We start from the raw sequence: 56,063 nt of genomic DNA on the forward strand, positions 1-56,063 counted from the left end.
GCCCGGCCTGCGCCGTGCGGTGTTGGAACGTCTTGGCCGCGGCTGGTCGCCCGAGCAGGTCGCCGGCCGGCTGGCTCGCGAGCACGGCCGCAGGGTGATCTCCTATGAGAGCATCTACCGCTTCATCTACGCCCAGCTCATCCGCACCTCGGACTTCAGCTGGCGGCGCTATCTGCCGCGCGGCAAGAGCAGGCGCGGTCGCCGCGGCAAGCGGGGCGGCAGTCCCGCAAGCTTCATTGAGGGCCGTGTTTCGCTGGATCAGCGTCCCATCGAGGTCGCCGATCGCAAGACCCCGGGGCATTGGGAGGCCGACCTCATGATGTTCTCCAAATACGGTCAGCAGATCCTGGCCGTGCATGAGCGCACCTCCCGCCTGTTGCTCGGCGTCCCCCTCGCAAGCAAGCTCGCCTCCGGCGTCGCGCACCATCTCGTGCGCCTGTTCGAGGTGCTGCCAGAGCCGATCCGCCAGACCGTTACCTTCGACAACGGCACCGAGTTCGCATCTCACCTTTCCCTGCAAAGCCTCTTGATCAAGACGTTCTTCTGCGATCCCCACGCCCCCTGGCAAAAAGGTGGCATCGAGAACGCCATCGGCCGCATGCGCCGCTTCATCCCGCGCAAGACCGACCTCGAGAAGCTGCCGACCCGCCGCCTCCGCAAGTCCATCGCCGCCTACAACAACACCCCGCGCAAATGCCTTGACTTCAGGACCCCCGCAGAGGTCTTTGCTGCTCACGTGTTGCACTTCGAGTGTGAATCCACCTCCCTGCTTTCGCAGGGACGACAGCAGGTAGCGTGATTTCGCCTCACGCCGCCTTCGCCTGCACGCTCTCGCAATACTCCGCGAGCCGGTCCGCCAGCCGCAATGTCGCGGGGCTGGCCTCGGGCGCGGCGACGAGCGCGACTTCGGTTCGCTCGATCGGCGCAAAGCCGTCCTTCGCCGTCAGCACGCGATGCTCGGCCTGGATCGACATTTCCGAAAGAATGCTCAAGCCGAGGCCTGCGGCGACTGCGGCCTGGATGCCGGCGAGGCTGGAGGAGGTGTAGGCCATGTGCCAGTTGCGGCCGGCGCTCTCCAGCGCATGGATGGCGTGGGCGCGGTAGAGGCAGCCCGAGCCGAAGCCGATCAGCGGCACCGAGCCGGTCGTGGTGTCGCGCGGATGGCTTTTGCTCGTCACCCAATGCACGCGTTCCGGCCACACCGCGATGCCGCCTCGCTCGCTGGCCGCGCGCTTGATCAGCGCGAGATCGAGATCGCCGCGCTCGAGGTCGCGGTACAGGAACAGGCTCTGGCCGGAGCGCACATCGAGCCGCAAATTCGGATGGCTGCGCGCGAAGGTCGCGAGTAATCTCGTCAACCGATAGGCGGCAAAATCCTCGGTGATGCCGATCCGGATCGCGCCTCCGCTGCCGGGGCGCGACACCACGTCACGCGCCTCCTCGGCGAGCGCCAGCAGCCGCCGCGCATAGGTCAGGAGCTGATCGCCGGCTTCGGTCGGGGTGACGTCCTTGCCGCTGCGGATCAACAGCGGCTGGCCGACATCCTCCTCCAGCCGCTTGATCTGCTGGCTCACCGTCGATTGGGTGCGGTGGACGCGCTCGCCGGCGCGGGTGAAGCCACCGGCATCCACCACCGAGACGAAACTGCGCAGCAGCTCCAGGTCGAGCATCGCAGCCTCCATTCATAAATCCACTGCATGTCAGTCTATCATTTAATTTCCAAATATCAAGGCGCGGGCCTAAATCATGGGCGAAGGAGAATCTGCCATGTCCGCCGCATCTTCAATTGCCGCACCCCGCGCCCGCTTCAACACCCTGCCGCTGCTGATCGCGCTGTTCTGCCTGCTCTGGAGCTACGCCTTCGTCGCCGGCAAGATCGGCGTCACCGATTGCCCGCCGCTGATCCTGCTCGCCGCCCGCTTCTCACTGGCCGGCGTCCTGATCCTCGGGATTTCCTGGCTGCGCAGCGACAAATGGGATCTCAGCTGGCGCGACGCGGCCGTGTTCGCCGTGATCGGCGTTGCCAACAACGCGCTTTATCTCGGCCTCGGTTATACCGGCCTGAAGACGGTCTCGGCCGGGCTCGGCGCGCTGATCGTCTCCGCCAACCCGGTGTTCACCGCGATGCTGGCTGCAATGTTCCTCGGCGAGAGCATGACCTTGCGCAAGGTGGTTGGTCTCGTGCTCGGCATCGTCGGCGTCGCCTTCATCGTCTGGCATCGGATCAAGGTCGGCAGCGACAGCCCGCACGGCATCCTGTTCACGCTGGCCTCGCTCGCCTCGATCGTCGCCGGCACCGTCCTGTTCAAGCTGCTGGCGCCGAAGGGGAGTCTCTGGATCGGCAACGGCATCCAGAACATCGCCGGCGGCCTTGCGGTGATGCCGTTCGCCTTCACGCTGTCCAGCATCAGTGACATCGTGCCCAGCATGCGGCTCGCCGGCGCCTTCGCGTTCCTCGTGCTCGGCGGCTCGATCCTCGCCTATTTGCTCTGGTTTCATCTCCTGAAGGTGTGCGGCGCGACCGCCGCAAGCGCCTATCACTTCCTGATGCCGCCGCTCGGCATGCTGTTCGCCTATCTCGTGCTCGGCGAGCATGTCGAATTTCGCGATCTGCTCGGGATCGTTCCGGTCGCGCTCGGCATCTATCTGGTGACGCGGCCTGCCGCATCCGCCAAGGCGCGCATTGCATGAGCATCCGACCGCTAGCGGCGGCCATGGGGCCGCCGTCAGCGCGCCAAGGGTTTCACTCTAGGAACCTTGCCGGTCTCCGAGCCGTTATCGCGACGGCCGGAGCCGGACATGACGCAGCAGAGGATGACCCCGCGAGAGCACGGCAAGTCCCGCAGCCTGTCGACTGACAAGCCACCGCGCGAGCCGTTGAGCGTCAGCCGCATCCTGAAGACGCTCGGTCCCGGCCTGATCACCGGAGCCTCCGACGACGATCCATCGGGCATCGGCACCTACAGCCAGGCCGGCGCGCAACTCGGCTACGGCATCGGCTGGACCATGCTGCTGACCTTCCCGCTGATGACCGCGATCCAGGAGATTTCCGCGCGGGTCGGCCGTGTCACCGGCCACGGCATCGCGGGCAACGTCTGCAGGCACTATCCGGGCTGGCTGCTCGCTGCCGTTGTGACCCTGCTGTTCGTCGCCAACACCGTCAACATCGCCGCCGACTTGTCGGCCATGGCCGATGCGACCAGGCTTCTGATCGGCGGCCCGGCCATCCTCTATGTCGTGCTGTTCGGCGTCACCTCGGTGGCTGCCCAGGTATTCATGAATTACCGGTGCTATGTTGCCGTGCTGAAATGGCTGACGCTCAGCCTGTTCGCCTATGTCGCGGCGCTCGCGTTTGCCAAGGTGTCGTGGACGCAGGCGCTGGCTGGCGTGCTGCTGCCGCGCGTCAGCTGGAGCGCGGACTATTTCACCACCATCGTCGCGATCCTCGGCACCACGATCTCACCCTATCTGTTTTTCTGGCAGGCCTCGCAGGAGGCCGAGGAGCAGCGTATCGATGTCAGCAAGCATCCGCTGATCGAGAAGCATCACGGCGCGCGGAAGGAATTTTCGCGGATCCGTGCCGACACCATCACCGGCATGGCGTTCTCCAACGTGATCGCGCTGTCGATCATCGTCACCGCCGCGGCGTCGCTGCACGCCGCCGGCAAGACCGACATCCAGACCTCGGCGCAGGCCGCCGAGGCGTTGCGCCCGATCGCCGGGCCGTTTGCCGAGGTGATCTTCGCGCTCGGCATCGTCGGCACGGGCCTGCTGGCGATCCCGGTGCTCGCGGGGGCGACGGCCTATGCGGTCAGCGAGGGCCGGCGCTGGCCGGTCGGACTGACGCGCAAGCCGAAGGAGGCGGTCGCGTTCTATTCGGTGCTGGCGCTGTCGGGCGGCGTCGGCATCGCGCTCAATTTCACGCCGATCGATCCGATCGCGGCGCTGTACTGGAGCGCGGTGGTCAACGGCGTGCTCGCCGTGCCGGTGATGGTGCTGCTGATGTTGATGGCGCGCCACAGGGAGGTGATGGGCCGCTTCGCGATCGGCGGTACGCTGTACTGGCTCGGCTGGCTCTCCACGGCTGCGATGGCGCTCAGCGTGATCGCGATGGGGATCGGATTTCTCCTTTAATCCTCGGCGAACAGCGAGCTGTCGATCTTGGTGGTCGATTTGACCTTTCGCAGGATGATGGTGGTGCGGTAGCTCGCGATATCGGTGTCCGGATGCATCAGGCGATCGAGGATGAATGATTGATAGCGCGCGAGGTCGGACGACACGACCCGCAGCGCGTAGTCCCAATCGCCGGCGATCATGCAGCATTCGACCACCTCCGGAAGGGCAATCACCTTCTTCTCGAAGCGCTCGAAGGATTCCCTGTTCTGCTGCTTGAGGCGGACCTCGACGATCACGTCGAAGCCTAGTCCGATCCGCCCAGGGTCGACCAGTGCCACATAGGAACTGATGACGCCGTCCTCTTCGAGCGTGCGGACGCGTCGCATGCAGGGTGCGGACGAGAGGCCGATCCGTTCGGCCAGCTCGAGATTGGTGATGCGTCCCTCGACCTGCAGCACATCGAGGATTTTCCGGTCCATCTCGTCGATCACGATCGTGGTTCCCATTTCTTTCGCATTTTCCGTCTTTTGCGCAATTGATTGCAGAAGAGGGGCTGAATTGCATCTCAAATCGCAATGTCATTGCTGCGATGCGCGCATAAGATGCGCTGGAGACGCCAATAGCGGCGACTGAGCAGGGAACGGGCATGGCCGGAAACGACGACAAATCCTTTTGGGATCGCGCGCGGCGGCACCTCATCCGCTACGGCGGGACATTCGCTCCCGTCATCATCGAGCGCGCCTCCGGGTCCTTCGTCTATGACGCCGACGGCCGCGCCATCCTGGATTTCACCTCCGGGCAGATGAGCGCCGTGCTTGGTCACGGTCACCCCGAGATCGTCCGGACCATCAGCGCGCACGCCGAACGGCTCGACCATCTGTTCAGTGGCATGCTGAGCCGTCCGGTCGTGTCATTGGCCGAACAGCTCGCTGAGCTGCTGCCGCCGGGGCTCGATCGCGTCATGCTGCTGAGCACCGGGGCTGAGTCGAACGAGGCGGCGATCAAGATGGCGAAGCTCGCTACCGGCGGCTTCGAGACCGTCGCGTTCGCGCAGTCCTGGCACGGCATGACGTCAGGCGCGGCCGCCACCACCTATTCGGCCGGCCGCCGGGGCTATGGTCCGGCGCCGGTCGGCTCGCTCGCGATCCCTGTGCCGAACCTTTATCGCCCGCGCTTCGGCCATGCGGCCGATTGGCGGGCGGAGCTGGCTTACGCCTTCGATCTCATTGACCGCCAATCGACAGGATCGCTGGCGTGCATGATCGCCGAGCCGATCCTCAGCTCCGGCGGGCTGATCGATCTGCCGGAGGGCTACCTTGCCGCGCTGAAGGAGCTGTGCCGCGCCCGCGGTATGCTGTTGATCATAGACGAAGCACAGACCGGCCTCGGCCGGACCGGCGCCATGTTCGCTTTCGAGCGCGATGGCGCCGTGCCCGACATCCTGACGCTGTCGAAGACGCTCGGCGCCGGCCTGCCTCTGGCCGCGGTGATCACCTCGGCCGAGATCGAAGAGCGGTGTCACGAACGCGGCTTCCTGTTCTACACGACGCATGTGTCGGACCCGATGCCGGCCGCGGTCGGGCTGAAGGTGATCGAGATCATCCTCCGCGACCGATTGGTCGACCGCGCCAGGATCGCGGGCGCGCGGCTGCGGGACGGGCTCCTCGCGCTTCAGAACCGCTTCGAATGCATCGGCGACGTGCGCGGCCGCGGGCTGATGCAGGGCATCGAGATCGTGCGCGACCGCTTCAGCAAGGAGCCTGACGAGGCGCTCGGAACGCTTGTGTCGCAGCGCTGCATGGAGCTCGGAATGAGCACCAACATCGTGCAGTTGCCCGGCATGGGCAGCGTGTTCCGGATGGCTCCGCCGCTGACGATCAGCGATGACGAGATCGATCTCGGTCTCTCGATCCTGAGCGACGCGTTCGAAAGCGCGTTGCACGGATAGGGCGGCTAGTCCTTCCGGAACACGATCGAGGCCATCCAGCCGGTCATCAGCGCCATGAACGCGGTGACGAGGCCGTAGACCAGGCCGTTCTGCCGCGCGGTGGTGGCGACGAACTGCTCGAAGCCGACCTTGACGATCTCGAACGCGGTCTCGGTCTTGGTCACCAGCGCGCCCTCGGAAAACAGCTTGATCTCGACATTGTAGGTGCCGATCGGCACCTCGGCCGGCAGCGGAATGCCGGTACGGAACAGGGTCGGGGTCAGGAATGTCACCGCCGAGGTCGCCTCGCGATAGAGTCCGTGCTCAGAGCGCAGGCGGACGAAGGCGCTGCGGAAAGGGTCGTTCGGCACCACGTCGGCGAAGTCGGGGCCGACCCGCTGCATCAAGAGCACGTTGTTGAGCCCAAGCTGCTGCCGCCGCTGCACCTCCGGCGAGGCGATCTGGTCGAACGGGCGATTGGAGAACAGCGCGAGATAGCCCGGCACCTGCAGGAACTGGCGCGAATCGGTGTTGATCCAGATGCCGAATTTGCGCTCCTTGCGTCGCGTCACCATGTCGGCGCGCGGGCCTGATACCGTGACCACGAGATCGTAATTGCCGCGATTGGGCGGCGTCTTGTCGTCCTTCTCGACCGAGCCGAACAGCACCAGCTCGCCGCCGGAATAGTTCGGCGTCACGGTGACGCGGTGGTTGGAGACCGACACGATCAGCCGCTCGGCACAGGCGGGTGTGGCGGCCAGGCCGGCGACAAGGCTCGTGATCGCAAGCAGCGCGCGCAGCCTCATGGCGGCGCTCCGCCGGTTTCGCGGATGCTGAACAGGTCCTGCGGCCGGATCACCAGCTCGACCGCGAAGCGGATACCGACCGCGAGCACGAGCAGGCCAAGCAAGAGACGCAGATGCTCGCCGCGGATCTTCTGGCCGGCACGGGCGCCGAACTGCGCGCCGGTGACGCCGCCGATCATCAGGATCAGCGCCAGCACGGCGTCGACCAGATGGTTGGTCACTGCGTGCAGCATGGTGGCGAACACCATGGTGACGAGGGTGAGCACCATCGAGGTGCCGATCACGGTCGAGGTCGGTACCCGCAGCACATAGATCATCAGCGGCACCAGGATGAAGCCGCCGCCGATGCCCATGACAGCGCCGATGAAGCCTATGATGAGCCCGATCGCGACCACCGGGATCACCGAGAGGTAGATCTTGGAGCGCTTGAAGCGCAGCTTCAGCGGCAGGCCGTGGATCCAGCCATGGCTGCCGGGCTTGCGCAGCGTGACCGGGCCGCCACCGCGGGACCGCAGCATTGCGCGCAGGCCTTCCCAGAACATCAGCCCGCCGACCGTCGTCAGCAGGATGACGTAGGACAGCGCGATCATCAGGTCGAGCTGGCCGAGCGAGCGCAGGAAGGTGAAGGTCCAGACCCCGAGCGTGGTGCCGAGCGTGCCTCCCACCAGCAAGACCGCCGCCAGCAGCGGGTCGATCGCGCGTCTGCGCCAATAGGAGATCGCGCCGGAGAACGAGGATGCTGCGATGTGGCTGGCCACCGAGGCAACCGCGACCGCGGGCGCGATGCCGACGAAGATCAGGAGCGGCGTCATCAGGAAGCCGCCGCCGATGCCGAACATGCCGGAGACGAATCCAACCGCCGCGCCCATCGCCAGGATGAGGAAGACATTGACCGGGATGTCGGCGATCGGGAGATAGAGCTGCACGCGCGTCGCTTCTTGTCGGTTCGCCGCATGCTGGGGCGCAAGGCCGCATCACGGCGTGATGTCGTTCGGGTCGGGCATTCTCCGGCTGAACGAATCCGGTCGGCGCGCAAGAAGCAGGCGAACGCGGGTCGATTGCCGCGTTCTTGCATAACTGAAATCGGCGAGGGGAGGGACTAAAGAATCCGCCCGGGGTGGCATTTTTCGCCGCACCTTGCCGCTATGCTGCGCACGTGGTTGATAATTCAGATTAATGACGTCTGTATCGGCTTATTTGAGCATGAACCTTTTCGGAAAACCGCTCCGCACTTTTCCGGATCATGCTTCAGGGCCGATCGACCGGCTTGGTGATCAGGTTGAGCGCGAGCGCCTCCTTCGGGCTCAACCAGCGGATGTCCGAGGTCTGCGACATCGCCTCGACGACGGCAGACGAGACGCCCATCTTGGTCATGTAGCCGAGCACCATCCCCTGGATACGCTGGGCCTCGGCGAGGGGATCGCTGACCGGTGCGCTGGTCGTGAAGCGATGCACGCCAAGCCGCGAGCCCGCGATGCCGTAGCGGGTCTCGCCGCCGGCATAGACCAGGACACAGGCGCTGGCGCAGGCCGCGGGGCGGAGCTTGCCCGAGGCGTCTGATGTGGCCACCGCGGTGACGAGGCCATGCGCGCGGATGACCTCGCCCATGATGGCGGCCTGGTTCAGCGCGCCGCCCTGCGACGACAGCAGCACGGCATCGCCAGGCGCGAGACGCGCCTCGCTGAGCCGGTCGCGGAACCAGCTCGCGCTGGCCGAGCCGATCTTGCCGCTGATCGCGAGCGCACGCCTTCCATGGCCCGACCCGTCGATGTCGACATCTGATATCACCGCCGACGTCATGCTCGCCGCGATGTAGGTTTCGCGCCAGAAATCCCAGGCACCCGGCCGCGACAGGTCGCGATAGGCCTGAATGGCGACGCTCGACAGCAGCAGCACGAAGATGATGATGGACCAGAGCGAGAACCGGAAAGCGCCGGGCGGCGAGGCCACCTTCGCTTGCGGAGGCGGAGGCGGCGCGCTGGGGCGCGCGGCAAACGGAGATGGAGTCTGGCGCGGTGGCGCGACGCGGGGACCGGTCGGCGACGAACGGTGGCCCGTTCCATCATCCTGAGGATCGTCGACAGACAAGCCTGACCCTCCGGAACGGATGCGCGGTTGGCGCGGGACTGCGCGCCTGTCTACACGGCGGAAGGGTGGAGGTACAGGACAGCGGCGCCGTCAAGGCGCCGCAGCTATTCTCGTTTTAGTGAGCCGGAGCGGCGAGCGCCGCGGTCCGCTTCGAGGGCTGCTTGACTCCCTTCGCCGCCGCGGGCTGCGCGGGGGCGCCGTCCCAGCCGCCGGCCGGGGCCGGCACGTTGACCGCATCGCTCGGCTGCGGTTCGGGGGTAAAGGTCTGGATCGCAAGCTTGGCCGCTGCCAGCGACTGCGGGTCGAGCCGCTTGGCGATATCGTCGCGCTTGTGGCCGGCGTCGGCGTCGCCCTGCGCGGCCGCGAGGCTGAACCATTTGAAGGACTCGGCGAGGTTCTGTTCGACACCGATGCCGCGTGCATAAAGAATGCCGAGATTGACCTGGCTGTCGGTGACGCCGCGATCGGCCGCCTTGCGGAACCACTGCGCCGCACTCTTGTAGTCGGCGCCCTTGCCGCCGCCATCGGCGTCGAGCACGGCGAGGTTATGCATCGCCTTGGCGTTGCCGCGCTCCGCGGCCTGCACGTAGTAGCGCCGCGCCGTATCGAAGTCGCGCTTCACGCTGAGGCCCTTCTCGTAGAAGGTGCCGAGCCGGAACATCGCGGGCACCACGCCGGCCTGCGCCGCGCGGCCATACCATTTGGCGGCTTCGTCGACATTGGCGGTCACGCCCTTGCCCTCGGCAAAGCGGACGCCGACCTCGTAGGCCGCAGCCGCGTCACCCTTGATAGCGGCGCTGCGCAGCGCCAGGCCACCGATCGCGTCGGGCAGTTTCTCGCCCGCCGGAATCTGGATCGTGGCGAGCTTGCCGCCGAGCGGCGGCGCGGTCGGAATCGCGCCGGTGACGTCGTTGGCGGCGGCGGCTGGTGCGGCGGGCTCCGGCGCGGCGGCGGGTGCGGGCAAGGTTGCCGGTGGGATCGTCACCTGCGCGCTGTCGAGCGTGTTGGGCGCCGCCGTGTTGTTGGATTGGCGGCCGAGCGGCGTCGGCGAGGTCATCGACGGCCCGGGCACTGACGGCCCGGGCACGCTCGAAGGTGCGGCCGGTGCCGGGGCAGGCATGATCGAATTCTCGGCGGGCGGCTGCGCGGCCGGCTCGCTGTGCTCGATCGCCGCCGGCATCTGCGGCGCGGAGCTGGTGTCGAGCAGGTTCATCGCCATCTTGACGGTCGAGAGCAGGATCACGACCACGCTCGCGCCGACCAGCAGGGAGCGGATCTTGGAGGTGATGGTCGAAGGCTGGGCCTCCGGCGCGCCAGTCGCGGCCGCGCCGGATGCGGGCGCGCCGGCCTTGGCGGCAGCCTTCGCAGCCTTGTCGGCCTTTTCCTTGGCCTTGGCCGCAGCCTTGCTCGCGGCGCGCGCGGCCTTCTCATTGACGGGTTGTGCGGCGGCGGCCTGCGCGGCGCGGCGCGCGGCGGCGATGAAGCTCGATGTCGAGACCGGCTCCTTCTTGCCGGCGGGAAGGTCAGAGATCGCGCGCTCGGAATCCGCGATCCGCTCCGATGGCGAGGAGACGCGGCCCGACGGGCGCGTACCCGGCTCGAGCGGATGATCCGGCGGCAGCTCCGGCGCGATCGCCGCGCGGGCGGACGTCGCATGCGGCTCGAGGATCTCGCTGATCGCGCGCGGCGGCAGCGGCGGCGGCGCGGCCTCGACCGGCTGCGCGGCATGGAATTCGCGCGGCGCGGACATGAAGTGCTCCTGCGCCAGCGCAGGATTGGGCAGTTCAGGCCGGTACGATTCAGACCGGTAGGATACAGGTTGCGGCTGCGCGATCGGCTGCGGCATCGCCGCGCGCGCCATCTCCATCCGCGGGGCTTCCATCCGCAGTTCGGCCGGTGCGGGAGCGGGCGGAGCCGGCGGCGGCGCGGTGCGCACCGTGCGCAGATCGTTCTCGATCATCGCCAGCCGATCGACGACATGGCCGAGCGTGTTGTGGACGGTCTCCAGCGAATCCTGGGTGCGGCGATCGGTTTCCGACTGGCTGAAGCGGATGTCGGACAGTTCGCGCTTCACCAGGTCGACGATGCCGCTGTCCATCATCGGCTGCGGCGAGGAGCTGCCGAAGTTGTTGCGGGTGGCGTCGGCGAGCGAGGCGATATGGGCGTGCTGGGCCTCGAGGTGCCGCATGATGTCATGCAGCCCTTCCTCGACCCGGCCGAGATTGCCGGAACGCTGGTCGGCGGCCTCCAGGCGCTCGAGCAGATACGAGACGCGCTGTTCCAGATGGGTGAACGCGGACGAGCTGTCGTTGCCGACCTGCAGGCGGTCGATCCGCTCCGACAAAGTGCGCACCGCGCTTTCGATGGCGTCGGTATTGTCGGTGCCGGCCGGCCGCTCGCGGCCTTCCAGCGACGAGGCCAGCGCCGCGATGCGCTGCTCGATCCCGGCGAACGCATCGCCGAAGGATTCCCCGCGTGACATCTGCGACAGCTGGTCGACCTTCGCCGCCAGCGCATGCACGTCGCCGGACAGTTGCAGCAGCGCATCGTTGGAAGCGACATTGGAGACGATGGCGCGAAGTGCGGCGATCGCGCTCTCGAGCTGATGCACCGTCGACGGATCGTCGTTGGCGCGCAGGATCATGTCGAGCTTGGCGCCGAGATTGCGGATCGCCTCGTCGTAGCCGGTGAGCTGCTCGGCGGGCGTCAGCGTGCGCAGCGCCTCGCGGATCTCCGACAGCGCGCGTTCGATGCCGGCAATCGCCTGGCCCTGGCCGTTGTTGCTGTCCTGGCGGATCTCGTCGATCCGGTGATGCAGCGAGCGGATCTCGTTCTCGATCGATTCGATCGCCCGGCGCGGCATCGCCTCGGTGATGGCCTGGCGGATTTCCGCCAGCTCGCCGCGGAACGACGCGATCGATTGCTCGATATGGTCGGGCCGCTGCAGCGCCTCGATCTGGCTCGTGATCTTGAGCAGATGACGCTCGAGCGAGGAGAAGTCGGGCCCGGCGGGGGCCGCGGGCTGTGGCGCGTAGGCGGCCATCGGCGGCGCCGATTGCTGCATCGGCGGCGCGCTGCGCGGCGGCATCTGCCGCGGTGCGGGACCATCGAGCTCGTTCTGGCGTGCGGCGATTTCCGCGATCGCGGAATCGAACGATGCCGGGCTCAGCGGCGGCGAAGCGCGGTAGACCTGGGCAGCAGCGCGCTCGACCGCCTCGGCCTGGCGCAGCCTCTCCTCCAGTTGCCGTTCGTTGATCTGCGGCTCGCGCTGCATCGGCGCTTCACGCATCATGGGCTGGGGTTGCGGCTCGCGCGCCGGCTGCGGCCGCGAAATTTGCGACAGCCGTGCATCGAGGCGCGAGATCGCGTCGTTCAATTGCCGTGCGACGGCGGGCTGGCCGCGCGGCACCTCGGCGCGCACGGCCTCGGCGCGCGTCATCGGCTTGGCAATCTGTTCGATCTGGCGGGTGATCGCGTCGAGCCGCTGGTGGATGTCGGCGACCTCGCGGCTTTCCTGGCTCGGCATCGGCTGCCGTTGCTCGGGCGCCATGCGCCAATCCGGCGGGCTCGGCTCGCCGACGGTGGAATTGAGCCAGTCGTTCAGCGACATGCCGGCGCGGCGCGCAGCCGCCTCGGCCCTGTCGCGGACGGAGGGATCGATGCCGTCAACACTCCACGATACGCGCGAATTCATGATTCCGTCCGGTCCCGACTCCGGCGCTACACCCTGCGCCCGCAGCCTCCCCGCGCATTCCCGTTAAGAGACAATCGAATTCTGCGCTGGTCGTCTGCTTCAGCTGCTGACTTTTTCCCGTCACGGTAAATAACGGGTTAAGGAATGCAGCCGGCGGGCTTTAAAGTTAGGGAATCCGGGAACCTGTTGCGCCGGATCAGGACAGGCCTATCGTTTTCCGGCAAAGCGGATTTCGCCGCGCCCCGGCGACACGCGCAAAGCATACGCGCGATTTGTTTCTAGCCGTTGCTTTCGCGCTTGCCGTCGTCGAGTGGCAGCACGTTGCCGCGGCCGGACATCGCCGACAGCGCGTCGAGCGCCTCCTCGCACCATTCCACCACCATGCGCTCATGGCGCATCCCGAGCCGCAGGCTGAGCATCTTGCCGACGTCGGCCGGCGGCGCGGTGCCGTCGGGAAAGCGCTTGTTGAGCAGGCGCTCGTAGCGCTCATAGCGGTCGCGGTGATGCTCCAGCCGCGCCATCAGGTCGGTGCGCAGCGGCTCGATGTCGACGCAATCGAGCGCATAGAGCCGGACCAGCAGATCGTCCTTGATCGAGGGCGGAACGCTCGGCCGCGCCGCCCAGTGCTTCAACGCCGCGCGGCCCTCGGCCGTCAGCGTGTAGACCAGCTTGTTGGGCTTGCCGGACTGCACCACCTCGCGGCCCTGGACATGGCCCTTGTCGCGCAGCCGGGAGAGCTCGCGGTAGATCTGCTGGTGGTCGGCCTTCCAGAAGAAGCCGATCGAGGCGTCGAACGTCTTGGCGAGCTCATAGCCCGTCATCGGACGTTCCGTGAGGCAGGCGAGGATTGCGTCACCGAGTGCCAACGCCCACCTCCATCTCAGTTCCCCAAAAGGCCATTCCGAAGTTCGCTTGACTTTATGCGTTACTGTGCATATGCGTCAATATGCATATGGTGATCGGCCTGCCGCCTTGTCGCGCGCGGCCGATGTTCAGGCCTCTCAACCCCGCCGCAGGAGACGTCCGAATGAGCAAGCCGGGCCTCGACAAGTGGTACGCCTACATGAAGTCCCACGACACCGCCGCTTTGTGGGATCTGCTGCATCCCGACGCGGTGTTCGAAAGTCCGGTCGTGCACACGCCGCAGCGCGGCCGCGACATCACCTTCAAATATCTCACCAGCGCCGCCAAGGTGCTCGGCGGCCCGACCTTCAGATATTTGGGCGAATGGAAGAACGACACCGGCGCGGTGCTCGAATTCGAGAACGAGATCGACGGCATCAAGCTCAACGGCGTCGACATCATCACATTCGACGGTGACGACCGGATCACGCATTTCAAGGTGATGGTGCGTCCGCTCAAGGCGATCAACCTGCTGCATCGGATGATGGGCGAGGAGTTGATGAAGCAGAGCGGCGCAACGTCGCAATCACAGTCTCGCTAGGACCTGCCGCGGACCCTCCGAACCGGATAAGGTCCGCTCCAACACACCCAAGGACACGCTGCGCAGCATAGGTCGCACATGCGGCCGCGAGCCAGCCGGGAGATCAGCATGCCGACCTACAAAGCCCCCGTCGAAGACGTCAACTTCCTGTTGAACGACGTTTTCCAGATCGATCGCTACGGCAATCTTCCCGGCTTCACCGATGCGTCGGCCGATGTGCGCGAGGCGATCCTCGGCGAGGCCGCCAAGCTCAGCGAAGAGGTGTTGCAGCCGCTCAATCGCACCGGCGATCTCGAAGGCTGCAAGCGCAATGATGACGGCAGCGTCACCACGCCGAAGGGCTTCAAGGACGCCTACAAGCAGGTCGCCGAAGGCGGCTGGCTCGGCCTGTCGGCGCCGGCGGAATTCGGCGGCCAGGGCCTGCCGGTGACGCTCTCGCAGGCGGTCAACGAATTCCAGATCTCCGCCAACATGGCGTTCGCGATGTATGGCGGCCTGACCATGGGCGCGACCGCGGCGCTGCTGGTGCACGGCTCCCCCGAGCAGAAGAAGACCTATGTGCCGAAGATGGTCGCGGGCGAGTGGACCGGCACCATGAACCTGACCGAGCCGCATTGCGGCACCGACCTCGGCCTGCTCCGCACCAAGGCGGTGCGCCAGGCCGACGGCAGCTTCAAGATCACGGGCACCAAGATCTTCATCTCCGCCGGCGAGCACGACCTTGCCGACAACATCATCCATCTCGTGCTGGCGCGCATCGAAGGCGCACCGGCCGGCATCAAGGGCGTCTCGCTGTTCGTCGTGCCCAAGGTGCTGGTCAATGCCGACGGCTCGCTCGGTGCGCGCAATGGCGTCAGCTGCGGCTCGATCGAGCACAAGATGGGCATCCACGGCAACTCGACCTGTGTGATGAACTACGACAACGCCACCGGCTGGCTGATCGGCGAAGAGAACAAGGGCATGCAGGGCATGTTCGTGATGATGAACGAGGCTCGCCTCGGCGTCGCCGTGCAGGGCCTGGCGCAGTCCGAGGTCGCCTACCAGAATGCGGTCGCCTATGCGCGCGAGCGCCTGCAGGGCCGCTCGCTGACCGGCGTGAAGGAGCCCGAGAAGCCGGCCGATCCGATCATCGTGCATCCCGACGTGCGCCGCACGCTGCTCACCATCCGCGCCTTCAACGAGGCGGCGCGCGCCATGGTGATGTGGACCGCGCTGAAGAGCGACGTCGCGCACCGGTCCAACGATCCGAAGGATCGCCAGGCCGCGGATGATCACATGGGCCTGATGACGCCGGTGCTGAAGGGCGTTCTGACCGATACCGGGTTCGCCAACACGGTCTCGGCGCAGCAGATGTTCGGCGGCCACGGTTATATCGCCGAGCACGGCATGGAGCAGTTCGTGCGCGATGCCCGCATCGCGATGATCTATGAGGGCGCCAACGGCATCCAGGCACTCGACCTGGTCGGCCGCAAGCTGCCGCGCGACGGCGGCCGCGCCGCGATGGCGTTCTTCGGTGAGGTCACGGCCTTCTCCAAGGAGCATGGCACTGAGGAGGCGATGAAGCCGTTCATCACGCCGCTTTCGACCGCGCTCGGCCATCTGCAGCAGGCGACCGGCTGGCTGATGCAGAACGCGCTGAACAAGCCCGACAATGCCGGCGCCGCCGCGACCGACTACATGAAGTTGTTCGGTCTGGTCGCGCTCGGCTACATGTGGGCCAAGATGGCCAAGGTGGCGCAGGACAAGGCCGCCGCCGGTGCCACGCCCTACCTCAACACCAAGCTCGTGACCGGACGTTTCTTCATGGAGAAGCTGCTGCCGGAGACCGCCGTGCACCTGGCCCGGATCCAGAGCGGCAGCGCCACCACGATGGAACTGGCCGCGGAAGCGTTCTGAAGCGTTTTCCAGCGAAGTGGATACCGGTTCGCATGAAGAAAACGCGTCAAACAAGAAAGCCCTGAAAAATTGCCGCCGCACCCATGCGGCGGCGCTTCCTTCCGTATATATTATGATCCTCATATCAAGGAGGGCGTCATGCCTGAGGCATACATCTACGATCACGTTCGTACCCCGCGCGGCCGCGGCAAGGCTGACGGCGCGCTGCACGAGGTCACCGCGCTGGCGCTCGCCACGGTGCCGCTGAAGTCGCTCAAGGAGCGCAACAATCTGCCCGAGGACTCCGTCGACGACGTCGTGCTCGGCGTGGTCGATCCGGTCGGTGAGGCCGGAAGCGACATCGCCCGCTTTGCCGCGCTGAACGCCGGCCTCGGCGAGAAGGTGCCGGGCGTGCAGATCAGCCGTTTCTGCGCCTCCGGCCTCGATGCCGTGAACTTCGCCGCGGCGCAGATCATGAGCGGCCAGCATGAGCTCGTGATCGGCGGCGGCGCGGAATCGATGAGCCGCGTCGGCATCGGCGCCTCCGGTGGCGCCTGGCCGATGGACCCCTCGATGGCGGTGCCGGCCTATTTCATGCCGCAGGGCATCTCGGCCGACCTGATCGCGACCAAATACGGTTTTTCGCGCGACGACGTCGACGCCTACGCCGTGCAGAGCCAGCAGCGCGCGGCGAAGTCCTGGGATGAAGGCCGCTTCAACAAGTCGGTGGTGCCGGTCAAGGACATCAACGGCCTCACCATCCTCGCCAAGGACGAGCATATGCGCCCGACCACGACGATGCAGTCGCTGGCGCAGCTGCAGCCGTCATTCGCGGCGATGGCGGCGATGGCCGGCTTCGACGCGGTGGCGATCCAGTCGCATCCCGAGGTCGAGAAGGTCAATTACGTGCATCACGCCGGCAATTCCTCCGGCATCGTCGATGGCGCCGGTGCCGTGCTGCTCGGCAGCAAGGAGGCGGGTGCGAAGTACGGCCTGAAGCCGCGGGCGAAGATCCGCGCCTTCGCCAATATCGGCTCGGAGCCCGCGATGATGCTGACCGGCCCGGTCGACGTCACCGAAAAGCTGTTCGAGCGTTCCGGCATGAAGAAGTCGGACATCGACCTGTTCGAGCTCAACGAGGCGTTCGCCTCGGTGGTGCTGCGCTACATCCAGGCGTTCGACATCGACAATGCCAAGATCAACGTCAATGGCGGCGCGATCGCGCTCGGTCATCCGCTCGGCGCGACCGGCGCGATGATCCTCGGCACCGTGCTCGACGAGCTCGAGCGCACCAACAAGGAAACGGCGCTGGTGACGCTGTGCATCGGCGGCGGCATGGGCACCGCCACCATCATCGAGCGCGTGTAACCGAGAAGGCAGCGTCATCCTGAGGTACGAGGGCGACAGCCCGAGCCTCGAAGGATGGATAAATTCACCGGGTCATCCTTCGAGGGCCTCGCAAGAGCGAGGCCACCTCAGGATGACGGAGAGACTGGGAACCGCAACATGGCTTACAAGAATTTCAAGTTCGACGTCGACGCCGACGGCATTGCGCTGGTTACTTGGGACATCCCGGGCCGTTCGATGAACGTTTTCGACGAGGTCTCCACGCAGGAGATCGGCGAGATCATCAAGCAGACCACGAGTGATCCCGCGATCAAGGGCGTCGTGATCACCTCGGCGAAAGAGGCGTTCTGCGCCGGCGCCGATCTCTCGATGCTCGAGGGCATGAACCGCTCCTACGCGCAGCTCTTCAAGGAGAAGGGCGAGGAAGCCGCGAACCAGATGCTGTTCGAGCAGAGCCGACAGATGTCGCTGTCGTTCCGCGCGATCGAGACCTCGGGCAAGCCGTGGGTCGCCGCGATCAACGGGCTTGCGCTCGGCGGCGGCTTCGAGATCACGCTGGCCTGCCACTACCGCGTCGCGGCCGAGAACCCGAAGACCCGGCTCGGCCTGCCCGAGATCAAGGTCGGCCTGTTCCCCGGCGCCGGCGGCACCCAGCGTGTACCGCGTCTGGTGCAGCCGGCGGACGCGATGCAATTGCTGCTCAAGGGCGAGGCGGTCAATCTGACCCGCGCCAAGGCGCTCAATCTGATCCACGCCGTGGTCCCGGCAGCCGACCTGATCAAGGCCGCCAAGGACTGGATCAAGGGCGGCGGCAAGGCCGTCGCGCCGTGGGACGAGAAGGGTTTCAAGCTGCCCGGCGGCCCCGTCTTCTCCAAGATGGGCATGCAGATGTTCCCGGCCGGCAACGCGATCTATCGCCGCGAGACCTACGACAATTATCCGGCCGCGCGCGCCATCATGAGCTGCGTCTATGAAGGGCTGCAATTGCCGATCGACGCCGCGCTGCGGGTCGAATCGCGCTACTTCACCAAGGTGCTGCGTTCGAAGGAAGCGGCAGCGATGATCCGCTCGCTGTTCCTGTCGATGCAGGAACTGAACAAGGGTGCCCGCCGCCCGGCGGGCGTGCCGCCGACCAAGGTCAAGAAGCTCGCCGTGATCGGCGCCGGCTTCATGGGCGCCAGCGTCGGCTATGTCTCGGCGCAGGCCGGCATCGACGTCGTGCTGGTCGATCGCGACCAGGAGAGCGCCGACAAGGGCAAGGGCCACGCCAAGACCGTGGTCGACGGCCTGATCGCCAAGGGCCGCATGAAGCAGGAGGCCGCGGACGCCATCCTGGCACGGATCTCGGCAACGTCAGACTACAACGTGATCGCGGATTGCGACCTCGTCATCGAGGCGGTGTTCGAGGACCGCAAGGTCAAGGCCGACACCTACGCCAAGGCGCAGCCGCTGTTGAAGTCGGGCGCGATCTTCGCCTCCAACACCTCGACCCTGCCGATCAATTCGCTGGCCGAGGAGTTCAAGGACCAGGGCAAGTTCATCGGCATCCACTTCTTCTCGCCGGTCGAGAAGATGATGCTGGTCGAGATCATCCTCGGCAAGAACACCGGCGACGTCGCGCTGGCGACCGCGCTCGACTATGTCCGTGCGATCGGCAAGACGCCGATCGTAGTGAACGATTCCCGCGGCTTCTTCGCCAACCGCTGCGTGATGCGCTACATCTCCGAAGGCAACGAGATGCTGCTCGAAGGCGTGCCGCCGGCGATGATCGAGAACACCGCCAAGATGGCCGGCATGCCGGTCGGGCCGCTGTCGTTGCAGGACGAGGTCGCGCTCGATCTCGGGCTGAAGATCACCAAGGCGACCGAGGCCGACCTCGGTCCCAACGCGATCGACCAGGCGCAGAAGAAGCTGATGGTCGAGATGGTCGAGAAGCAGGGCCGCTTCGGCCGCAAGAACGGCAAGGGCTTTTACGACTATCCCGAGAGGGGCAAGGGTCAGAAGAGCCTGTGGCCGGGGCTCGCCAGCCTGCAACCGAAGCAGCTCGATCCCGATACGCTTCAAGTCGAGGAACTGAAGCAGCGCTTCCTGGTGGTGCAGGCGGTGGAAGCGGCGCGCACCGTCGAGGATCACGTGATCACCGACGTGCGCGAGGCCGATGTCGGCTCGATCCTGGGCTTCGGCTTCGCGCCGTTCACCGGCGGGGCGCTGTCCTATATCGACTTCATGGGCACCAAGAACTTCGTCGAACTCTGCCACGCCTTCGAGAAGAAGTACGGCTCGCGCTTCACCCCGCCGAAGCTGCTCGAGGAGATGGCGGCCAAGGGCGAAACCTTCTACGGCCGCTTCCCGCCGAAGAAGCAGGCGGCGTAAGCGTTTCTCCACTCCCTCTCCCCGTTCTTACGGGGAGAGGGTTGGGGTGAGGGGCCGTCTCCGCACATTCGGTGATAGCTGTGTTCGCGGAGACTTCCCCTCACCCAGAACGCATCTAACGACGCGTTCTGACCTCTCCCCACAGGCGGGGCGAGGTGAAGCGCGTCGGGTCATCGATCCGACTTGATCCTGTTGCGTGACGGTCATGCCGGTCAAAGTCCCGCCACGCTTGTTCCCAACTGGCACCACGCTGCTGGCATCACTCTTGCTGGTTGATCGTCTAGACGATCAGCAAGGCGACGATCAGGCTGGGGTGTCGTGCAATGCGTGTTGTGCTCAAGGAAGGTGCCGCTGAGACCGCGGGCAAGCGTTCTTTCCCGCTCTCGCCGCCGCGACGCCAGAATCCGCTACGCTTGCGCGGCAAGGGTCCGTCATGGACCGCCCTGGTGCTAATCGTTCTGGCCGTGGATCTTGTGCTGGCGGCCGCGGCCTGGAATGCCGTCGATTTCTTCCGCCATTGAGCTGTCATTCTCCATCGACAGCATTCCGCCGGTGAGATAGGCGATCTGGTTGACGGCGAGGCAGGCGACGACGATTGGGGCACCGGTGGCAAAAGTAAAGCCGCCGGATTGGAGCACGATCGCTGCGAGCACCGCGATCAGCGGTGACACCAGCATCAATGTCCAAACCCGAAAGTATAAACCGGTTGCCAGCCCGGCGAGCGTGCTGGTCAATAAAAGCGTCAAGGCGATTGTCACATTTTCAGACCAGTTGGAGCGGAGGGCGCGCCGCAGGTCATAGTCGGTCAGTTGGATCGCACGAACAAGGACGTCAACGCCCTCAGCCGGAAGTACACCGACTTAGTCTTAATTGGTAAAATGCGGATTAAATTTGATTTGTTCCAGCACGTATCGAAACTTTGCACCGCTCATTTCTCCCGGAAGGTGCGGTGCACCAAGTCGCCCAGCAGCTTCATCAGGCAGGACAGCACCGCCCCGCTTGCTGATCGGGGGCTCAGACAAAAAGGGCCGGATCCCGATCCGGCCCTTTCGCGTCTGATGAAAGCTTGCTCGAAAGCTCAGGCCGCCTTTATCAGGCCTTCCTTCTTCAGCGCTTCCTGCACCTTCGGGCGCGCGGCGACGCGGGCCTTGTAGGCCGTCACGTTCGGCAGGCCGGAGAAGTCGAAGCCGAGCCGGTCCTGCGCCCACATCATCATGGTGAAGAGGTAGCCGTCGGCGACCGTGAACTGGCTGCCCATCAGATATTCGCGTCCGGCGAGCTGGCTCTCGACATATTTGAACTTGCCCATGGCGCGGTCCTTGAAGAAGGCCTTGGCATCGTCGGCGAGCACCGGCGAGAACATCGGACCGAGATTCTTGTGCAGCTCGGTCGTGATGTAGTTCAGCCATTCGAGCAGCTTGTAGCGCTCGTTGGAATCGCGGGCCGGCGCCAGCTTCTTGTCGGCAACCGTGTCGGCGATCATCTGGATGATGATCGGCCCTTCGGTAACCAGCTCGCCGGTATCCAGCGCCAGCGCGGGCACCTGGCCCTTGGGGTTCACAGCGAGGAAATCGTCGCCGCTTTCGAGCTTCTTGGCGCGCAGATCGACCTTGACCAGGTCGTAGGGCAGGCCAGCCTCGAGCAGGGCGATGTGGGGGGAGAGGGAGCAGGCACCGGGGGCGTAATAAAGCTTCATGGGGGGTATTCCTTCCCTTGTTCTTGGCGTCCGGAGAGGGATTGCCTACATGCGCCTGCATGAAATAGTCAAGATTGATGCAGATGCATTCAGTGCGGTACACTCGGTTCCGGGACCCTATGGACTAGACCATGAAACGCAAGCTATCGAGCGAGGCGACGGCCGCCTGGATCCGCCTGATGCGGGTGCCGAGCCGGGTGCTGGACTGCGTCGAGCACGACCTGAAGAAGGCCGGCTTTCCGCCGCTCGCCTGGTATGACGCCCTGCTCGAGCTGTCGCGCGCGCCCTCCGGCGAGCTGCGCCCGGTCGAGCTCGAGCGGCAGATGCTGATCCCGCAATATTCGACGTCGCGGCTGATCGACAAGCTGGTCGACGAGGGGCTTGCCGCCCGGCGCGAATGCAAGATCGACAAGCGCGGCCAGTTCGTCGAGATCACCGAGGCCGGCCGCGAGCTTCAGAAGAAGATGTGGAGCGCCTATTCCGCCGCGATCGACAAGCATGTCGGCTCGAAATTGTCCGATGCCGACGCCGCCAGGCTGTGCGGCCTGCTCGACCGCCTGGGCTGCTCCTGTGACGACGTCAAGACCGATAACAAGAGAGATACCAAGGCGGCGCCCGCGCGAGACGGCGTGCCTGCCCGATGATAGTCCTGATCCCATCATCCGCGGCCGTTGCGGCCCACGGATGTCCCTGCCACCGCGCGCCTTCGATCGAAGCGCCCTTGAGTTGGATTTTCTATGGCGCGTGACCAGATCGACATGACGCCGCTGCAATCGCGCGACGAACTCGTGGCGTGGATTGAAGCCGGCGTGAAGCCCGAGTCCGAATTCCGGATCGGCACCGAGCACGAGAAGACCCCGTTCACGCTCGAGGGCCATCATCCCGTGCCCTATGAGGGCGCCAAGGGCATAGGCTCGCTGCTCGAGGGCATGAAGCTCCTGCTCGGCTGGGAGCCGATCATGGAGCGCGGCAACATCATCGGGCTCTATGACGTCACCGGCGGCGGCGCGATCTCGCTCGAGCCGGGCGGGCAGTTCGAATTGTCCGGCGCGCCGGTCGAGACCGTGCACCAGACGCAGTCGGAATTGATGGCGCATCTGGCCCAGGTGCGGGAGATCGCGACCCCGCTCGGCATCGGCTTCCTCGGTCTCGGCATGACGCCGTCCTGGTCGCGGGCACAGATCCCCGTGATGCCGAAGGGACGCTACAAGATCATGCGCAACTACATGCCGAAGGTCGGCAAATACGGCCTCGACATGATGTTCCGGACCTGCACGGTGCAGACCAATCTCGATTTCTCCTCCGAAGCCGACATGGTGAAGAAGCTGCGGGTGTCGCTGGCGTTGCAGCCGATCGCGACCGCGCTGTTCGCCAACTCGCCGTTCACCGAAGGCAAGCCCAACGGCTTCCTGTCGTTCCGCTCCGAGATCTGGCGCGACACCGACAATGCGCGAAGCGGCATGATCCCGTTCGCGTTCGAGGACGGCATGGGCTTCGAGCGCTATGTCGATTACGCGCTCGACGTTCCCATGTATTTCGTCAAGCGTGGCGAGGAATATATCGACGTCTCAGGCTCGTCGTTCCGCGATTTCTTCGCCGGCAACAACAAGATCCTGCCCGGCGAGCGCCCGACGCTGTCGGACTGGGCCAATCATCTTTCGACGATCTTCCCCGAGGTGCGGCTGAAGCGTTATCTCGAAATGCGCGGCGCCGACGGCGTGCCGTGGGGCCGGCTGCCGGCGCTGCCGGCGTTCTGGGTCGGGCTGCTCTACGACAATGACAGCCTCGACGCCGCCTGGGACATCGTCCGGCACTGGACCGCGCCGGAACGGCAGGCGCTGCGTGACGACGTGCCGCGTTTCGGCTTCAAGGCGCGGATCAAGGACCGCTACCTGTTCGAGATCGCCAAGGAGTGCCTGATCCTGTCGCATGCCGGATTGCGGCGGCGCGGCCGGATCGATCATCTTGGGCGCGACGAGAGCCGTTTCCTCGAACCGCTCGAGCGCATCATCGAGGCCGGCCGCTCGCCGGCGGAGGAGATGCTCGACAAGTTCAACGGACCCTGGAACGGCTCGGTGGAACCGGCCTATCAGGAGTACGCCTTCTAGTCCCCACTTGGGCCCAATCCGGGCTCGAATCGCGCGCGGACGGCGGTGGTGTCGCACCCGCCGTTCATCAGCCGTACAGGTTCATGGCGTTCAAATGACGCCCCGCGGGATGCGCGGGGCTGTGCGAATTTGAAAGCAATCTCATGGGGATAGGCCGCCTCTTTAGGGCGTGTGTGGTGATGTTTGCGGTCCTTGCGGCCGCCATCGTCGCGCGCCCGGCACTGGCCCAGACCAATTTCGACCGTCCCGGTGGCGATTACCTGAACGCGCCGGTGACATCAGGCGATCCCGCCGATTGCGCGCTCACCTGCGAGCGCGACCGCCGCTGCCGTGCCTGGAGCTTCAACTATCCGACCGACGCCAACAACGGCGCGGTGTGCTGGCTGAAGAGCACCGTGCCGCCGCGGGTGCAGGACGTCTGCTGCGTGTCCGGGGTGCGCGGCGCCGGCGTGGTCGAGCCGCGCAACGGCGCCATCGAGACCTCGATCGACCGGCTCGGCGGCGACTACAAGAATTTCGAGCTGAAGAGCAGCGACGGCGACGAGGCCTGCCAGGCCGCCTGCACCGCCGACAACAAGTGCCGCGCCTGGACCTACGCCCGGCCGGGCTACGCCGGCCGCGACGCGCATTGCTTCCTCAAGAAAGAGATCAAGCCGCCGCGGCGGAAGGCGGGATTCACGTCGGGCGTGGTGCGGTAGCGGCCGCACACAAAACTGTCGTCCCTGCGAAAGCAGGGACCCATACTCCGCGGCGGGCGTCGCGAACGGGATTCGTCATTCCAGCATCGTGCAACAGCCGGCATCGGTGGCTATGGGTCCCTGCTTTCGCAGGGACGACAGGCTAGTCCGCCGCAATCACCGCAATCTCCGGCCACAGCGCCTTCCATCGCTCAGCTTTCCTCACATAGTTCACCGCCGAGAAATTCGCGGTCCGGTTCGGCCGCACGATCATGCCGGCGATATCGCCGAAACCTTTCGGCGCATAGACGTCGTAACCGCTCGCGCTGCGGCGGATGCCGACCTGCACGTTCGCGCTGAGGAAGCGATCGATGCCGTCGGTCGAGCGCGACAGCGCCGGGTAGGGCACGCCGTGCTTGCCGGGATACCAGAGATGGACGCGGGCCTGGTTGCGGACCTCGATCGCGACGCCGAGATGGCCGAGCCGCGCCGTGAGGTCGCGGATGACAGCGTCTTCGGCCTCCCATGACGTGTCGGAATCGAAATAGAAGACGTCATAGTCGTTGATGCCGTGATCGGACGGCCGCTTGGTCAGCGTGTTCCACACGCTCTGCACCAGGCAGCCGGCCACCAGCCAGGCATCGGGGAGGGCGAGACGGTACAGTTCGTCGGCGATGACTGGATTGACCGGGTTGCGAAGCGCCGCGGCGAGGAACTGGTCCTGGGTCATACTATCTCTCCCCGTCATTGCGAGCGTAGCGAAGCAATCCATCGATCCATTATGCCGTGACATGGATTGCTTCGCTGCGCTCGCAATGACGGATGAGAGTTATGCCATCGTCGCGTCATACTCCCTGACCGCCTTCTTCGAGGCAAGCGTGCGCCAATGCCGGCGCAGCAGCGGCTCGACGGTCGCGCGCTTGGCCTTCGACAGCCGGATCAGCACGGTCGGATAATCGCGGTAGTGATCGGTGAAGTAGAAGATCCTGGGTTCGCGCTCGACCAGCATGTCGCGCTCATCCGGCGGCACGCCCGGCATCACCAGGCTGTCGCCGTCCTCCTTGAGCCGCACCAGCATCTTCTTGCGCACCTTCAGCGCCGGCGTGCCGTAGGACGAGCCGTCCTCGACCTCCGGCCACGTCAGCACGATGTGCCTGATGTCGTCGTAGGTCACGGCTGATGTCTCGCGAGGAATGTAGCCCGGATGAGCGAAGCGATATCCGGGCGCGGTCTCGACGCAAGCCCCGGATGTCGCTTCGCTCATCCGGGCTACGTAGCTACGCGCCTATATCGCTTCACTGCACCGAGGTGAAGAAGCGCGCGAGGCGGAAGCCGGAGAGCCAGGTCCAGACCGGCTGGCTGCGGATGCCCATGTCCCAGGAGCCGACCACCGCGTCGGCGCGGCCGATCAGATTGTCGATCGGCAACAGGCCGACGCCGCCGTCGCGCACCGGCACGCGGCTGTCGGCGGAATTATCCCGGTTGTCGCCGAGCACGAACAGCTGGCCCGGCGGCACCGTCACTTCGGGCGTGTTGTCGAGCCGGCCGTTGTCGCGGATCTTGAAGATCGCATGGCTGACGCCGTTCGGCAGCGTCTCGATATAACGGTAGGCATCCTCGCCGGCGCCGCGATCGTCCTCGGCAAAGCCGGTGCCGTCGGGCTTCAGCGCCGCCGGATGATCGTTGATGAAGAGCTGGCCCTGCCGCATCTGGATGCGGTCGCCGGGCAGCCCGACCACGCGCTTGACCCAGGCCTGCGAGCGGTCGCCCGGCCAGCGGAACACGACGACGTCGCCGCGCTTCGGCGTCTCGCCGAACACGCGGCCGGTTTCCGGCAGCGTGATCTGGATCGGCAGCGACGCCGCGCCGTAGCCATAGGGGAATTTCGAGGCGACCAGCGCGTCGCCGATCAGGAGCGTCGGCTCCATCGATCCGGACGGCACGTAGAACGGCTCGGCGATCGCGCCCTTGGCCAGGAACACGACGGCCACGATCGCGGCCAGTTGCACGGCCTGCCCGCGCCAGCTGGTCGGCTTGGCCGCCACGACTTCGTTTCCGCTGCTCACTAGCCCGTTCCTCCGACCGTAATCCGTTCCATTCTGAGCGTCGGCTGGCCGACGCCAACAGGCACACCCTGGCCGTTCTTGCCGCAGGTGCCGATTCCCGTATCCAGCGCAAGATCGTTGCCGATCATGGTGATCCTGTGGAGATCGGTCGGTCCATTGCCGATCAGCATGGCGCCCTTCAGCGGCGCGCCGAGCTTGCCGTTCTCGATCTTGTAGGCCTCGGTGCACTGGAACACATACTTGCCCGAGGTGATGTCGACCTGGCCGCCGCCGAAATTGGCGGCGTACATGCCGTTCTTCACCGAGGCGATGATCTCGGCCGGGTCGCGGTCGCCCGACAGCATGTAGGTGTTGGTCATGCGCGGCATCGGCACATGGGCATAGCTCTGCCGCCGCCCGTTGCCGGTCGGCTTCATTCCCATCAGGCGGGCGTTCTGGCGGTCCTGCATGTAGCCGACCAGAATGCCGTCCTCGATCAGCACGGTGCGGTTGGTCGGCGTTCCCTCGTCGTCGATCGACAGCGAGCCGCGGCGCGACGCCATGGTGCCGTCGTCGACCACGGTGACGCCCTTGGCGGCAACCTGCTTGCCCATCAATCCTGCAAAGGCTGAGGTCTGCTTGCGGTTGAAATCGCCCTCGAGCCCGTGACCGACGGCCTCGTGCAGCATCACGCCGGGCCAGCCGGCGCCGAGCACGACGTCCATCTCGCCGGCGGGCGCCGGTACCGATTCCAGATTGACCAGCGCCTCGCGCAGAGCGCCGTCGGCGGCGTCGCGCCAGGCCTTGGTTTCGATGAAGCGTGCATAACCCTCGCGGCCGCCATAGCCCTTGCTGCCGCTTTCCTGCCGGTCGCCCTGGCCTGCGACCACGGAGATGTTGACCCGCACCAGCGGGCGGATGTCGCGATAGCTCTCGCCGTCGGGCCGCAGGATTTCCACCACCTGCCAGGTCGCGGTGAGGCTGGCCGAGACCTGCCGTACCCGCGGATCCTTGTCCCTGACATAGGCATCGATCTCGCCGAGCAGTTTTACTTTTGCCTCGAACGCAGGTCCGTCCAGCGGATTTTCGTCGCCATACAGCTTGATGTTGGTGTGGGCCGGCGCCGCCGCCAACGTGCCGGCATAGCCGCCGCGCACCGCCGCGACCGCGTCGGCCGCACGGATCAGCGCCGGGATCGAGACGTCGGAGGAATGCGCATAGCCGACCGCGTCGTCCTTGACCGCGCGCAGGCCAAAGCCCTGCGAGGTGTCATAGGTCGCCTGCTTCAGCCGGCCGTTGTCGAACACCAGCGCCTCGGTCTGCCCGAACTCCAGGAACAGCTCGCCGTCGTCGGCGCCTTCAAGTCCACGCGCCACCTCGCGGCGGACGGCATCGCGGTCCAGATTGGCGCGGTCGAGCAGGGAGGTCGTGGCGGGATTGGTCATGGTCACTCCGACGCAGTGCGAATTCCGTGGTGGTTCCTTGGCGATTCCTCGTCATCCTTGCCTGAAGCGCAACTGATTGCCAGTGCGGAACCCGCAGCAGGGATGTCGGGGATTGAAGCAGAGACGAGCGCAAAACTCATCTTACAACCCGGAAACCTGTGCCGGTCCCGGTTCAGGCCCGGATGGCGATTGATAAACATAGTGTTTGGGGTGGCAAACCGGGAGTGCCTGCGACAGTGACGTCGGTCACGGCAGCCTGTCGTGGTGCTCACCTTGTCGTCATCAGCCGGCGCGCCGACCTGCCTTCCGGGGCTGGCTTTCCACAGCGCCGCCATCGGGCTCAGGCTTCGGCTGCGCGGCGCTGTCAGCCGCCCCTTGCGCCGAGGTCGGAAACCCATGCTCCTGAGCCCACCGGTAGAGCTCGTCGAACACCGGCTTGAGCGCCTTGGCGGACGGCGTCATCTCGTACTCGACCCGTGGCGGCACCTCAGGATAGACCGTGCGCTTGACCAGGCCGTTGGCCTCGAGGTCGCGCAGCTGGGTGGTCAGCATGTGCTGGGTGACGCCGGGGATTGCCTGCCGTAACTCGCCGAATCGCCGCTTGCGGTCGATCAGCTGCCAGAGGATGTCCCCCTTCCACTTCCCGGCCAGCACCGCAAGCGCGCGATGAAACTGCGCCACCAGGTCGCCGTTGCACGGTTCGGACGCCGCCGGAGGCTCGGGCGGCTCAATAGTCAGTTTTTTCATACTACCTCACAAAAAGCATCCTACTTGTTCTTTTCATCTTACTCCCGAATTTAGTCCATCGAAAGCCGTGGGCCCGCCGCCGAAGGGTGGGTGGCCGCGCGGTCCGGTCGATTCGAACAATTGGGGAGTTATCCATGTCAGTTGCTGTTGCCGCGGCGCCGTCGCGCTGGAAGTCCGTCAGTCTCTGGGTCGTCAGGGGATTGCTCGCGCTGGCCTTTGCCGCCGCGGGCGCCGCCAAGTTCTACGGCGTGCCGATGCTGGTTGAGGAATTCGAGCATATCGGGCTCGGCCAGTGGTTTCGCTACTTCACGGGATCGCTGGAGCTGCTCGGCGCGGTCCTGATCCTGCTGCCCCCGGTCGCGGCTTTCGGCGGCGTGCTGCTGAGCTGCATCATGGTCGGCGCCACCATCAGCCATCTCTTCGTGATCGGCGGCTCGCCGGTCCCCGCGCTGGTGCTGCTGACCCTGAGCGCGATCGTCGCCTACGCCAAGCGCAGCCAGTTCGCTTTGCTCGCGAGCGCACCGTGAGGCGGCCGCGATGCGCGTCTCTCGCCGCCTAGTCACGCTCGCCGCGGGGCTCGCGCTGGCCTTCGCGGTGCCGTTCGCCGTGACATTGCTGCTCACCGGCTCGGTCTCGGCGGTCTCCAGAGGGGAGCCGAAGAAGCCCGAGCCGCGCGTGCACCACGTTGTGCTGCCGATCAACTCCGACGATCCGACCACGATGCGCGCGCTGATCTCGACGGCGCTCAACCTCCCGAAATACTACCGGGAGCGCAACGAGCCGTTCGAGATCGAGGTCGTCGCCTACAATGCCGGCGTCCACATGCTGCGCGCCGATACCTCGCCGGTGAAGGATCTGCTGCGGGTGGTGAGGGGGCTCACGCCCGACATCCGCTTCGTGGTCTGCGAAGCCACCAAACTCGGCATGGAGCGTGCCGAGGGGCATCCGCTGGTCCTGCTCGACAATGTCGATCTGGTGCCGAACGGGCCCGGACGCATCATCGAATTGCAGGAAGCCGGCTGGTCCTACATCCGGTCGTGAGCGATGCAGCGATCAAGCCAAGCGGAGAACCCGGCATGAATTCAGCCCGAGCACCAACCCGCCGCGCCGTCCTCGCCGGTATGATCGGCGCCGGCGCTTCGCTCGCGATGCCAGCGCGCGCTGCGTCGGGACCGCCGCAGTTCGGCACCATCCGGCATCAGTTCACGCTGGTTCAAGGCGCCCGCCCGGTGCCGCCGGTTGCGATCCCCTCGCTCGCCGGCGGCGCGATCGATCTCACCGCGTTCAAGGACAAGCTGGTGCTGGTGAACTTCTGGGCCACCTGGTGCGCGGCGTGCCGGACCGAGCTGCCGATGCTGGACCGGCTCGCCGCCAGCGGCCGCGGCGACCTTGTGGTCGTCGCAATCAGCACCGACCGTAACCGGGCGCTGGTGGCGCCCTACGTCAAGCAGCTCAAGCTCCGCCGCCTCGCGATCGGCTTCGATCCGGGCGGTCTCGTGTCGCGCGTCGACGCCGCCGAGGTCGATACGCCGTTCGCGCTCTACGGCATGCCGATCTCGTTCCTGATCGGCATCACCGGACAGGTCGAGGGCTACTTGACCGGCGAAGCGGACTGGCTATCCGCCGATGCGAGCGGGTTGTTCGATTATTATGCGCGTGGTGGGCGGTGAGCCGGATTTGCCTGGGATCGCGCGGCCCAATACGCTGGCGGCATCATGAGCACGGTCGACATCGTTCCGATCCGCGAAGAGCATGCGGAGGGCTTTCACCGCACCCTCGACATCGTCGCGCGGGAGCGGCGCTATTTGTCGTTTCTTGAGGCGCCGCCGATCGAAATGACGCGGGCCTTCGTTCGCGACAACATCGACAGGGGCTTTCCGCAACTCGTCGCGCTTGGGGATGGCGAGGTGGTCGGCTGGTGCGATGTGCGGCCGAAGGCTAGGCCGATCCATGCCCATGTCGGCGTTCTCGGGATGGGCCTGCTGCCGGCGTTCAGGGGCCAGGGGCTCGGATTGAAGCTGATCCGGCAGGCACTCGCCGCGTCGAAGCAGTTCGGATTCCGCCGCGTGGAATTGACGGTGCGGGTCGAGAACGCAAATGCCGTCGCGCTATACCGGAAGGTCGGCTTTGAACTCGAAGGCCGCCTCCGCGACGACGTTTGCGTCGACGGCGTCTATGGCGACCTGCTGGTGATGGGCGTGCTGCTCTAGTTCGCCCTAGGGCAATTTGTCATACCCCTCCGCCAGGCCGTTCAGGCTGAGCGGAAAGCCGATGCCCTCTTCCGGGGTCTCGAAGATGATGAAGGTCGCGGTCTTGGCATTCTTGAGTTGGCCGAGCAGCTTGTCGTCCATCACGACCTCGGCGACGCAGCCATTGGGCAGGCAGCGCACGAAGCCGGCGCGGCCGACGTCCTGATTGTCGAGCTTGAGGCCGAGGCCGGAGGGCAGCAGCACGCCGAGCGGGGCGACCACGCGCATCAGCCGGCTCTTCTGGTCGGCGGTTTTCAGCACGATCACGGTCAGGCCGGCATTGGAACGGTCTTCCGCTACCACGCTCTGGATCAGCGCGCATTGCTCGGCCTGGGCGCCGGGCGGGGTATCGCAGCGGATCTGCCAGTCGCCATGGACCGAGCGCACCGCGCCTTGCGCGTTCGCTGGCTGGGTCAGACCAAGGCAGAGAGCCAGAATCACGAGGCCGCCGAGCCAGCCGGCCACCGTCAAACCCCTTGCCTGCAAACCGCTTGCCTGAATGTTCGAAGCGCCCATCCGGGTCGATCCTTTGATGTTCGGTCGGTCCGGCCGTCCGCCCGGCCGCCGGTAGCACGCACGACCATGATGCGCTCTGAAAATCGCATCGTGATCTCATCTCTTTGTTTGAGCATGATCTTTTCGGAAACCGGCTGTCCCTGTTCCGGATCGTGCTCGTTAGCCGACTGATACCGCAATGACGGCGCCTTGAAGGCGATCTTGAAGCCATTCCCGCGCCGGATTGCGGCAGCCCGCAGCGAATCAGGTTCCTGTGGGCTACCCTGTCTGTGCCTACATCCGGCAATCCCCCTGTCAACTGCATGCCGCGATGTTTCGGCGACTTTCGCTTGATTTTGCGGGAAAAATCGCAAGCGGCAGGTTCATCGCAGGCGCATGGCTTTCGGTCCTACTACTGCATTGCGAGCGCCTGAGAATTATGGTTTGAGAGGCTGGATTTCGACGCGTTCTAGCGATCTGGCTCCCGTACCCACCTTGACTCAGAGACGGGTATGTCCGGAAGGCCGTTTGTCAGGGCGGATCGTGCTGCATTTTCGGCCACATGCCGGAGGTGCTTTGGGGAATAATGCAAGGGAGCGCGAGCGGCATGAAGATGTCGATTGGCCGGTTGGGCAGGCAATTGCTGGGGTTGGCGGTAGCGGGTGTGGCGTCTGTCGCCGCAGGATCGGCCTTCGCCGAAATGGGGCAGCCGGCGCCGTGGGAGCACACGCTGCAGGAAGCCGCGACCCCGGTGATGGAAAACATCATCTGGTTTCACAATTTTCTGCTGGTGCTGATCACCGTCATCACCCTGTTCGTGCTGGCGCTGCTGGTCATCGTGGTGGTGAAGTTCAACGCCCGCGCCAACCCGGTCCCCTCCCGGACCACCCACAACACGCTGATCGAAGTGGCCTGGACGCTGATCCCGGTCCTGATTCTGGTCGGCATCGCGGTGCCGTCGTTCCGCCTGCTGTTCCTGGAACTCGACGTGCCGAAGCCGGACCTCACCGTGAAGGTCACCGGCAAGCAGTGGTACTGGTCCTACGCCTACCCGGATAACGGCAAGTTCGAGTTCGACTCGCTTCTGGACAAGGACAAGCAGCCCCGTCTGCTCGGCGTCGACAACGAGATGGTGGTCCCGGTCAACAAGGTGGTGCGGATCCAGACCACCGGCGCCGACGTGATCCACTCCTTCGCAGTGCCGGCGTTCGGCGTGAAGATCGATTCGGTCCCCGGCCGCCTCAACGAGAGCTGGTTCAAGGCCACCAAGACCGGCGTGTTCTACGGCCAGTGCTCGGAACTGTGCGGCAAGGACCATGCCTTCATGCCGATCGCGGTGCGGGTCGTCAGCGACCAGGAATTCGCGACCTGGGTTGAAGGGGCGAAGAAGAAGTTTGCGACCAACCCGGCGAATTCCTACGCCTCGGCTGGTCAGGCGGCGCAGTAAGCCTCGAAGGCTTACGGCGCGGGTGGAATAAGGGCGACGGGACCGCAAGGTCCGAGAGGGACTGCAAGGCAGGATTTTGAACATGGCGACAGGCGCAGCGACACACGACGATCACGCCCATGATGATCACGCCCACCATCCGACCGGATGGCGGCGCTATCTCTACTCCACGAACCACAAGGACATCGGTACGATGTACCTGGTCTTTGCGGTGATCGCGGGCATCATCGGTGCTGCGATGTCGATCGCGATCCGTGCCGAGTTGATGTACCCGGGCGTGCAGATATTCCACGAGACGCACACCTATAACGTGTTCGTGACCTCGCACGGCCTGATCATGATCTTCTTCATGGTCATGCCGGCGATGATCGGCGGGTTCGGCAACTGGATGGTGCCGCTGATGATCGGCGCGCCGGACATGGCGTTCCCGCGCATGAACAACATCTCGTTCTGGCTGCTGCCGGCTTCCTTCGCGCTGCTCCTGATGTCCACCTTCGTCGAGGGTGAGCCGGGTGCCAACGGCGTCGGCGCGGGCTGGACCATGTACGCGCCGCTGTCGACCTCGGGCCATCCCGGCCCGGCGGTGGATTTCGCGATCCTGTCGCTGCATCTCGCCGGTGCGTCGTCGATCCTCGGTGCCATCAACTTCATCACCACGATCTTCAACATGCGCGCACCGGGCATGACCCTGCACAAGATGCCGCTGTTCGTGTGGTCGATCCTGGTGACCGTGTTCCTGCTGCTGTTGTCGCTGCCGGTGCTCGCCGGTGCGATCACCATGCTGCTGACCGACCGCAATTTCGGCACCACCTTCTTTGCGGCTGACGGCGGCGGCGACCCGGTGCTGTTCCAGCATCTGTTCTGGTTCTTCGGCCACCCCGAAGTGTACATCCTGATCCTGCCCGCCTTCGGCATGGTCAGCCAGATCGTCTCGACCTTCTCGCGCAAGCCCGTGTTCGGCTATCTCGGCATGGCCTACGCCATGGTCGCGATCGGCGGCATCGGCTTCGTGGTGTGGGCGCATCACATGTACACCGTCGGCATGTCGTCGGCGACGCAGGCCTACTTCGTCGCCGCCACGATGGTGATCGCGGTGCCGACCGGCGTGAAGATCTTCTCGTGGATTGCCACGATGTGGGGCGGCTCGATCGAGTTCAAGGCGCCGATGATCTGGGCTGTCGGCTTCATCTTCCTGTTCACCGTCGGCGGCGTCACCGGCGTGGTGCTGGCCAATGCCGGCGTCGACCGCGTGCTGCAGGACACCTATTACGTGGTGGCGCACTTCCACTACGTGCTGTCGCTCGGCGCCGTGTTCGGCATCTTCGCCGGCTGGTACTACTGGTTCCCGAAGATGTTCGGCTACATGTACTCGGAGAAGATCGCCAAGGCGCACTTCTGGTTCACCTTCGTCGGCGTCAACCTGGTGTTCTTCCCGCAGCATTTCCTCGGTCTGTCGGGCATGCCGCGCCGCTACGTCGACTATCCGGATGCGTTCGCCGGCTGGAACCTGATCTCCTCCTGGGGCTCCTACATCTCCGGCTTCGGCGTGCTGATCTTCATCTACGGCGTGATCGATGCCTTCGTCCGCAAGGAGCAGGCCGCGAACAATCCGTGGGGTGCGGGTGCGACCACACTCGAGTGGACGCTGACCTCGCCGCCGCCGTTCCACCAGTTCGAAGTGCTGCCCCGCGTGCAGTAAGTCCAAGACAACGCGGCGCACCCTGGGTGCGCCGCGCCTTTTGAGAGAGTGAGACCTGATCTTGTCGGTTGTCGATCACAACGCCATCGAGCTGCCCCGGATCTCCGAGGCCGAAGTGGGCGACTACATCGCGCTGCTGAAGCCGCGCGTGATGTCGCTGGTGATCTTCACCGCGCTGGTCGGGTTGATGATCGCGCCGGTTCATGTGCATCCGGTGCTGGCGTTCACCTCGATCCTCTGCATCGCGGTCGGCGCCGGCGCCTCCGGCGCGCTCAACATGGCCTATGAGAGCGATGTCGACGCGTTGATGACGCGCACCGCCAACCGGCCGATCCCGCGCGGCCGGATCACCCCGGCCGAGGCGTACGCGTTCGGCCTGACGCTCGCCTTCTTCTCGGTGATGACGCTCGGCATCCTGGTCAACTGGGTGGCGGGCGCGCTGCTTGCCTTCACCATCTTCTTCTATGCCGTGATCTACACGATGTGGCTGAAGCGCTGGACCGCACAGAACATCGTGATCGGCGGCGCCGCCGGCGCGCTGCCGCCGGTGGTGGCATGGGCCGCCGCGACCGGCTCGCTGTCGGTCGAGCCGATGCTGCTGTTCCTGATCATCTTCTTCTGGACCCCGCCGCATTTCTGGGCGCTGGCGCTGTTCCGCAGCGACGATTATGCGCGCGCCGGCATTCCGATGCTGCCGGTTGTCGCCGGTCCCGACGCGACCCGGCTGCAGATCCTGCTCTACACCATCGTGCTGGTGGCGATCGCGCTGGCGCCGTGGCCGCTCGGCTATTTCGACGCGATCTACGGCGTCACCTCGCTGGTGCTCGGCGCCGGCATGCTGTGGCTCGCCGTCGAGGTCTATCGCCGCCGCGAGGGCACGGTCGCCAACCGTGCGACGCGCCGGCTGTTCGCGTTCTCGATCCTTTATCTGTTCGCGCTGTTTGCCGTCCTCCTCGCCGAGGTCATGATCCGCGCGATTGCGCCTGTCTTGATCGGATAGGGACGCCGGGGGGCGAGATGGGGGCGCATGGGATACCAATGGACGACAAAAACGAACCAGAAGGCATCGTCCTCACCGAGGCGCAGCTCAAGAGCCGCCGTCAGCGTTCGATCGCTATTGCGCTCGCGCTCGGCGTCATGGTGCTGCTGTTCTTCGCCGTCACCCTCGTCAAGGGGCCAGCCGTGCTGGTGCGGCCGCTGTGAGTGAGATCAAGCACCAGGGACCGCAGCAGGGTGAGGGCGCCAAGGTCACGCGCCGCATGCTGACGCGCGACGCCGTGGTCGCCTCGATCTGCGGCTTCGTCGTGGTGCTGATGGTCGGCGCGTCCTACGCGGCCGTGCCGTTCTACAACTGGTTCTGCCGCACCACCGGCTTCAACGGCACCACCCAGGTCGCGACCTCGCTGCCGACGGATAAGCCACTCGACCGCACCATCACCGTCAGCTTCGATTCCAACGTCGCACCGGGCCTGCCCTGGAAGTTCGAGCCGGAGCAGAACAATATCGACGTCAAGATCGGCCAAGTCGTCACGGTCTATTACACCGTGACCAACCAGTCGGCGCGCACCACCACGGCGCAGGCGTCCTACAACGTCGCGCCGCTCACGGTCGGCGCCTACTTCCAGAAGATCAATTGCTTCTGCTTCACCGAGCAGACCATGGCCCCCGGCGAAAAGCGCGAGATGGCCGTGGTGTTCTATGTCGATCCCGAACTGGCGAAGGACAGCGAGAACGACACGCTGAAGAACATCACCTTGTCCTACACTTTTTTCCCCGTGCGCGATCCCCAGCCGAAGCCCGTGGCGGCCGGCGAGGCGGAACCGCGCAAGGGCGGCTAGTACTGGAATTCAAGATTAAGACGTGCCTTGCGGCACGCGAATGGAGAGACGGCAATGGCTGAGGCGCAAGTCAAGCATCACGACTATCATCTCGTCGACCCGAGCCCGTGGCCGGTGGTCGGCTCGATCTCGGCCTTCATCATGGCGTTCGGTGCGATCGGCTGGATGCATCACATGTACTCCGCCGCCCCGATCGTGTTCGGCATCGGCACCATCGGCGTGCTCTACACCATGGCGAGCTGGTGGGGCGACGTGATCAAGGAAGCCCAGTACAAGGGCGACCACACCCGCGTGGTGCAGATCAGCCACCGCTACGGCATGATCCTGTTCATCGCCTCCGAGGTGATGTTCTTCGTCGCCTGGTTCTGGGCCTTCTTCAACTCGGCGCTGTTCCCGGCCGACGCGGTGCACGCCACCCGCGATGCGGTGTTCGGCTGCGGCGCCGGCACGGCGATGGGTGCCTGCTCGGTCCCCGGCACCTGGCCGCCCCACGGCATCGAGACCTTCGATCCCTGGCATCTGCCGCTGCTCAACACGTTGCTGCTCCTGACCTCGGGCACCACGGTCACCTGGGCGCACCATGCGCTCTTGGAGAACGACCGCCAGGGCCTGAAGCAGGGCCTGATCCTCACCGTGATCCTCGGCGCCTGCTTCACCTGCGTGCAGGCCTATGAGTATGCCCATGCGACGTTCTCGTTCGGCGGCAACGTCTATGGCGCGACCTTCTTCATGGCGACCGGGTTCCACGGCTTCCACGTGCTGGTCGGCACCATCTTCTTGCTGGTCTGCCTGATCCGCGCCTATGCCGGCCACTTCACGCCGAAGCAGCACCTCGGCTTCGAGTTTGCCGCCTGGTACTGGCACTTCGTCGACGTGGTCTGGCTGTTCCTGTTCATCTGCATCTACGTCTGGGGCCACGGCGCCGAGACGATGGCTCACGGCGCACACTAATCCTGGGCCGACGTGCTAAGAGGGGCGGCCAAACGGCCGCCCCTTTGCTTTTCAAGAGACCCGATGACCGATACCCCGCCCACTGTGACCGAGAGCGCGATCCGCGGCATTGCCTGTCGCTGCCCGCGCTGCGGCAAGGGCAAGCTCTATTCCGGCTTCCTGACGCTGGCGCCGCGCTGCGAGGCGTGTGGGCTCGACTACGCCTTCATCGATGCCGGTGACGGGCCGGCGATCTTCATCATCATGCTGGCCGGCGCCATCGTGGTCGCGGCGGCACTGATCGTCGAGGTGAAGTACCAGCCGCCGTTCTGGGGGCACGCGGCGCTGTGGCTGCCGTTGATCGTGGTGACCACGATCCTGCCGCTGCGTTCGATGAAGGCGCTTTTGATCGCGCTGCAATTCCACCACAAGGCCGCTGAAGGCCAGTTGATCGAGCGCGACCCGAATGAATGATACCGTGACGCGTCGGCCGAGTGCGGCCGGCTTCGGCATTTTCACGTTGATCCTGATCGCGGTGTTCATCGCGCTCGGCTTCTGGCAATTGCAGCGCCGCGTCGAGAAGCATGCGCTGATCGCCGCGCTCGACGCGCGGCTGGCTGCGCCGATCGAGGCGCTGCCGCCGCCGTCGGCGTGGCCCACGCTGACCTCGGCCAAGGACGAATTCCGCCGCGTCACCCTGACCGCGACCTATGCCAAGCTGCCGGACGTGATGGTGTTCAGCTCCGGCTCCGCGGTGCGCGACGACATATCGGGGCCCGGCACCTGGGCGTTCCTGCCGGCGAAGCTTGCCAGCGGCGAGACGATCGTGATCAACACCGGCTTCGTGCAGAACACGATGCAGGACCGCGCCTTCGAGGACCGCGTCACCGGGCGCCTCGTCACCGGCACGCCGGTCGAACTCACAGGCTATATCCGCTATCCCGAGCCGCCGGGCCGGCTGACGCCGAAGGAGGATTTGGCGAAGCGGCTGTGGTTCGTGCGCGATCATCGCGCGATGGCGCAGGCGCTCGGCTGGGGTGAGGTCGCGCCGTTCTATATCGACCTCGCGGCGCCGGTGCCCGACAGCGGTACGCCGAAGCCGGGACCGCTCAAGGTCCACCTCAAGGACGACCACATGCAATACGCCATCACCTGGTTCTCGCTGGCGGCCGCGGTCACGATCGCCTTCGGTCTGTGGTGGCGCGGCCAGCGGCGCCGGGCGGGCTGAGGCGCTCCTGGGGCGCAAGGGCGCGTCACGTGGCTGTTTCGACTCCGCGCGGGGCGGTCTTCCGCGCTGTCCTGCGCAGCTTGGCTAACGACCGGCTGATGCTGTCGAGATAGATGTAAACGACCGGCGTCGTGAACAGCGTCATCAGCTGCGAGACGATCAGCCCGCCGACGATGGCAAAGCCGAGCGGCTGACGCAATTCCGATCCGGTGCCGGTCCCGATCATCAGCGGAACGCCGCCGAGCATCGCACACATCGTTGTCATCAGGATCGGGCGGAAGCGCGCCCGGCAGGCCTGATAGATCGACTGTTCGGCGGAGACGTGCTGGTGGCGCTCGGCCTGCAGCGCGAAATCGATCAGCATGATGCCGTTCTTCTGCACGATGCCGATCAGCAGGATGATGCCGATCAGCCCGATCACGTCGAGCCCGAGGCCGAACGCCCACAGCGCGATTAGCGCGCCGAGCCCGGCGGACGGCAGGGTCGAGAGGATCGTGATCGGATGGATCGTGCTCTCATAGAGCATGCCGAGGATCAGATAGACGGCGACCACCGCGGCCAGGATCAGGATCGGCGTCGACGCGAGCGCCGCCTGGAACGCCTGCGCATTGCCCTGGAAACTGGTGACGACGGTCGACGGCACGTGAAGGTCGGCGGTCGCCTTCTGCACGGCTGCGACCGCGGTCCCCACCGCCGTGCCCGGCGCCAGGTTGAAGCTCAGCGTCACCGCCGGGAACTGGCTTTGATGATTCACGGAGAGCGGCGCGGTGCCGTAATCGATGCTCGCGATCTGGCTCAGGGGCACCATCGTCCCTGCGGACGAGCGGACATAGATGCGGTTGAGCGCGTAGGGGCCGAGCTGGAACGACGGGTCGACCTCCAGGATCACGTAATAGGTGTTGAGCGTCGTGAACAGCTGGGCGACGTGACGCTGACCGAATGAATCATAGAGTGTGTTGTCGACCGCGGCCGGATCGATGCCGAGGCGGGAGGCCGCGTCGCGGTCGATCTGCAGCTTGAGCTGACGCGCGGCGTTGGCCTGGTCGGTCGCGACGTCGGCCAGCTCCGGCAATGTCTTCAGCTTCTGATACAGCTTGCCGGCCCACAGATTGAGCTCGTCCTGGTTCACGTCGGTGAGGGTGAACTGGTACTGCGTCTTGGACAGGCGGCTGGCGAGATTGATGTCCTGCGTCGCCTGCATGAACACCGACATGCCCTTGATCTTTTGCAGCGCCCTGTCGAGCTGGCGGATCACCTGATCGGCGGAGGCGCTGCGCTCGTTGCGCGGCTTCAACAGCACGAACAGGCGGCCGTTGTTCTCGGTCACGGTCGGGCCGCCCGGTCCGATATAGCCGGTCGCATTGGCGACCGAAGGGTTCTTGGAGATGACGTCGATGACGCTACGCTGCAGCGTCGCCATCTGCGCCGGCGAGATGTCGGCCGAGGCCTCTGTGATGCCGGTGATCATGCCGGTGTCCTGTTGGGGGAAGAAGCCTTTCGGGATACCCACGAACAGCAGGCCGGTCACCGCGACGCCGGCCAGCATGATCGACAGCGTCGTGGCCTTGTAGCGCAGCGCTGCGGCAAGCACGGCCTCGTAGGCGGTCTGGATCGCGACGAAGCCGCGCTCCAGCGAGCGCGAGACAATCCCGGCTCCGGCGTCTTGGTGCGGCGACAGCAGATAGGCGCACATCATCGGCGTCAGCGTCACCGAGACGATCACCGACACCACGATGGCAACGCACACCGTGATGGCGAATTCCTGGAACATGCGGCCGATCACCCCGCCCATCAGCAGCAGCGGAATGAACACCGCGATCAGCGAGACCGAGATCGAGATGATGGTGAAGCCGATCTCGCCGGCGCCTTTCAAGGCGGCCTGCATCGGCGAGAGGCCTTCCTCGATGTGCCGGGAGATGTTCTCGATCATCACGATGGCATCGTCGACGACGAAGCCGACCGCGATCGACAGGCCCATCAGCGACAGATTGTCGAGGCTGTAGTTGAGCAGATACATCACGCCGAAGGTGCCGATCAGCGAGATCGGGACCGAGACCGCCGGGATGACGGTCGCCCAAAGATTACGCAGGAACAGGAAGATCACACCGACCACCAGCGCGATGGTCAGCACCAAAGTGAACTGAACGTCGGCGACGCTGGCGCGGATGGTCTGCGTACGGTCGGAGGCGATCGTGACCTTGATGTCGGACGGTAGGCTCGACACCAGCTGCGGCAGCAGCTTCTTGATGCCGTCCACCGTGCTGATCACGTTGGCGCCGGGCTGGCGCTGGATCGCCAGGATCACGGCGGGCTTGTCGTTGTACCAGCCATGCAGCGTGACATCCTCGGCTGCCACCACGGCGTGCCCGATGTCGCGCAGGCGCACGGGCGCGCCATTGCGATAGGCGATGATCAGGTCGTTATATTTGCTCGCGTTGAGCACCTGGTCGTTGGTGGCCAGCGTATAGGCCTGCTGACTGCCATAAAGCACGCCCTTCGGCTGGTTCACGGTGATATTGCCCAGCGTGGTCCGCAATTGCTCGAGATCGATTGCTGCGGCAGCGAGCTTGGCCGGATTGACCTGGACCCGAATCGACGGCTTCTGCATGCCCCCGATGGTGACGAGCGAGACGCCCGGCACCTGCGACAATTTCTGCGCCAGGATGCTGTCGGCATAGTCGTCGACCTTGGTCAGCGGCTCGGTGTCCGACGTTAGCGCGATCAGCAGCACCGGCACGTCGGCCGGATTGACCTTGTGGAAGGTCGGCGGCGACGGCATGGTCTTGGGCAGTTGCCCCGATGCCGCATCGATCGCGGTCTGCACGTCCTGCGCGGCGGCATCGACGCTGCGGTTCAGCGCAAATTGCAGCGTGATCTGGGTGTTGCCGAGCCCGCTGCTTGAACTCATGCCGGTCAGGCCGGCGATCTGGCCGAATTGCCGCTCGAGCGGGGTCGCGACCGAGGAGGCCATGGTCTGCGGGTCGGCGCCGGGCAATTGCGCGGTGACCTGAATGGTCGGAGTGTCCACCGTAGGCAGCGCCGAGACCGGCAGCCGCACGAAGGCGATCATGCCGACCAGCACAATGGCGATGGCCAAAAAGGCGGTGGCGACGGGCTTGCGGATAAAACCTGCGGAGACGTTCATGGCAGCATACCTGCGCTTGCGGTGGTTGCGTCTTGGACCTGATCCTTCTTGTCATCGGGCACGATCTCGACCGTCGTCCCCGGATTGAGCCGGTACTGGCCCGCGGTGACCACGGTCTCGTTCGCGGCGAGGCCTTGCTCGATTAGAATCTGTCCGTCGCGCGATTGTCCGGTCGTGACGTGATGGATGCTGACGACGTTGTTCGGGCCGACCGTGTAGGCGAAGGCACCGTCCGGTCCCTGGCGCACCGCCGTCAGCGGCACCGTCAACGCATCGTGGCGGACCGCGATCGTGAGATGGACGTTGACGAAAGTGCCGGGCCACAGCGTATTGCCGGCATTGGGAAAGGATGCCTTCAGCTGCACCGTGCCGGTCGAGCTGTCGACCTGGTTGTTGATCAGCATCAGGCTGCCGTGGTCGAGCTTGTACCGGTTCTGTGCATCATAGACGTCGACCGAGGCGTCTCCGGATGCCAGCGCCTGCCGGACACCCGGGATGTCGCCGGACGGCAGCGTGAAGATCACCGCGATCGGCTGCAACTGGGTCAGGACCACGAGCCCGTTGGTGTCGGTCGGGTGTACGACGTTGCCGGGATCGATGCGGCGGATGCCGGTGACGCCGTCGAACGGCGCGGTAATCGTGGCGTAGCTCAGCTGGGTCTGCGCGGCTTCCAGCGCCGCCTTGTCGAGCGCGACGGTGCCTTCGCCCTGCGCGACCTGCGAATCCTGGGTATCGAGCAATTGCTGGGTCGCAAAGCCGCGATTGGCGAGCGGCTGCGTTCGCGCCAGATTGGTCCGGGCGTTCTTCAAGGTCGCCTCGTCGCGCGCCAGCGCGGCCTCGGCCTGGTCGACCTGGGCCTCGTAGACCCGCGGGTCGATCCTGGCGAGCACGTCGCCGCGCTTCACCTGCTTGCCTTCGACGAAATCGACGCTGTCGAGCGTGCCCTGCACCTGGGTGCGGATGGTGGCTGTGTTGATCGGCGTCACCGTGCCGAGGCCCTCGAGCACGATCGGCACATCGTGTTGCAGGACCTTCGCTGCCGTCACCGGAACGACAGGCGGGGTCGTGGTCGACTGGGCTGCTGCCGGGGCCTTGTCGGCTGCGCGGTCCGGCCGATCCACGGCATATAAGCCGACGCTGATTGCGGCGGCGACCAGGCACGCGCCCGCGATCTTGAGGGTCTTCGATGTCATGGGTTACCAGCTCCATCGGTGGTCCGGCGGCTGATCGTTGCAACCAGCTCGAGGACAAAGGTTTCGGTTGCGTTCGCCGCGGCCGCTTCCGCTCCGCGACCGGCGGCCAGGTCGAGATTGATGATGCGTGCGTCGAGATCGGCAGCGCGCAACGCGCCGATCAGGCTGCCTTGCGGCGCATCGTCGTTATGATGAATGACGAGCCGGATTGCGGTCACCGTCGGCACCACGGGAAACGGCAGTGCGCCAGAGGCGACGTCGATCGCGACAATACCGCCGCAAGGCAGCTCGCCCCTTAGCGTCAGTTCGAGCACGCGCCGCGCGATGCACCCTTCACCCAGCAGGATCAGCCGCTGCGGGGGGACATCGACGCGGTCAAGCGCCGCGGCAACACCGCTCAGGATGCCGGCATAGCTGGTCTCGCGCAGCGCAATCGGCCGCCAGGTCGCAAGCGGCGTGAGCCGTTGCCAGCGCGCGAAGGTCTTCGGCATGGCTATGGCCGTGACATCGGGGGTGACCAGGACACCGACCAGTACGCGTGCGTTGGCACGATGGGGCCGAATTGCGATGGCGCTTTGCAGGCTCTTGGGCATGCCCGGAAACTGGGCTTCAGCCCGATATTATTCAAATGAATTGTCTTTATCTGCTAATTCATATCATGCATGATGGCGGCATGCGGATGCGCAATCTCGATCTCAATCTGCTGCTGGTGTTCGACGCCATCATGCGCGAACGCAGCGTGGTGCGCGCGGCCGGCGCGCTCGCTATCAGCCAGCCCGCCGTGAGCCACGCGCTGAACCGGCTGCGTCATGCGTTGAAAGACCAGCTATTCGTCCGCACGCCGTCCGGCATGCTGCCGACGCCGCGTGCGGAAGCGCTCGCGCTGCCGGTCCGCAAGGCGCTGAGCGAGCTGCAGCTCGCGGTCGAGGGTGATCGTTTTGAACCTGCGCAGGCGGAGCGGCGCTTCGCCGTCGCGGTGAACAACTATGCCGCAGTGGTCGTGGCCGGCTCGGTCATCGCGGCGGTGCGCGCGCAGGCGCCCAAGGTGCGGCTGACGCTGGTGCCGAGCGGCACGCTGAATCTGGCCGACAGGCTCGATCGCGGCGAGCTCGATCTTGCGATCTCCGCCCGAGCGCTGGATGGCGAGCGTTTTGCATCCCGCCGGTTGATCGAGGACCGCTTCGTCGCAGTGCTGCGGGCCGGTCATCCGGCGTTGCGCAAGAAGCTGACCGGCGAGACACTGGTCGAGCTGCCGCACCTTGCAATCACCTCCAGCGGCGAAGATCTGGATTTCATCGACGCCTGGCTGCGGGCCCGCAAGGCCGAGCGCACCATTGCCTCCGATGTGCCGTATCTGTCCGCCGGCGCCGTCCTGGTGCAATCGAACATGGTTGCGATCCTCGGACGCAAGCTCGCGCTGGAATTCCGCCGCGCCTATCCGATCGAGATGCGGGAGCTGCCGTTCGATGCATCGAAGCTGCAGAGTGTCATGAGCTGGCATCGCCGCTTCGACGATCTGCCGGCGCACCGCTGGCTGAGAGACACGATCGTGGCCGCCACGAGCGGCATTTGACCTCTATCGAGAGGATCGCGAATCGAAACGCCCGCGCCGACCGTGGCGCGGTCGTCTCGCAGTTGACCTCTGCACTTCGTCAATGGCCGACAGGGGCGGGGCCGCCGAGCTTGACCTTGCGCAGGGTCAGCGCCAGCGGGATCGCCGACAGCGCGATCAGCATCAGCACCCAGAACGCATCCATGTAGGACAGGAACGAGGCCTGGGTCTGCACCTGCTGGCCGATCCACTGCACCGCCTGCTGCTGCGCCTGCAACAGTGAGTTGCCCTGGGCGAGGAAGTAGTCGGTGACCTGGTGCAGCGTGTCCTGGTATTGCGGGCTCGACGGCGTCACCTGCTCGACCAGTCGGCTCTGGTGGAACTGCTGGCGATGCGTGAGCACGTTGGAGACCAGCGAGACGCCGATCGAGCCGCCGGTATTGCGCGCCGCGTTGATCAGCGCGGAGGCCTGGTCGGTCTTCCCGGCGGGAATGCCGTCATAGGACGCCGTCATGATCGGAATGAAGATCAGCGGCAAGCCGACGCCGATCAGCATGCGCGAGCGTGCCATGTACCAGAAGCCGAGATCGCCATACACGTTGGTCATGCTGTACATCGAGGCGGCGATGACCAGCGCGCCGACGATGATCAGATATTTCGGCTGCACCTTGGCGGCGAGGCGGCCGACCACGAACATCATCAGCATGGTGACCACGCCGCCGGGCGACAGCACGAGGCCGGCCCAGGTCGCGGTGTAGCCGAAATCCTGCTGCACCAGCTGCGGCAGGAACTGGGTGGTCGCGAGCAGGATGGCGCCGGTCGCCAGCATCACCAGGAAGCAGGCGCCGAACTGCCGGGTCGCGACCATGCGCAGATCGATCATCGGATTGCGGCGGGTCATTTCCCACGGGATCATCAGCACGAACGCCGTGCCGCAGATCACCGCTGACGTGACGATAAAGGGCGAGGCGAACCAGTCGTCCTCCAGCCCGCGGTCGAGCATCACCTCGAGCGCGCCGAGGAAAGTCGCCACCAGCGCGAAGCCGACGACGTCGAAGCCGTTGTCCTGCTGGGGCTCGCTGCCGGTCTTTGCAGTGGTGGCTTTTGCTTTCGCGGGCTCCTGCAGCACCGCCGCGATCAAGATGGTCGCGAATGCACCGACCGGGGCGTTGATCAGGAAACACCAGTGCCAGGACAGGTTGTCCGACAGCCAGCCGCCGAGCGTCGGGCCGACCACCGGCGCCACCACGACGGCGATGCCGAACACCGCAAAGGCTTGCCCGCGCTTGGCCGGCGGGAACGCGTCCGCCAGGATCGACTGCGCCACCGGCACCATGCCGCCGCCGCCGAGGCCCTGCAGGATGCGAAACAGCAGCAGCGCGTTCAGATTGGGCGCGAAGCCGCACAGGATCGAGCTGACCGTGAAGATGCCGAGGCAGATCAGGAAGAATGTCTTCCGCCCCAGCATCTTTGCGAGAAAGCTGGACGCGGTCAGGATGATGGCGTTGGATACCAGATAGCTCGTCACCACCCAGGACGCTTCATCCTCGCTCACGCCCATGCCGCCGGCGATATAGGGCAGCGCGACGTTGGCGATGGTGGTGTCGAGCACCTCCATGAAGCTCGCGAGCGCGACCACAATGGCGATCAGCCAGGGATTGACGGTGACGCGCGGGGCGGGGAGGCTTTGGGCATCGATTGCTGCTGCACTCATGACAGCCTCCCGGTATCAGAGCTTGCCAAGCCGCTCGAACAGCGACGGCGCGGCATTGATCCGCACCGTCGGCACCACCGACATGCCCGGGCCGAGCGCGACGTCGGCCGGCGGATTGTCCATCACGATCTTCACCGGCACGCGCTGCACGATCTTGACGTAGTTGCCGGTGGCGTTCTGCGCCGGCAGCAGCGAGAACGCGGTGCCGGAGCCCGGCTGCACGCTCTCGACATGGCCGTTGATGGTGCGGCCGGGATAGGCGTCGATCTTCATCGTCACCTTCTCCCCGGGGCGCATCTTGTCGAGCTGGATCTCCTTGAAATTCGCGGTAACCCAGGTCTGGTCGGGCACGAACATGGTCAGGTTGGTGCCGGCCTGCGCGAACTGGCCGACCGCGGCCGACAGGTTGACGACGCGGCCAGGCTGCGCGGCGGTGACCGTGGTGTAGGACAGATTGAGCTTGGCCTGATCGCGCTGCGCCTCGGCCTGCGCGAGGTTGGCGACCGCGCTCTTGCGCTGCGCCTTCAGTGACTCGACCTGGCGCTGTGCGAGGTTGAGCGTCGCCTGCGCGCTGAGGAGAGACGCCTGCTGCTGATGCAGCTGCGAGGTGTACTGCTCGGAATTCTGCACCGTGCCGTAGCCGGTCTGCTCCAGATGCTGGTAGCGCGTCGCCTGCTGCTGGGCGAAGGTCAGTGCCGCCTGCGCCTGATCGACCTGGGCCTGGTTGGCCGAGATCTGCGCCTGCTGCACGTCGAGCTGCGCATCGACATTCTCGATGCTGGCCTGGGCGGCTGCGACCTGCGCCTCGGCCTGCGCCAGCGCGACGCGATAGTCGCGGTCATCGAGCCGGGCGATCACATCGCCGGCCTTGACATGCTGGTTGTCGGTGACCGGAACCGCGGTGATGTAGCCGGAGATCTTGGGTGCGAGCGCGGACTGCCGCGCCGCGATGAAGGCGTCGTCGGTGGATTCGAAATGCTCGGTGTAGTCCATGTAGAGATAGCCGCCGCCGAGTGTCGCGGCGAGCAGCACCGCGCCAACAGCGGAGACGACCGGACGGCGGCGCAGGAAGCCGCGCCTCTCGGCCTTGCCGGTGACCTCCGGCGGGATCGTTGCGGGCGGGGCGGGCACCTTGCCTGCGGGGCGCTCCTCGGCGGGGGCCTTTGCGGTGATCTCGGCGCTGTCGGGCTTGATGTTGGGCTCATGGGAGACCGGAGCGGGCGAGCCCTCGATGCCCTCGTGCCCTGGCTGGTCGCGCTCCAAAACGGTGTCTTCGAACATTGCTGGCGGCTCCTGGCTGTTGAGCGAGGTCTGCACGGCCTTCGCCAAAAGGAACGGTACCGTTCCGTTCTGTGCGGCAAATAGTCTCGCTTGCGGCGAGCGTCAATAGGAACGGAACTGTATCGTTCTATTTACAACTAGATGTGATAAGGCTATATTGCCTGATATTGCCGGCCTGACCGGCCCATGGAACCCAGAGCGATGACCACCAGTACCCTGAAGATGCCGCGGGCGCCCCGGACCAAGCCGGCGGCCAGGCCGATCGAGGTGCGCGCCGGCCGGCCGCCGAAGGAGCTCGCCGGCGAGGTCGATGCGCGCATCCTCGACGCGGCGCGCAGGGTGTTCCTGCAGCGCGGGTTCGAAGGGGCGAGCATTGATGAGATCGCGGAAGCCGCGCGCTCCGGCAAGCGCACGATCTATGCGCGCTTCCGCGACAAGCGGGCGCTGTTCACCGAGGTGGTGACGCGGGACATCCTGTCACGCATCGCTGAGTTCAAGGCCGACCCGCCGATCGGCGCGACCATCGAGGAGCGCCTGACCAGTGTGGCGTCGACCCTGCTGCATTGGGGCTTCGATGCCGACCGGATCGGCCTGATGCGGCTCGCCATCGCGGAGGCGCAGCGCTTCCCGGATCTCGCCGCCAACGTCAACCGCAGGGCGCGGGCGCTCGCCACCGAGCTCGGCATTCACCTGCTGCGCGAGCTGACGCAATCCGACGAACTCGGCAAGCTGCCGGCCTTCGCGCCGGAGCAGTTGCCGACCACGGCGCGCCTGTTCCTCGACATCATCGCGGTGCCGATGCTGTTGCGGGCCTTGTTCGAGGTCGACCTGAAAGCGCTCGACCCGGAGATCGACGAGCATGTGGCACGCGGCGTCGCATTCTTCGTCGCCGGGTGCAGAACCGGATACCGGTTCGGGACCGATTGATCCGCTTGCTTCAGGCAAGTTCGATCACTGGGTTGCGAGCACGGCCCGTTGCAACTTCGCCACAGCGATCAGAAAAGAATCCAATTCGAATGAGGCATGCTGTCGCACGTCTCCCGTCCGTGGCACAACCCAGAGTTAGGCGATCTCGCCGGGTGCAATGGAATGGGAATGGGAATGCGTGGTTTTGCAATTGTCGGGGCTGGCCTGATTTCATTTTTGGGGTTTGCAAGCGCGGCATCCGCCGCTGACCTGTCGGAGCGCAGCTGGACCAAGGCTCCGCCTTTGGTGGCTGCCGCGTTCAACTGGTCCGGCTTCTACGCCGGCGTCAATGTCGGCGGCGCCTGGTATGATGGCGGGAATATCGCGACGAGCAGCAATGTCGCGTCGATCCTCCCCCCGGCCAACATCATCCTCGTTCCTGCTTCGAACAGCAACCAGGCGGGTGTGACCGCGGGCGGATTGGTCGGATACAATTACCAGGTCGACAGGGTCGTCCTCGGCCTCGAAGCCGATTTCAACTATGTCGACCTGAAATCTACCAGGAACGGCAGCATCACCGTCGCCCTCCCCGGCGGCGTGACGGGAAGCTTCAATCCCACAAACACCAGCAAGATAGATTGGTTCGGCACCGTGCGGGGGCGCATCGGCTTTGTGCCGGCTGAGCGCCTGCTGATCTATGCGACGGGCGGTCTCGCCTATGGCGAGGTGAAGACCAGCATCGTCCATTCCCAAGCGTTTTCCACGGGGCTGTCGCGGCTTTGGCTTGGCGACAATTCCGACGTCCGCGTCGGCTGGACCGCCGGCGGCGGCGCCGAATATGCCTTCACCAACAACTGGACGCTGCGCGCCGAGTATCTCTACGTCGATCTCGGCACCAGCGGTGCCACGGCGACGTTCCAGGGCACCGATCCGGTGAATAGCCAGATCCGTTACAACGCCAGCCGCGAGAACAGGTTCAGCGTTGCCCGCGCCGCGTTGAGCTACAAGTTCTGACACTGGAGTGAAGCGCCGTCCCGTCATGCCCGGCATCAAGCCGTGCATGACGGACGTGGTTCGCCGCGCTTTGCTTCGTTCTCCGCGGCGCGTTCAGCCCGGCGCGCCCTCAACCGCGCGGCGCAGCCACACCGCGCCCGGTGTCGCGTTCTTCGTCGCGGCGTGCCGGAACGGTTGGCCGGAGAGTCCGAGGCAATAGGCGATCGACAGCCGCCCTCGCGCGCGCTCAGCGTGACATCGGATCGTCGCGATACCGGAACAGCACTTCCGCCGCGAAGCCGGTCGTGACGTCCTTGCGAACGTCCCGGGCGATGTGGCGGCTGGCAAAACTGGCCGCGAAGATCTCCGCCTCGGTCATGCCGAGATCAGCCATCAGGCGCGTCGCGGAGAACAGCTCGTCGGGCGATTTCTCTTTCTTCGCCTTCAGATAGTTTTCCAGCCGCGTCCGTTTCGAGCGCTTGCTGACCCAAAACACGATGGAGGCGCCGGCCGCGATGATCGACGTCAGGATCGAGGCGACGTTCGCGCCTATGCGAAGCCAATGCTCCATGCCGCCCCCGCATCCGTCGTGTCCGCGACGGGAGAGTGAGCCCGATTGCCGCCCTTGTCGAGACGTCCAGGCTCAGGCCGGCGCGCGCTCCACGGCGTGACGCAGCCAGACCATGCCGCCTTCCAGCGTTTCGCAATGGGTCAGCCGGAGCGACTGTCCGGCGCCGGGACGGTCGCCCGCCTCGCCGTGATAGTCGACGATGCATTGCGATCCGGCGACACCGTCGACCGCAGGAAAGATCAAGGTGCTGAATTCATCGATCAGCCCATGCTTGAGGAACGCGCCGTTGATGCCGCCGCCGCCTTCGAGCAGCAGTGTCCTGGCGCCGAACAGCGCCGCGAGCTGCGCCATCGCGCCCGGCAGGTCGTCGCCCTTGAGGCCCGCGAAGATGTAGGACGCGCCGTCCTCGCGCAGCTCGGCGAGATGGCTGTCGGTGACCTGTTCGCCGAGCACCGCGACCGCGTGATCGCCGCCGACATTGTCCTTGCCGAAATGCACGCGGCCCGACGGGTCGATGCCGATTGCAAGCTTGCGGCCGTCGCGGCTGCCGAGATGCGGCTCGCGCGGCAGTTTCGGCGCATTGGCGATGTGCCGCTCGGTGCCCTTGGCCATCTCGTTCATGGTGACGCGGCCGATGATCCAGCCATCGGCATTGAAGCCGTCATGGATCCGTTCGTAATGGGAGCGCAGTACGTCGGCCGCGATCCCGGTGGCCGGCTTGGTGAAGCGGCTGGGATGAAGCCGGCCGTCGATCGACGTGCCCATGTGGCAGATGATGTGGGGTCGCATGAGATGAACTCTTCGATTGGGAATGACGGCGCCGCAGGGAGCGAGCGGGGCACGTTGTGATTTAGGGCGCCGCAGGCGAATTCTCAACGCCGATAGCGCAGCGGTGTTTCAACCGACGTGGTCTGCCAGTACCCGCTCAAGTCGGGTCGCCGTGTGCTGATCGAGATGCTGCCAACCTCTTACCGAAATCGTCACTTCACCATCACCCAGGCCGGCTGTAGCCACGGATATGCGATCAGGCCGACCACCGCAGTGGCCGCGATCAGCATTGGATTGCTGACCTTCCAGCGGAACAGAACCGCCAACGACACGATTCCGACCAGCGCCGTGAGCCAGTCGCCGATGGCGATCTTGCCGAGCAGGATGCACGCGCCGAGGATGGTTCCGATCGCGGCTGCATAGGCACCCTTCACAAAGCCCTGTACGTTGGCGTTGCCGCGATGCCGTGCGAGCAGCGGGGCCACGATCAGCACCAGCAGGAACGACGGCAGGAAGATGCCGATCGTGGAGACGACCGAGCCCCAAAATCCGGCCACGAGATAGCCGACAAAGGTCGCGGTGATCACCACCGGTCCCGGGCTGATCATGCCGATCGCGACCGCGATGAGAAACTGCCGCTCATCGAGCCAGTTGTACTGCTGCACGAGCCCTTGCTCGAGGAACGGCACGATGACGAGGCCGCTGCCGAATGTCAGCGAGCCCGCCTTGAGGAAGAACAGCAGCAGCTTGGAGAGCGTGGACCCGCTTGCGACCGGGGCAATCGGACCGGCGGCGGCCGGTACGATGGCAATCCCCGGCAAGGTCACGGACGAACGTTTGAACAGGCTGCCGTAATAGAGAATGCCCACGATACCCGCACCGATAAACAGCAGCGCGACTTCGGCCTGAAGGATGACCGTGACGGCGAGGCAAACCGCCGCGATCGTCCATTGCAACCAGTCCTCCATGCCGAGCTTGGCAAGCCGGTAGCAGGAGTGAAGGATGAGCGCGATCACGGCGGGGCTGACGCCGTAGAAGATCGCGGTGACCGGCTGGAGATCGCCGAGATAGACGTAAAGCGCTCCCAATGCGGCGACGATGACGAAGTTGGGAAGGATGAAGCACCATCCGCCGACCCAGGCTCCCCAAAAGCCGCCGCGAAGCCAGGACACGTAGATGCCGACCTGGATCGCCAGCGGTCCCGGAAGCGATTGGCAAATGGCAATCGATTCCCTCATCTCCTCCTTGGTCAGCCATTTCTTGCCGTCAACCAGTTCGCGCTCCATCTGCCCAACAAGCGCGACCGGGCCGCCGAAGCCAAGAAAGCCGAGCCGCAGGAAATAGCGTGCCAGTTCTGCCAAACGGCCGCGCTGCAAATCTGTTGGCGCAATCACCGAAAAACTCCTCGCGGCTTCCTCAAGTCTCTTTTGAGTATTGCTCGTACAGTCTGGCCGCGTTGTCCCAGCGGATGGCTTCCATGTAGATGTCGACATAGCGTGCCGCGGCCGCACCGAAGTCCATGTGATAGGCGTGCTCGTACATATCGAGCACCAGCACCGGACGGCCGCCGGCGAGCGTCGTCGTGTGATCGGCCGCCCATTGGTTGACGAGCCGCTTGTCGCGGGGCGAGTAGGCGAGGATCACCCAGCCCGAACCGCCGCCTTCGGCCTTGCCCATGGCGGAAAATTCCGCGCGCCAGCGCTCCATGCTGCCGAAGTCGCGCGCGATCGCTTCAGTGAGCGCGCCGCCCGGCTTGCCCGCGCCGCCGAGTCCATCGAAATAGATCTCATGCAGGATCATCGAGTTCGCGGCGATCAACTCCTCGCGCTTCAGGCCGTTGATCATAAAGTTCGGCGCCTTGGCGAAGTCGAGTTCGGCAAGCTGCGTGCCGATGGCGTTGAGCCGCTTCACCGCGCCGACGTAATTGTTCTCGTAGTGGCTGACCAGTATCTTTTCCGAGATGCCGGTGATCGACTTCGGATCGAACGGCATCGGCTTTGCCTGATAGGACATCGCCTTGGCTCCTGTCTGTGGTTTGGTTTCGGCAAGGGCCTGGTTGGTGCCGAGCACGGCTGTTGATGCTGCGGCCGCACCGACCCCTGCGATAAAGTTCCGGCGCTCGGTGTTCACTGTCATCGGTCTCTCCAGATGTGAATTGATGGCATCGTTGATGCTTCGGATCGCGGCTCTATTGCTTCGAGAGCCCGACGATGGTTCGGAATCCCGAGATCGTCTGCACCGAGATTGCGACGGAATCGCCGAAACGGACGGCATTGAAGATCAAGCCGTCCTGGACCTTGAATGGTTCGGTCCTGTCTGGGGACAGCCGTATCAGCAGCGTGTCGCTGCCTTCATCGACGCTATCGACCACGCCGCGCAGCGTTTCGGTCGCCGGCGGATGCAAGATCACCGCCTGCAACGGTACGGACGTTTTTTGCTGTTCACGGAGCTCATGCCGCGTCAGCGCGCAGGCGGGCATCGCGCTGCTCGCGACCGCGACCGCAAGAATCACGTGAAGGAGCTTCTGCTTCTGCATGGTTGTTCTCCTGGTTGTGTTGTGCTGCCCCAGGCTATTGAGAGGCGCGCTTTCCGCGCGCCGCTGCTCTCGCCGCGACGTCGGTCACGGCTTCACCTTGCTGGTCGGCCAGTTGTGCGTCTCCCGGGTCGCGTCGCGGCACCAGCGATAGAACGCGTCGTAGAGCAGCATGCCGGCGCTCAACTGTTCGAGGTCGTCGTCGAACATACGCGACAGGCCGAGCGAGGCTGCGAGCAGTCCGGGTGCCTCGGGCGAGAGGTCGAGCCGTGCGGTGTCCGCCGCCCGCACCATCGTCGCGAGCCGCTCCAGCGCCGGCGACGAGAGGCCGAACTCCTTGACCATGACGTCGAAGGTGCAAAGTTCGCCGCGATGGCTCCAGAATACGTTCTCGATGTCGAATGGCGTGGCCTCGAACCGTTCGGCGACGGCTTCGACCTCGGCTGACGTGACGAACAGAAACACGGCCGCGGGATCGACAAAGCGGCGGATCAGCCACGGACAGGCGATGCGATCGATCTTCGGGCGCGATCGTGTGACCCAGACGGTGCGGCCGCGCCCGTCACGCTTCGGGATCCGGTCGGCAGGAACGGTCGGCAATTCCGCCTGCCTCCAGCCGAGGTGCCCGCCCTCGAGAACTTCGGCTGCGATATTGCTGCAGCGGAGCCAGGCCGCGGTGCCCTCGGCGAGCTTCTGCCCCTTCTGGCAGACCACGACCACGGACTGGCCGCCGAGACGGGAAGCCCAATCCTGGACATTGAGATGCGAGTGCCTGATCGCGCCCGGGATCAGGCGCGGATCGGTGGAGAAGTCCTCATCGAGGCGAACGTCGACGAGCGTCGGCGCCTTGGCGGTGCCGATGAGACGAGACAGTTTTTCGGATGAGATCGATGTGTATGACGACATGGTGCGCCCTTGGTGACAGGACGCGATTCTTGGGCATGTCGCCTCGCGGGGAGATCGCACATCCCCGTGCCTCCAATAGAAGACCAATGCGCGTTGCTGTCAACCGCTGAGCCGGATCGGCGGATCACCAAGAATTCACCGCCCATGACAGGAACATGTCGGCGCTGCACTTTGCGTGACGCCTTCGCGGATGCACGGCGAGCGAGAATCGCGAAAGCGGTGTTGACCAATATAGGGTACCCCCCTATATTATTGGCATGTCGCACACGATCAAGCACAAGTCCAAGCTCGTCGGCCGGGTTCGCCGCATCAAGGGCCAGCTCGAAGCCGTCGAGCGGGCGCTGGAGTCGGAGATCGGCTGCGCCGACGTGTTGATGCTGGTGGCGTCGGTTCGTGGCGCCATCAATGGCCTCACCGCCGAGCTGCTCGAGGATCACATCCGTCATCACGTGGTGGACCCATCCCGGGAAAAAGATCCGGAGAAAGCACAGGGCGCCGCTGACCTGATCGACGTCGTTCGTACCTATTTGAAGTGAAGCCGATCCTGAAGTGACACCGATGACCGATCTGTCTCAGCTGCTTCAGCAGAGCAGCGCGCATGCGTGGCTGTTCATCCCCAGTGCGATCCTGCTCGGCGCACTGCATGGTCTCGAGCCCGGCCACTCCAAGACGATGATGGCGGCGTTCATCGTCGCGATCCGCGGCACGGTGGTGCAGGCGGTGCTGCTCGGCCTGTCGGCGACGGTCTCGCACACCGCGATCGTCTGGATCGTCGCGCTCGCCGGGCTGCATTACGGCCAGCAATGGTCCGGTGAGCGCAGCGAGGCCTGGCTGCAACTGGTGTCGGCCGCGATCATCATCGCGGTCGCGGCCTGGATGGCCTGGCGCACCTGGCGCGAGCAGAATTCGGAACACGATCATCACCGTCATCACGACGAGACCCGCCAATTGACCCTGGCCGGGCAAGCGGTGTTGCTCGAAGTCTTCGAGGACGGCGTGCCGCCGCGCTGGCGGTTGCGCAGCGAGGCCGGGGCGCTGCCGGCAGCCGGTGAGGTCAGCGTGGTGACGATCCGCTCCGACGGCAGCGAGCAGCATTTTGGCTTCGCCGAGCGCAACGGCTATCTGGAAAGCATCGATGAAATTCCGGAGCCGCATGCCTTCAAGGCGCGCGTCACAGTGCGGGCGGAGGCCGGGGAAGTCCTGTTCGAGGAGCACGACCATGCGCATATGGATCTCGGCGACGCCGACGATGCGCATGCGCGCGCGCACGCCGCCGACATCCGCAGGCGCTTTGCCGGACGAACCGTCACGACGTGGCAGATCATCCTGTTCGGCCTGACCGGCGGGCTCATTCCGTGTCCGGCGGCGATCACCGTGCTGCTGCTTTGCCTTCAGCTCAAGCAGTTCAGCCTCGGCTTCGCGCTGGTGCTGTGCTTCGGCATCGGGCTTGCGATCACGATGGTCTCCGCAGGCGTCGCGGCCGCGCTCAGCCTGCGTCATGCCGAGCGTCACTGGGGCGGCCTCGGCCGCTTCGCGCAACGCGCCCCCTACGTGTCGGCCGCGCTGATCGTGCTGGTCGGCCTCTACACCGGCTGGCTGGGGTGGCACGGCATCATGGCGTGATCCCGGATCAGACTCTGATCCGAGCCACGTCATCCCTCTTGAAACCTCTGCGGGGTGGTCTAGAGTCGGTCCCACGGGGATAGCCAGACTCCCCGTGAGACTTCGGTCCAAGCTCTGCGCGACAACCCGTCGTGGAGCTTTCAAATGGACACCGAACCGCACACCCCCCGTCGTTCCAGAATTGCCATCTTGTCGCGAGGCGATGCCGCGTCGCGCCGGGAGGCGACACCGCAGAACAGCCGCTTCGTTCGCGTCTTCGAAGCGCTCGCCGCCGCCGGCATCGACGCTGTTCCCGCCATCTACGACGAAACTTTCGCCGATGCCGTCCGCGACCAGCTGCTGGCCATGGACGGCGTTCTCGTCTGGGTCGATCCGATCCATCAGGGAGAGACGCGCGCGGCGCTCGATCCGCTGCTGCGCGAGGTCGCGGCAAAGCGACCGTGGGTCAGTGCGCATCCGGACGTCATCCTCAAGATGGGCATCAAGGAAGTGCTCTATCGTACCCGTCATCTGGGCTGGGGCGCCGACACCCATCGATACGCCACCGCCGCGGCGCTCCGCGCCGAATTCCCGACGCGCCTGCGCGCATCCGGTCCGCGCGTGC

The 56,063-nt window shown here is 65.3% G+C and carries 55 protein-coding genes (1 of these 55 running past the window's edge); 29 read left to right on the forward strand and 26 right to left on the reverse strand.

Annotated features, from left to right (window positions below; translation table 11 throughout):
* The coding region (locus BI327_RS39385) for an IS30 family transposase (protein WP_076867028.1) at positions 1-799 on the forward strand (799 nt) is incomplete at its 5' end.
* Positions 800-806: 7 nt separating this feature from the next.
* On the opposite strand, the gene BI327_RS39390 is transcribed toward BI327_RS39385, so the two are convergent.
* Entirely contained in the window at positions 807-1,670 is an 864-nt protein-coding gene (locus BI327_RS39390) for a LysR family transcriptional regulator (protein ID WP_076867071.1), read from the reverse strand.
* Positions 1,671-1,767: 97 nt separating this feature from the next.
* Between BI327_RS39390 and BI327_RS39395 the strand changes: the two genes are divergently transcribed.
* Both BI327_RS39395 and BI327_RS39400 read left to right on the forward strand, forming a co-directional pair.
* Positions 1,768-2,691 carry a DMT family transporter gene (locus tag BI327_RS39395; RefSeq protein WP_076867029.1) on the forward strand — a complete coding sequence of 308 codons (924 nt, stop codon included), beginning with the start codon at positions 1,768-1,770 and terminating at the stop codon, positions 2,689-2,691.
* A gap of 108 nt (positions 2,692-2,799) precedes the next feature.
* Positions 2,800-4,134 (forward strand): NRAMP family divalent metal transporter, encoded by a 1,335-nt coding sequence (locus tag BI327_RS39400; RefSeq protein WP_076867030.1) that lies wholly within the window; start codon positions 2,800-2,802, stop codon positions 4,132-4,134.
* Here the strand turns inward: BI327_RS39400 and BI327_RS39405 are convergent.
* On the reverse strand, positions 4,131-4,622 hold the full coding sequence (locus BI327_RS39405) for an Lrp/AsnC family transcriptional regulator (RefSeq protein ID WP_083742409.1): 492 nt from the start codon (positions 4,620-4,622) through the stop codon (positions 4,131-4,133). The genes BI327_RS39400 and BI327_RS39405 overlap by 4 nt on opposite strands.
* Before the next feature lie 140 nt (positions 4,623-4,762).
* Between BI327_RS39405 and BI327_RS39410 the strand changes: the two genes are divergently transcribed.
* Entirely contained in the window at positions 4,763-6,064 is a 1,302-nt protein-coding gene (locus tag BI327_RS39410) for an aspartate aminotransferase family protein (protein ID WP_076867031.1), read from the forward strand.
* 5 nt (positions 6,065-6,069) lie between these two features.
* On the opposite strand, the gene BI327_RS39415 is transcribed toward BI327_RS39410, so the two are convergent.
* The 5 genes from BI327_RS39415 to BI327_RS39435 all read right to left on the reverse strand — a co-directional run bounded on the left by BI327_RS39415 (position 6,070) and on the right by BI327_RS39435 (position 13,497).
* Positions 6,070-6,849, reverse strand: a complete 780-nt coding sequence (locus BI327_RS39415; RefSeq protein WP_076867032.1) for a TIGR02186 family protein — start codon at positions 6,847-6,849, stop codon at positions 6,070-6,072.
* On the reverse strand, positions 6,846-7,775 hold the full coding sequence (locus tag BI327_RS39420; RefSeq protein WP_076867033.1) for a sulfite exporter TauE/SafE family protein: 930 nt from the start codon (positions 7,773-7,775) through the stop codon (positions 6,846-6,848). Before BI327_RS39420 ends, BI327_RS39415 begins: the two co-directional genes overlap by 4 nt.
* Positions 7,776-8,097: 322 nt before the next feature.
* Positions 8,098-8,937 carry a COG3904 family protein gene (locus BI327_RS39425; protein ID WP_076867034.1) on the reverse strand — a complete coding sequence of 280 codons (840 nt, stop codon included), beginning with the start codon at positions 8,935-8,937 and terminating at the stop codon, positions 8,098-8,100.
* Positions 8,938-9,052: 115 nt separating this feature from the next.
* The gene (locus tag BI327_RS39430; RefSeq protein ID WP_076867035.1) at positions 9,053-12,631 is read right to left on the reverse strand and encodes an SEL1-like repeat protein; all 3,579 of its coding nucleotides are present in this window, start codon (positions 12,629-12,631) and stop codon (positions 9,053-9,055) included.
* A 278-nt stretch (positions 12,632-12,909) separates the two neighbouring features.
* Complete coding sequence (locus tag BI327_RS39435) at positions 12,910-13,497, reverse strand: PadR family transcriptional regulator (RefSeq protein ID WP_026191938.1); 588 nt, start codon at positions 13,495-13,497, stop codon at positions 12,910-12,912.
* Positions 13,498-13,658: 161 nt separating this feature from the next.
* On the opposite strand from BI327_RS39435, the gene BI327_RS39440 reads away from it, so the two are divergent.
* From BI327_RS39440 to BI327_RS39455, 4 genes are all read left to right on the forward strand, one after another.
* A complete protein-coding gene (locus BI327_RS39440; RefSeq protein WP_076867036.1) occupies positions 13,659-14,075 on the forward strand; it encodes a nuclear transport factor 2 family protein in 417 nt (138 codons plus the stop codon).
* 108 nt (positions 14,076-14,183) lie between these two features.
* Entirely contained in the window at positions 14,184-15,971 is a 1,788-nt protein-coding gene (locus BI327_RS39445; protein WP_076867037.1) for an acyl-CoA dehydrogenase C-terminal domain-containing protein, read from the forward strand.
* Between the two features lie 138 nt (positions 15,972-16,109).
* Positions 16,110-17,318, forward strand: a complete 1,209-nt coding sequence (locus tag BI327_RS39450; RefSeq protein ID WP_076867038.1) for an acetyl-CoA C-acetyltransferase — start codon at positions 16,110-16,112, stop codon at positions 17,316-17,318.
* A gap of 138 nt (positions 17,319-17,456) precedes the next feature.
* Entirely contained in the window at positions 17,457-19,670 is a 2,214-nt protein-coding gene (locus tag BI327_RS39455) for an FAD-dependent oxidoreductase (RefSeq protein WP_076867039.1), read from the forward strand.
* A gap of 449 nt (positions 19,671-20,119) precedes the next feature.
* Here BI327_RS39455 and BI327_RS39460 read toward each other — a convergent pair whose 3' ends face one another.
* Together BI327_RS39460 and gstA are read right to left on the reverse strand one after the other, a co-directional pair.
* The gene (locus BI327_RS39460; RefSeq protein WP_245335070.1) at positions 20,120-20,404 is read right to left on the reverse strand and encodes a hypothetical protein; all 285 of its coding nucleotides are present in this window, start codon (positions 20,402-20,404) and stop codon (positions 20,120-20,122) included.
* A gap of 344 nt (positions 20,405-20,748) precedes the next feature.
* On the reverse strand, positions 20,749-21,366 hold the full coding sequence (gene gstA, locus BI327_RS39465) for a glutathione transferase GstA (protein ID WP_076867041.1): 618 nt from the start codon (positions 21,364-21,366) through the stop codon (positions 20,749-20,751).
* A gap of 131 nt (positions 21,367-21,497) precedes the next feature.
* Here gstA and BI327_RS39470 point away from each other — a divergent pair, with 131 nt between their 5' ends.
* From BI327_RS39470 to BI327_RS39480, 3 genes are all read left to right on the forward strand, one after another.
* Positions 21,498-22,010, forward strand: coding sequence for a MarR family winged helix-turn-helix transcriptional regulator (locus BI327_RS39470; RefSeq protein WP_076867042.1), 513 nt, complete (start codon positions 21,498-21,500; stop codon positions 22,008-22,010).
* A 93-nt stretch (positions 22,011-22,103) separates the two neighbouring features.
* Entirely contained in the window at positions 22,104-23,474 is a 1,371-nt protein-coding gene (locus BI327_RS39475; RefSeq protein WP_076867043.1) for a glutamate--cysteine ligase, read from the forward strand.
* 179 nt (positions 23,475-23,653) lie between these two features.
* On the forward strand, positions 23,654-24,172 hold the full coding sequence (locus BI327_RS39480) for a PAN domain-containing protein (RefSeq protein WP_245335072.1): 519 nt from the start codon (positions 23,654-23,656) through the stop codon (positions 24,170-24,172).
* Between the two features lie 142 nt (positions 24,173-24,314).
* Here the strand turns inward: BI327_RS39480 and BI327_RS39485 are convergent, their stop codons facing one another.
* The 5 genes from BI327_RS39485 to BI327_RS39505 form a co-directional block, all read right to left on the reverse strand.
* Positions 24,315-24,881, reverse strand: a complete 567-nt coding sequence (locus BI327_RS39485) for a nucleotidyltransferase family protein (protein ID WP_076867045.1) — start codon at positions 24,879-24,881, stop codon at positions 24,315-24,317.
* A 99-nt stretch (positions 24,882-24,980) separates the two neighbouring features.
* Positions 24,981-25,325 (reverse strand): MmcQ/YjbR family DNA-binding protein, encoded by a 345-nt coding sequence (locus BI327_RS39490; protein ID WP_076867046.1) that lies wholly within the window; start codon positions 25,323-25,325, stop codon positions 24,981-24,983.
* Positions 25,326-25,446: 121 nt separating this feature from the next.
* Positions 25,447-26,217, reverse strand: a complete 771-nt coding sequence (gene lepB / locus BI327_RS39495) for a signal peptidase I (protein ID WP_076867047.1) — start codon at positions 26,215-26,217, stop codon at positions 25,447-25,449.
* A complete protein-coding gene (gene tldD / locus BI327_RS39500; protein ID WP_076867048.1) occupies positions 26,217-27,641 on the reverse strand; it encodes a metalloprotease TldD in 1,425 nt (474 codons plus the stop codon). Before tldD ends, lepB begins: the two co-directional genes overlap by 1 nt.
* Positions 27,642-27,923: 282 nt before the next feature.
* Positions 27,924-28,388, reverse strand: a complete 465-nt coding sequence (locus tag BI327_RS39505) for a winged helix-turn-helix transcriptional regulator (RefSeq protein WP_083742410.1) — start codon at positions 28,386-28,388, stop codon at positions 27,924-27,926.
* 134 nt (positions 28,389-28,522) lie between these two features.
* On the opposite strand from BI327_RS39505, the gene BI327_RS39510 reads away from it, so the two are divergent.
* Genes BI327_RS39510 through BI327_RS39525 form a run of 4 tightly spaced genes read left to right on the forward strand, consistent with a single transcriptional unit; the run spans position 28,523 to position 30,598 of the window.
* Positions 28,523-28,915: a DoxX family protein gene (locus BI327_RS39510; RefSeq protein WP_076867049.1), complete on the forward strand. Its 393-nt coding sequence runs from the start codon at positions 28,523-28,525 to the stop codon at positions 28,913-28,915.
* 10 nt (positions 28,916-28,925) lie between these two features.
* Positions 28,926-29,429: a DsrE family protein gene (locus BI327_RS39515; protein ID WP_076867050.1), complete on the forward strand. Its 504-nt coding sequence runs from the start codon at positions 28,926-28,928 to the stop codon at positions 29,427-29,429.
* Between the two features lie 35 nt (positions 29,430-29,464).
* Positions 29,465-30,058, forward strand: coding sequence for a TlpA family protein disulfide reductase (locus BI327_RS39520; RefSeq protein WP_076867051.1), 594 nt, complete (start codon positions 29,465-29,467; stop codon positions 30,056-30,058).
* 45 nt (positions 30,059-30,103) lie between these two features.
* Entirely contained in the window at positions 30,104-30,598 is a 495-nt protein-coding gene (locus tag BI327_RS39525) for a GNAT family N-acetyltransferase (protein ID WP_076867052.1), read from the forward strand.
* A 6-nt stretch (positions 30,599-30,604) separates the two neighbouring features.
* On the opposite strand, the gene BI327_RS39530 is transcribed toward BI327_RS39525, so the two are convergent.
* Positions 30,605-31,153 (reverse strand): invasion associated locus B family protein, encoded by a 549-nt coding sequence (locus BI327_RS39530; protein ID WP_076867053.1) that lies wholly within the window; start codon positions 31,151-31,153, stop codon positions 30,605-30,607.
* 586 nt (positions 31,154-31,739) lie between these two features.
* Between BI327_RS39530 and coxB the strand changes: the two genes are divergently transcribed.
* The 8 genes from coxB to BI327_RS39570 all read left to right on the forward strand — a co-directional run bounded on the left by coxB (position 31,740) and on the right by BI327_RS39570 (position 38,274).
* Positions 31,740-32,579, forward strand: coding sequence for a cytochrome c oxidase subunit II (coxB, locus tag BI327_RS39535; RefSeq protein ID WP_076867054.1), 840 nt, complete (start codon positions 31,740-31,742; stop codon positions 32,577-32,579).
* An 82-nt stretch (positions 32,580-32,661) separates the two neighbouring features.
* Positions 32,662-34,278 (forward strand): cytochrome c oxidase subunit I, encoded by a 1,617-nt coding sequence (ctaD, locus tag BI327_RS39540; RefSeq protein WP_076867055.1) that lies wholly within the window; start codon positions 32,662-32,664, stop codon positions 34,276-34,278.
* Positions 34,279-34,339: 61 nt separating this feature from the next.
* Positions 34,340-35,278: a heme o synthase gene (locus BI327_RS39545; RefSeq protein ID WP_076867056.1), complete on the forward strand. Its 939-nt coding sequence runs from the start codon at positions 34,340-34,342 to the stop codon at positions 35,276-35,278.
* A gap of 38 nt (positions 35,279-35,316) precedes the next feature.
* The gene (locus BI327_RS39550) at positions 35,317-35,481 is read left to right on the forward strand and encodes a CoxF protein (RefSeq protein WP_076867057.1); all 165 of its coding nucleotides are present in this window, start codon (positions 35,317-35,319) and stop codon (positions 35,479-35,481) included.
* A gap of 56 nt (positions 35,482-35,537) precedes the next feature.
* Positions 35,538-36,116: a cytochrome c oxidase assembly protein gene (locus BI327_RS39555; RefSeq protein WP_167386935.1), complete on the forward strand. Its 579-nt coding sequence runs from the start codon at positions 35,538-35,540 to the stop codon at positions 36,114-36,116.
* Between the two features lie 54 nt (positions 36,117-36,170).
* The gene (locus BI327_RS39560; RefSeq protein WP_076867058.1) at positions 36,171-37,067 is read left to right on the forward strand and encodes a cytochrome c oxidase subunit 3; all 897 of its coding nucleotides are present in this window, start codon (positions 36,171-36,173) and stop codon (positions 37,065-37,067) included.
* Between the two features lie 63 nt (positions 37,068-37,130).
* Complete coding sequence (locus BI327_RS39565; RefSeq protein WP_076867059.1) at positions 37,131-37,520, forward strand: DUF983 domain-containing protein; 390 nt, start codon at positions 37,131-37,133, stop codon at positions 37,518-37,520.
* Complete coding sequence (locus BI327_RS39570) at positions 37,513-38,274, forward strand: SURF1 family protein (protein ID WP_076867060.1); 762 nt, start codon at positions 37,513-37,515, stop codon at positions 38,272-38,274. Before BI327_RS39565 ends, BI327_RS39570 begins: the two co-directional genes overlap by 8 nt.
* 25 nt (positions 38,275-38,299) lie before the next feature.
* Here the strand turns inward: BI327_RS39570 and BI327_RS39575 are convergent, their stop codons facing one another.
* Genes BI327_RS39575 through BI327_RS39585 form a run of 3 tightly spaced genes read right to left on the reverse strand, consistent with a single transcriptional unit; the run spans position 38,300 to position 43,205 of the window.
* On the reverse strand, positions 38,300-41,419 hold the full coding sequence (locus tag BI327_RS39575) for an efflux RND transporter permease subunit (RefSeq protein WP_076867061.1): 3,120 nt from the start codon (positions 41,417-41,419) through the stop codon (positions 38,300-38,302).
* On the reverse strand, positions 41,416-42,612 hold the full coding sequence (locus BI327_RS39580) for an efflux RND transporter periplasmic adaptor subunit (RefSeq protein WP_083742411.1): 1,197 nt from the start codon (positions 42,610-42,612) through the stop codon (positions 41,416-41,418). Before BI327_RS39580 ends, BI327_RS39575 begins: the two co-directional genes overlap by 4 nt.
* A complete protein-coding gene (locus BI327_RS39585) occupies positions 42,609-43,205 on the reverse strand; it encodes a hypothetical protein (RefSeq protein ID WP_245335071.1) in 597 nt (198 codons plus the stop codon). Before BI327_RS39585 ends, BI327_RS39580 begins: the two co-directional genes overlap by 4 nt.
* An 80-nt stretch (positions 43,206-43,285) precedes the next feature.
* Between BI327_RS39585 and BI327_RS39590 the strand changes: the two genes are divergently transcribed.
* Positions 43,286-44,185 (forward strand): LysR family transcriptional regulator, encoded by a 900-nt coding sequence (locus BI327_RS39590; RefSeq protein WP_076867077.1) that lies wholly within the window; start codon positions 43,286-43,288, stop codon positions 44,183-44,185.
* Positions 44,186-44,264: 79 nt separating this feature from the next.
* On the opposite strand, the gene BI327_RS39595 is transcribed toward BI327_RS39590, so the two are convergent.
* Positions 44,265-45,878 carry a DHA2 family efflux MFS transporter permease subunit gene (locus BI327_RS39595; protein ID WP_076867062.1) on the reverse strand — a complete coding sequence of 538 codons (1,614 nt, stop codon included), beginning with the start codon at positions 45,876-45,878 and terminating at the stop codon, positions 44,265-44,267.
* 15 nt (positions 45,879-45,893) lie between these two features.
* On the reverse strand, positions 45,894-47,159 hold the full coding sequence (locus tag BI327_RS39600) for an HlyD family secretion protein (RefSeq protein WP_394329916.1): 1,266 nt from the start codon (positions 47,157-47,159) through the stop codon (positions 45,894-45,896).
* A gap of 201 nt (positions 47,160-47,360) precedes the next feature.
* Between BI327_RS39600 and BI327_RS39605 the strand changes: the two genes are divergently transcribed.
* Together BI327_RS39605 and BI327_RS39610 are read left to right on the forward strand one after the other, a co-directional pair.
* Positions 47,361-48,086 carry a TetR/AcrR family transcriptional regulator gene (locus BI327_RS39605; protein ID WP_159450528.1) on the forward strand — a complete coding sequence of 242 codons (726 nt, stop codon included), beginning with the start codon at positions 47,361-47,363 and terminating at the stop codon, positions 48,084-48,086.
* Between the two features lie 96 nt (positions 48,087-48,182).
* Entirely contained in the window at positions 48,183-49,079 is an 897-nt protein-coding gene (locus BI327_RS39610) for an outer membrane protein (RefSeq protein ID WP_089025724.1), read from the forward strand.
* 226 nt (positions 49,080-49,305) lie between these two features.
* Here the strand turns inward: BI327_RS39610 and BI327_RS39615 are convergent, their stop codons facing one another.
* The 6 genes from BI327_RS39615 to BI327_RS39640 form a co-directional block, all read right to left on the reverse strand.
* Positions 49,306-49,629, reverse strand: coding sequence for a hypothetical protein (locus BI327_RS39615; protein WP_076867064.1), 324 nt, complete (start codon positions 49,627-49,629; stop codon positions 49,306-49,308).
* A 72-nt stretch (positions 49,630-49,701) separates the two neighbouring features.
* A complete protein-coding gene (locus BI327_RS39620) occupies positions 49,702-50,418 on the reverse strand; it encodes a dihydrofolate reductase family protein (protein WP_076867065.1) in 717 nt (238 codons plus the stop codon).
* Positions 50,419-50,609: 191 nt separating this feature from the next.
* Positions 50,610-51,791, reverse strand: coding sequence for a chromate efflux transporter (chrA, locus tag BI327_RS39625; protein WP_076867066.1), 1,182 nt, complete (start codon positions 51,789-51,791; stop codon positions 50,610-50,612).
* Positions 51,792-51,813: 22 nt separating this feature from the next.
* On the reverse strand, positions 51,814-52,533 hold the full coding sequence (locus BI327_RS39630) for a superoxide dismutase (protein WP_143271785.1): 720 nt from the start codon (positions 52,531-52,533) through the stop codon (positions 51,814-51,816).
* 52 nt (positions 52,534-52,585) lie between these two features.
* A complete protein-coding gene (locus BI327_RS39635; RefSeq protein ID WP_076867067.1) occupies positions 52,586-52,933 on the reverse strand; it encodes a hypothetical protein in 348 nt (115 codons plus the stop codon).
* Between the two features lie 84 nt (positions 52,934-53,017).
* Complete coding sequence (locus BI327_RS39640; protein WP_076867068.1) at positions 53,018-53,836, reverse strand: chromate resistance protein ChrB domain-containing protein; 819 nt, start codon at positions 53,834-53,836, stop codon at positions 53,018-53,020.
* A 257-nt stretch (positions 53,837-54,093) separates the two neighbouring features.
* Here BI327_RS39640 and BI327_RS39645 point away from each other — a divergent pair, with 257 nt between their 5' ends.
* From BI327_RS39645 to BI327_RS39655, 3 genes are all read left to right on the forward strand, one after another.
* Positions 54,094-54,372 (forward strand): metal/formaldehyde-sensitive transcriptional repressor, encoded by a 279-nt coding sequence (locus BI327_RS39645; protein ID WP_050422196.1) that lies wholly within the window; start codon positions 54,094-54,096, stop codon positions 54,370-54,372.
* Between the two features lie 22 nt (positions 54,373-54,394).
* Complete coding sequence (locus BI327_RS39650; protein WP_076867069.1) at positions 54,395-55,459, forward strand: nickel/cobalt efflux transporter; 1,065 nt, start codon at positions 54,395-54,397, stop codon at positions 55,457-55,459.
* Between the two features lie 144 nt (positions 55,460-55,603).
* On the forward strand, positions 55,604-56,063 hold the 5' end (the start) of the coding sequence (locus BI327_RS39655) for a Cj0069 family protein (protein WP_076867070.1). The gene runs 614 nt beyond the window's last position; 460 of the gene's 1,074 nt are visible here — the first part of the coding sequence; the start codon lies at positions 55,604-55,606; its stop codon lies beyond the right edge, outside the window.

This window comes from Bradyrhizobium mercantei (genome assembly GCF_001982635.1).
Lineage (GTDB): Bacteria > Pseudomonadota > Alphaproteobacteria > Rhizobiales > Xanthobacteraceae > Bradyrhizobium > Bradyrhizobium mercantei.

What these genes read in the sequence shown, in the direction of transcription:
- BI327_RS39400 (WP_076867030.1), top strand. Translation starts at nt 2,800, where the DNA reads ATGACGCAGCAGAGGATGACCCCGCGAGAGCACGGCAAGTCCCGCAGC.
- BI327_RS39515 (WP_076867050.1), top strand. Translation starts at nt 28,926, where the DNA reads ATGCGCGTCTCTCGCCGCCTAGTCACGCTCGCCGCGGGGCTCGCGCTG.
- BI327_RS39445 (WP_076867037.1), top strand. Translation starts at nt 14,184, where the DNA reads ATGCCGACCTACAAAGCCCCCGTCGAAGACGTCAACTTCCTGTTGAAC.
- BI327_RS39580 (WP_083742411.1), bottom strand. Translation starts at nt 42,612, where the DNA reads ATGACATCGAAGACCCTCAAGATCGCGGGCGCGTGCCTGGTCGCCGCC.
- BI327_RS39650 (WP_076867069.1), top strand. Translation starts at nt 54,395, where the DNA reads ATGACCGATCTGTCTCAGCTGCTTCAGCAGAGCAGCGCGCATGCGTGG.
- BI327_RS39430 (WP_076867035.1), bottom strand. Translation starts at nt 12,631, where the DNA reads ATGAATTCGCGCGTATCGTGGAGTGTTGACGGCATCGATCCCTCCGTC.
- BI327_RS39550 (WP_076867057.1), top strand. Translation starts at nt 35,317, where the DNA reads ATGGACGACAAAAACGAACCAGAAGGCATCGTCCTCACCGAGGCGCAG.
- BI327_RS39530 (WP_076867053.1), bottom strand. Translation starts at nt 31,153, where the DNA reads ATGGGCGCTTCGAACATTCAGGCAAGCGGTTTGCAGGCAAGGGGTTTG.
- coxB (WP_076867054.1), top strand. Translation starts at nt 31,740, where the DNA reads ATGAAGATGTCGATTGGCCGGTTGGGCAGGCAATTGCTGGGGTTGGCG.
- BI327_RS39480 (WP_245335072.1), top strand. Translation starts at nt 23,654, where the DNA reads ATGTTTGCGGTCCTTGCGGCCGCCATCGTCGCGCGCCCGGCACTGGCC.
- tldD (WP_076867048.1), bottom strand. Translation starts at nt 27,641, where the DNA reads ATGACCAATCCCGCCACGACCTCCCTGCTCGACCGCGCCAATCTGGAC.
- BI327_RS39620 (WP_076867065.1), bottom strand. Translation starts at nt 50,418, where the DNA reads ATGCGACCCCACATCATCTGCCACATGGGCACGTCGATCGACGGCCGG.
- gstA (WP_076867041.1), bottom strand. Translation starts at nt 21,366, where the DNA reads ATGAAGCTTTATTACGCCCCCGGTGCCTGCTCCCTCTCCCCCCACATC.
- BI327_RS39395 (WP_076867029.1), top strand. Translation starts at nt 1,768, where the DNA reads ATGTCCGCCGCATCTTCAATTGCCGCACCCCGCGCCCGCTTCAACACC.
- BI327_RS39410 (WP_076867031.1), top strand. Translation starts at nt 4,763, where the DNA reads ATGGCCGGAAACGACGACAAATCCTTTTGGGATCGCGCGCGGCGGCAC.
- BI327_RS39630 (WP_143271785.1), bottom strand. Translation starts at nt 52,533, where the DNA reads ATGACAGTGAACACCGAGCGCCGGAACTTTATCGCAGGGGTCGGTGCG.
- BI327_RS39615 (WP_076867064.1), bottom strand. Translation starts at nt 49,629, where the DNA reads ATGGAGCATTGGCTTCGCATAGGCGCGAACGTCGCCTCGATCCTGACG.
- BI327_RS39590 (WP_076867077.1), top strand. Translation starts at nt 43,286, where the DNA reads ATGCGGATGCGCAATCTCGATCTCAATCTGCTGCTGGTGTTCGACGCC.
- BI327_RS39485 (WP_076867045.1), bottom strand. Translation starts at nt 24,881, where the DNA reads ATGACCCAGGACCAGTTCCTCGCCGCGGCGCTTCGCAACCCGGTCAAT.
- BI327_RS39455 (WP_076867039.1), top strand. Translation starts at nt 17,457, where the DNA reads ATGGCTTACAAGAATTTCAAGTTCGACGTCGACGCCGACGGCATTGCG.
- BI327_RS39575 (WP_076867061.1), bottom strand. Translation starts at nt 41,419, where the DNA reads ATGAACGTCTCCGCAGGTTTTATCCGCAAGCCCGTCGCCACCGCCTTT.
- BI327_RS39525 (WP_076867052.1), top strand. Translation starts at nt 30,104, where the DNA reads ATGAGCACGGTCGACATCGTTCCGATCCGCGAAGAGCATGCGGAGGGC.
- BI327_RS39585 (WP_245335071.1), bottom strand. Translation starts at nt 43,205, where the DNA reads ATGCCCAAGAGCCTGCAAAGCGCCATCGCAATTCGGCCCCATCGTGCC.
- BI327_RS39560 (WP_076867058.1), top strand. Translation starts at nt 36,171, where the DNA reads ATGGCTGAGGCGCAAGTCAAGCATCACGACTATCATCTCGTCGACCCG.
- BI327_RS39555 (WP_167386935.1), top strand. Translation starts at nt 35,538, where the DNA reads ATGCTGACGCGCGACGCCGTGGTCGCCTCGATCTGCGGCTTCGTCGTG.
- BI327_RS39440 (WP_076867036.1), top strand. Translation starts at nt 13,659, where the DNA reads ATGAGCAAGCCGGGCCTCGACAAGTGGTACGCCTACATGAAGTCCCAC.
- BI327_RS39505 (WP_083742410.1), bottom strand. Translation starts at nt 28,388, where the DNA reads ATGAAAAAACTGACTATTGAGCCGCCCGAGCCTCCGGCGGCGTCCGAA.
- BI327_RS39405 (WP_083742409.1), bottom strand. Translation starts at nt 4,622, where the DNA reads ATGGGAACCACGATCGTGATCGACGAGATGGACCGGAAAATCCTCGAT.
- BI327_RS39565 (WP_076867059.1), top strand. Translation starts at nt 37,131, where the DNA reads ATGACCGATACCCCGCCCACTGTGACCGAGAGCGCGATCCGCGGCATT.
- BI327_RS39600 (WP_394329916.1), bottom strand. Translation starts at nt 47,159, where the DNA reads ATGTTCGAAGACACCGTTTTGGAGCGCGACCAGCCAGGGCACGAGGGC.
- BI327_RS39415 (WP_076867032.1), bottom strand. Translation starts at nt 6,849, where the DNA reads ATGAGGCTGCGCGCGCTGCTTGCGATCACGAGCCTTGTCGCCGGCCTG.
- BI327_RS39635 (WP_076867067.1), bottom strand. Translation starts at nt 52,933, where the DNA reads ATGCAGAAGCAGAAGCTCCTTCACGTGATTCTTGCGGTCGCGGTCGCG.
- BI327_RS39595 (WP_076867062.1), bottom strand. Translation starts at nt 45,878, where the DNA reads ATGAGTGCAGCAGCAATCGATGCCCAAAGCCTCCCCGCCCCGCGCGTC.
- BI327_RS39570 (WP_076867060.1), top strand. Translation starts at nt 37,513, where the DNA reads ATGAATGATACCGTGACGCGTCGGCCGAGTGCGGCCGGCTTCGGCATT.
- BI327_RS39510 (WP_076867049.1), top strand. Translation starts at nt 28,523, where the DNA reads ATGTCAGTTGCTGTTGCCGCGGCGCCGTCGCGCTGGAAGTCCGTCAGT.
- BI327_RS39470 (WP_076867042.1), top strand. Translation starts at nt 21,498, where the DNA reads ATGAAACGCAAGCTATCGAGCGAGGCGACGGCCGCCTGGATCCGCCTG.
- BI327_RS39610 (WP_089025724.1), top strand. Translation starts at nt 48,183, where the DNA reads ATGCTGTCGCACGTCTCCCGTCCGTGGCACAACCCAGAGTTAGGCGAT.
- BI327_RS39475 (WP_076867043.1), top strand. Translation starts at nt 22,104, where the DNA reads ATGGCGCGTGACCAGATCGACATGACGCCGCTGCAATCGCGCGACGAA.
- BI327_RS39645 (WP_050422196.1), top strand. Translation starts at nt 54,094, where the DNA reads ATGTCGCACACGATCAAGCACAAGTCCAAGCTCGTCGGCCGGGTTCGC.
- BI327_RS39390 (WP_076867071.1), bottom strand. Translation starts at nt 1,670, where the DNA reads ATGCTCGACCTGGAGCTGCTGCGCAGTTTCGTCTCGGTGGTGGATGCC.
- ctaD (WP_076867055.1), top strand. Translation starts at nt 32,662, where the DNA reads ATGGCGACAGGCGCAGCGACACACGACGATCACGCCCATGATGATCAC.
- BI327_RS39520 (WP_076867051.1), top strand. Translation starts at nt 29,465, where the DNA reads ATGAATTCAGCCCGAGCACCAACCCGCCGCGCCGTCCTCGCCGGTATG.
- BI327_RS39450 (WP_076867038.1), top strand. Translation starts at nt 16,110, where the DNA reads ATGCCTGAGGCATACATCTACGATCACGTTCGTACCCCGCGCGGCCGC.
- BI327_RS39640 (WP_076867068.1), bottom strand. Translation starts at nt 53,836, where the DNA reads ATGTCGTCATACACATCGATCTCATCCGAAAAACTGTCTCGTCTCATC.
- BI327_RS39605 (WP_159450528.1), top strand. Translation starts at nt 47,361, where the DNA reads ATGACCACCAGTACCCTGAAGATGCCGCGGGCGCCCCGGACCAAGCCG.